Source organism: Nonomuraea helvata (genome assembly GCF_039535785.1).
Taxonomy (GTDB): Bacteria; Actinomycetota; Actinomycetes; order Streptosporangiales; family Streptosporangiaceae; genus Nonomuraea; species Nonomuraea helvata.
This window is the reverse complement of record NZ_BAAAXV010000002.1, coordinates 509,878-565,309: the sequence shown is the minus strand read 5'-3', so window position 1 is coordinate 565,309 and position 55,432 is coordinate 509,878. Positions and strand designations below refer to the sequence as shown.

The window sequence follows — 55,432 nt, the reverse complement described above, 5'->3', positions numbered from 1 at the left end:
ACGCAGACCGAGCACAGGGTGGACTTGGTGAAACTCCTGCGCGCCTCCTGTGCCGGCCGCAGCGCCACGCCGACCAGCTCGCCGCGGCGCTCGGCCACCAGGTACGCCCGTTCCGGCGCCCCCGGATCGCGCCAGCCCAGGAAGTCGAGGTCGGGCCAGGGTGACTCGGCCAGGTCGCGCGGGAGGTTGAGCCTGCGGGCCTCGCCCTTGGAGCAGTTGACGAAGGACGTGCGGATGTCGTGTTCAGTGATCGGATTCATGGTCGTTTCCTGGGGGTCGATCGGTAACCTGCCAATGGCGCAGCGCGCTGTCGAGTGCGTCGAGGATCTTCGTCCAGGACGCCTGGAGACTGCGCGCATGCTGGAACCCGCCGCTCGCCTCCAGCTCGAAGAAGCCCTGGTACGTGCTGCGCAGCAGGCGGATGGCGTCGGTCAGGTCGGGCTCGGGCAGCCCGTACGCGCTCAGGTGCGCGTACGTGAGGGACATGATGCGCTGGTGCCCCTGGGACGCGGCCACGACGTCCGGGCCGACGGGCATCTGGGTGGCCTGGTAGCGGCCGGGACGGGTCAGCGCGAAATCGCGCCAGGCGTTGGCGAACCCGGTCAGCGAGTCCTTGCCCGACCGTCCCGCCGTCGCGTCGGAGAGCCGGTCGGCCAGCTCGCGCGCGGCCAGGACGGCCACGCGGGTGCGCAGGTCCTGAAGGTTCTTGACGTGCGAGTAGAGGCTCGCGTCCGCCACCCCGAACCTGCGTGCCAGCGCGGACACGGTGATGCTGTCGAACCCGACCTCGTCGGCCAGCTCCGCGGCCGCCTCGGTCACCCGGTCCGCCGTCAGCCCGGCACGAGCCATGGGCACCTCTTCCTAACCTAGGGCTTCTAGTTTAAATCCTAGCATCCCTAGGTTTATGGACGACGGCGCCGTCGGCGACCACCGCCGCTGAGTCACAGGGCGGCCGGCAGGACCGGCCGTCCCCGCACGCCGGGGTCGGCGGCGAAGACGGCGCCCGCGTCCGGCTGCTCGGCGCGGTCCACACCGAGGGCCGAGGTGGTGATGAACAGCCGGTCGAGGCTCTCGCCGCCGAACGTCACCGCGGTGACCTTCCGTACGGGCAGGTTGACGACCGCGTCGAGCCGGCCGCTCGCGTCGTAGCGATGCACGGCCCCGCCCTGCCACAGCGCCACCCACACCCCGCCCTCGGCGTCGACCGTCAGCCCGTCGGGCTGCCCCTGTCCGGGATCGACGACGGCGAACGGGCGGCGCCCGCTCAGCCCGCCCTCCGGGTCGTAGTCGAGCACGTCCACCCGGCCCGTCGTGGTGTCGGCGTAGTAGGCCAGGGCGCCGTCCGGGCTGAAGTCGAAGCCGTTCGAGATGGTCACCCCGGACAGCACCACCCGCAGTCCGCCGCCGGGCTCGGCCACGTAGAACGACCCGCGGCCCGGGCTCGCGTCGTAGGCCATGCTCCCGATGTAGAAGCGGCCGTCGGGGTCGCAGCCGCCGTCGTTCATCCGGACGGCAGGGTCGCTCCAGGCCTCGCCCAGCGAGCGCAGCGGGGCGTCCAGGTCGTCGGCGTCGGACAGCAGCAGCTCGCGCTCGGCCGCGACCACATAGCCGCCGGACACGCGCGGCCGCACGACGGCGGCCACCTTGCCCACATGGCGGCGGCGCACCTTGCCCCGGGCGTCGAGCGCGAGCATGTCACCGGCCAGCATGTCCACCCACCGCAGCCCGCCCCAGCGGCTCGACCACACGGGCCCCTCACCGTGCTCGGCGACGGGATCGGTCACGGTGTACGGGGCGAGGCTCATGCCGCTCTCCTGGGGTCGCAGGGTCGTGATCCAGACCCTATCGGTGCCTTCAGCGCTGTGCCGGGGCGACGGCGCGTACGCAGAAGGCGGTCGAGGGCAGCACGACGGTGCCGTCGCCGTCGAGATGGGGCCGGGCGGCGGCGCTGATGAGGTCGGCGACCGCGGCGTCGGAGCCGAGGCGCTGCCGGGCCGCGGCGAGCAGCCTGGGCGCCGTGACGGCCAGGGTGATCTGTACGTAGCGGTCGAGGCCGGCGATTCTGAACGGGACCACCAGTTCCTCACTGCTGACGTCGGCGAACCCCGCCTCTCGCAGCTGCCCGATCAGCGTGTCGAGGTCGGCCATGGAGAAGGGGCCCGGCGCGCCGGGCGGCGGGGTGGCGCCGAGGGCGCGGGCGATGGCCAAGGTGCCGGTGGCGAAGCCGTTGAGCTGGGGAGAGGCCCACACGGTCGCGGCCAGGACACCTCCAGGGGCCAGGACGCGCCGGATCTCCGTGAAGGTGTGGACCGGCTCGGGGGCGAACATCAGGGCGAAGCGGGCCAGGACGGCGTCCGCCGACGCGTCCGGCAGGTCGAGGGTGTCGAAGTCGCCGACACGGAACTCGACGTCCGGTTCGCCGCCGGCGCGACTGCGGGCCAGCTCGATCATCTCGTCGGACAGGTCGATGCCGGTCACGTGGCCGCCGGGCCGCAGCAGCGGGGCCACCGAGAGCGCGGGCTCTCCGTAGCCGGTGCCGAGGTCGAGGACGCGCTGGCCGGGGCGCGGGGAGGCCAGCTCGACGAGCCGGCGGGTGGCCGACGACAGGCCGGACTCCAGGTCGTCCACGAATCCCTCCAGACCCTGCGCGGCCGCGTCCCAGTCCTCGGCCTGCGTGCGCTTGATGGTGCAGATCTCGTCGCCGACGGTCATGTCACTGCTCCGCTCGCTCATGGTTGCTTGATAGGACCACGAATCTACGAGGGTTGGTCCTATCACGCAACCACTAAGATGAGGTCATGCTCGGCCGAACCTACGAGGGGCAGAACTGCTCCGCCGCCCGCACCCTGGAGCTCGTCGGAGAGCGGTGGACCCTGCTGATCCTGCGAGATGTGCTGCTGCGCGATCTCAAGACGTTCGGCGAGTTCCGGGCCAGCCTCGGCCTCGCCAGGAACGTGCTGTCCGCCCGGCTCGATCACCTGGTCGGGGAGGGCTTCCTCCGGCGCCGGCCCTACGGCGGCCACGCCGACCATTACGAGTACCTGCCCACCGACAAGGCCGCCGATCTGCTGCCGGTCATCCTGGCCCTGAACGCCTGGGGCGACCGCTGGGCGGCACCCCAAGGGCCGCCGACCCTGTTCCGGCACTCCGTCTGCGGCGCGGCGGTCGAGCAGAAGCTCGAGTGCGACGAGTGCGGCGAGTTCACCGACCCCCGCCAGGTCGTCGCCGTGCCGGGCCCCGGCCGCCAGGGGATGACGTGAGGCCGGAGCGCGAGGAGGGGTCCGTCGCCCTCGTCGCGAGGCTGCGCGCCGCCGGCTGCGTGTTCGCCGAGGACGAGGCCCAGCTGCTCGTCTCCACCGCCGCCACCCCTGAGGAGCTCGCCGCCATGGTCGAGCGGCGCGTGGACGGAGAGCCCCTCCAGCACGTCCTCGGCTGGGCCGAGTTCTGCGGGCTGCGGGTGGTCGTGGAGCCCGGGGTGTTCGTGCCCAGGCCGCGCACCGAGTTCCTCATCCGGCAGGCCGTCGCGCTGGCCCGCCGGGTCGCCGCGACGCCGGTCGTCCTCGACCTGTGCTGCGGCAGCGGCGCGATGGGGGCGGCGCTCGTCGCCGGGCTGGAGCGGGCCGAGCTGCACGCCGGCGACCTCGACCCCGCCGCCGTGCGCTGCGCCCGGCGCAACCTGCCCGCCGGTCACGTCTACGAGGGCGATCTGTACGAGCCGCTGCCCGCCTCGTTGCGGGGCCGGGTGGACATCCTGATCGCGAGCCCGCCGTACGTACCCTCAGAATCGGTCGCGCTGCTGCCTGCCGAGGCCCGGCTGCACGAGCCGCTCGTCGCGCTCGACGGCGGAGGCGACGGGCTCGACGTCGTACGGCGGGTGATCGCCGGAGCGCCGCGGTGGCTCGCGCCGGGAGGCCACCTGCTGGTCGAGACCGGTGAGCGGCAGGCGGCCGCGACCGCCGAGGCCGTCGAGGGCGCGGGCCTGGCCGCCCGTGTGGCGCGCTCGGAGGAGCTGGACGCCACGACGGTCATCGGGACCCGCTCTTGACGCGCTTCCCGGCGTTCGCCCTGGTCAGGTGAGGGCTGACCGGGGCGTGCGTGGGTAGGCGTCCGAGTATGGGCACCCGTCTCGACGCCTGCGTCCGGACGGGCTCCGGTTGAACGGCACCGCGCGCCGTACGCATACGCGAGGAGGCGCCATCATGGCCGGCCCGGGAGATCTCGGACGCCGCATCATCCACTGCCGCGAGCGCCTCGGCCTGACCCGCGAGCAGGTCGCCGAGCGCGCGGGCATGTCGCCGGGCTACCTCCGGTACCTGGAGGAGAACCCCGACACGGCCGACGCCGGAGCCCTCTACCGCCTGGCCGACGCCCTGCAGACCACGGTGCACGAGCTGCTGGGCGGCGACCGGGACCGGCCGCCCGGGCACGGGCCCGCCATGGCCAACCCGACGATGGAGGAGCTGGGCCGGGAGGAGTGCCTGCGGCTGATCGAGCCGGGCGGGATCGGGCGGGTCGCGTTCCAGGGCCCCCGGGGGACGGCGGTGCTGCCCGTCAACTACACGATGCACCACGGCGCGATCGTCTTCCGCACGGCCTCGGGCGGCCCGATGGACCGCGACCTCCGCACGGGGCTGGAAGGCGTGGACATCAAGATCGCCTTCGAGATCGACCGGATCGACGAGACCAACCGCGAAGGGTGGAGCGTCCTGGTGCAGGGGCCTTGCCATCACGTGGCGCCGGACGAGATGGCCGAGTTGGCCGACGCCGACGTCACGCCGTGGGCGGGCGGCGAGCGCCGCCTCTACATCCGGATCGTCCCGCACCAGATCGCGGGCCGCCGCATCCACGGCGTCTAGCCGCCACCGGAGATCAACCAGTGGCGGAAACGCCAGGTCACGACGGGGCCGGGTGGGGTACCTTCCATACGCGACGAGCATGATCGTCACTGTCAGGAGGAGCCCTATGAAACCCCTTGCCCGGCATGTCCTGCCGGTGCTGGTCGTGCTCGGGCTCGCCGCCGCCGGCTGCGGGAACGCCGGAGCGCAGCGAGCCACGACCGCCACCCGGACGGCCGCCCCCGCGTCGAGCGTGGCCACCCCCACCGCCTCGCCGACCGGTCCGACCGGCGCGTCCCGCCCGGGAGACGGCCTGGTCGCCGGTCGCTACCAGCCGCTCTGGCCGTTCTCCGGCACGGGCGAGGTGGCGGCGTGGCGGCGGGCGTACCGGAAGGACGGCCGCGGGGCGTGGCACCTCGACGCGCGCCGTACCGCGCTCGCCTTCACCCGCGACTACCTCGGCTTCACCGGGATCGACCGGGTCGCCAGGACGGTCGCACAGGGCGCCCACGCGCGGGTGCACGTCGCCTACCGCGGCGAGGACAACTCGCGACCGCTGGTCGCGGCCGTCGTGCACCTGGTCAGGTACGGCTCGGGCGGCGACGCGCCCTGGGAGGTGGTCGGCACCGACGACACCTCGCTCTCGCTCACCAAGCCCGGGTACGGCGCCGTCGTGCGCTCCCCGCTGACCGTGGGAGGGCGGATCTCGGGCGTGGACGAGAGCATCAGGGTCCAGGTGAGGCAGCCGGGCTCGGCCACGCCGGTGGGGCAGAGGTGCTGCGTGAGCGCCGGCGGCAGCGGCTCGCCGTGGTCGGCCCGGGTCTCGTTCACGGCCACGCCGGGACGTACGCTGACCGTCGTGGCCTCCACCGGGGGACACCTGGCGGCCGTCGAACGCTTCGCCGTGACGGGAGTGACCCTCGCGATGCCCTGACCGGCGCGGCCCCCGACCCGATGAACACCGATGAGGTGCGCATGAGCGAACTGGAGAACGCCGCGCCGGAGAGCGGGTCGCTGGCCGAGCTCGCCAGGAGGCACGGGCTGCGCCCCGCCATCGCGCGGCCCAGGCTCCCGGTGTACGTGCGCCGGCTGTGGGAGCGGCGGCACTTCATCCTGACGTACGCGACCTCGCGCAACGTCTCCAAGTACTCGGGCTCGGCCCTGGGCCAGCTGTGGCAGGTCCTCACCCCGCTGCTGAACGCGGCCATCTACTACGTGATGTTCGGGCTCATCCTGGGCGGCAGCAAGAACGTCGACAACTACCCGGCGTTCCTGCTCACCGGGATGTTCGTCTTCACGTACACGCAGCGGACCGCCACCGCGGGCGCCAAGTCGATCTCCGGGAACCTGTCGCTGATCCGCGCCCTGCACTTCCCGCGGGCGTCGCTGCCGCTGGCGTACACGATCCAGGAGCTGCAGCAGCTGGCCATCTCCATGGGCGTGCTGCTGCTGATCGTGCTGCTCACCGGGGAGCCGCTCACGTGGTTCTGGCTGATGGTCCCCGTCGTGCTGGTGCTGCAGACGTCGTTCAACATCGGGGCCGGGCTGGTGCTCGCCAGGCTGGGCGCCTCGATGCGCGACCTGAACCAGTTGCTGCCGTTCATCATGCGTACGTGGCTGTACGCGTCCGGGGTGTTCTTCGCCATCCACGACAAGGTCGTCAACAGCGCGGGCCTGCCGGAGTGGGTGGCCACGGTGATGTACCTGAACCCGGCGGCCTCCTACATCGAATGGATGCGCGACCTCCTCATCGGCAGCCACGACCCGCCGCGGACGGTCTGGGTGTCGTGCGTGTTCTGGGCGGTTTTCGCGCTGATCGCCGGTTTCTGGTACTTCTGGCGGGCCGAAGACCGTTACGGGCGGGGATGAAAGGCGGGTGCGGTCGGGTTGGAGCAGGGGACTGAACGCCCCCGTCCCTTGGAGGAGACCCCATGAGCACGCCCGACGAAGACCGCCCGGTCCGCCAGCTCCGGTTGGTGGTGGAGGCCGAGGACTACGAGGCCGCGGTCGCCTTCTACCGCGACGTGCTGGGCCTGCCCGAGCAGGCCGCGTTCTCCGGCGATGACGGCGCGCGGGTGGCGATCCTGGACGCCGGACGGGCCACGCTGGAGATCGCTAACCCGGCGCAGAAGAAGATGATCGACGATGTCGAGGTGGGGCGTCAGGTGGCGCCGAAGATCCGGGTGGCGTTCGAGGTGGACGACGCGCGCGGCACCACCGAGCGGCTGGTGTCGGCGGGCGCGTCGGAGGTGGCGCCGCCCACGGTGACGCCCTGGGAGTCGCTGAACTCGCGGCTGGACGCGCCCGCGGACCTGCACATCACGGTCTTCCAGGAGCTGCGCACCCTCGAGGAGCGCGAGGCGCTCGACGGCTTCGGCACGGACGCGTAAGCGAGGAGAGACAGCGGGGCGCCGCGGCGGCCATGGGCGGCTCCAGCACAGCCCGGCCGAACCGGGCGCCCCGCGCCCGCACCCCGTCCATGAAGCGGGCGAACACGTGACTCCGTTTCACCATAGACGCTCGCACATGCGGGCGTTCGGCACTGATCTGGCCTGTGAGCTGGGCGAGCCGTTGATCAGGCGCATGGCTGACCATGCGATTTCGGTATGGGAAAACCGCTACGACGGGCGCGGCCGCCGCCACCGCTCGGCGGACAGCGCCCAGGCGGCCTCCCAGGCACGGTAACGGCCCCGGTCGAGCACCCGGCGGAACCCGGCGAACGCCAGGAGCGCGATCGCCGCCGCCACGGTCACGAACAGCAGCGCCGTCACCACGGCGGTGACCCGGAGCTCAGCGGGGCTCGGGGGCGCGGCGACCCGCCGGCCATCGGGACCGACCCAGATCCGCACCTTCGCACCCGCCTTGGCCAGGGACGGGGCCGGCACCTGGCCGGTGCGCTCCAGCCCGGAAGGCGCCGTCCACCGCGCGGAGGTCAGCCCGCCACGGGAGACCTCCCCGAACGACAGGCGCGTGACCGGCGCGTCCGCCAGCAACGTCGCCTCCACAGTCCGGCGTGCGGCGCCCGCATGCCGCGCCTCCTCGTACGCCTCCCGCCCCGCCATGACCGCCGGCCACACGCTGAGCAGGACGAGCAGCGCCGCCATCGCCAGCGCGGCGCTCTCCAGGCGGTCGGAGCGCCGCCGCAGTGGATTGCCGTCCGGCCGGTGCCCGCGCACCCACCGCTTCACGGACTCGATCACGTGCTTCATCATGCACCCGACTGCCACGTGCCCCCGCCATCAAACCCGCCATCAAACCCCGCCGCCGGACCTCGGCGGAACGGGAGCGTGGTCAGCGGGCGGCGGGCCGGGCGCGGACGTGCATGCGCTCACCCTGCGGACCGAACAGCGCCAGGACCTCCGTCGGCTCATCGCCGGGGTTGCTGAACGCATGCGGCGTCCTCGTGTCGAACTCCGCCACCTCGCCCGGCGTGAGGATCACATCGTGCTCCCCGAGGAGCAGCCGTAGTCGCCCGGACAGGACGTACAGCCACTCGTAGCCCTCATGGACCCTCTGCTCGGGCTCGAACCCCGGCCAGCGCGGCGGGTAGATCTGCTTGTACGCCTGCATCCCGCCGGGCCGGCGGCTCAGCTGGACGTACGTCATGTCGTGGCGTTTGAACGGGCGCATGTGCACACGCGGATCGCCGGTCACGGGCGCGTCGATCAGCTCGTCGAGCTGCACCTGATGGGCCTGGGCCAGCAGTAGGAGCAGCTCCAGGGTCGGTTTGCGCTGCCCGGACTCCAGCCGTGACAGCGTGCTGACGGAGATGCCGGTGCTCCCGGACAGCTGCGTCAGCGTCGCCCCGCGCTCCTGGCGCAGCGCCCGGAGCCGCGGGCCGACGGAGTGGAGCACGTCGTCGAGGTCCATGCGCCCTACTTTGCCATTTCGGCAACGATATTTGTCAACTCGTCGGCCGATCACGGACAGTTGGCGCAGCCGGGAACGATCGAGAGGAGACGCGTGATGGACGCGAAGTATGACGTGGTGGTCGTCGGTGGCGGGGCCGCCGGGCTGAGCGGGGCGCTCACGCTGGGCAGGGCGCGGCGCAAGGTGCTGGTCATCGACGCGGGACGGCCGCGCAACGCCCCCGCCGAGGGCGTGCACACGTACCTGGGGCGTGAGGGCGTCGCGCCGCTGGAGCTGCTGGCCGCCGGCCGGGAGGAGGTGACCGGGTACGGCGGGGAGATCGTGACGGGCACCGTCGAGACCGCCGAACGCCTGGACGGAGGGGGCTTCCGTGTCGTGCTCGACGACGGTTCCGCGGTCGAGGCGGACCGGCTGCTGGTCACCACCGGCCTGGTCGACGAGCTGCCGGACGTGCCGGACCTGGCCGAGCGGTGGGGACGGGACGTGCTGCACTGCCCGTACTGCCACGGCTGGGAGGTGCGCGACCAGGCCATCGGGGTCCTGGGGACGGGCCCGCTCGCCGTTCACCAGGCGCTGCTGTGGCGGCAGTGGAGCGAGAACGTGACCCTCTTCCTGCACACCGCGCCCGAGCCCGACGCGCAGCAGCGCGAGCAGCTCGCCGCCAGGGGCGTCACCGTGGTGGAGGGGAAGGTGACGGGCCTGGAGGTGACGGACGACCGGCTCACCGGGGTACGGCTCGCCGACGGGCGGGTGGTCGCGTGCCGGGCTCTCGCCGCCGCCGGCCGCCTCACCGCCCGCGCGGGCCTGCTCGCGGGGCTGGGGCTGGAGACGGAGGAGCAGGAGATGGCCGGGTACGTGATCGGCACCCGCGTGCCCGCCGACCACTCGGGCGCCACCAGCGTGCCGGGGGTCTGGGTGGCGGGGAACGTGACCGGCCTGACCGATCAGGTCATCGCCGCCGCGGCGGCGGGCGTACGGGCGGCGGGGGCGATCAACGCCGACCTGATCGCCGAGGAGACCCGGCGCGCGGTGGCCGCCCGGGCCTGGGCCCACGGCTCCCAGGAGTCGTACGAGTCCGACGAGGCGTACTGGGACGCTCGTTACGGCCAGAGCACGCAGATGTGGAGCGGCAACCCCAACGTCATGCTGGTGCGCGAGGCGACGCACCTCGAGCCCGGCACGGCGCTGGACCTCGGGTGCGGCGAGGGCGCCGACGCGATCTGGCTCGCCGGGCAGGGGTGGCGCGTCACCGCGGCCGACGTCTCCGGCGTGGCGCTCGAACGCGCCGCCGAGCACGCCGGCGGCGCGGGGGTGGCCGACCGCATCGACTGGCAGCAGCACGACCTGTCCGTGTCCTTCCCCGAGGGCACGTACGACCTCGTCTCCGCCTGTTTCCTGCACTCCCCTCGTGACATGCCGCGCGAGACGATCCTGCGCGCCGCCGCGTCGGCCGTCGCTCCCGGCGGGGTGCTGCTGGTGGTCGGGCACGGGGGCTGGGCGTCCTGGGTGGAGAACCCGCCCTTCGAGGCGCACTTCCCCACGCCGCAGGACGTCCTCGACGCTCTCGAACTGCCGGAGGGGGAGTGGGAGGTGCTGGTCAACGAGGAGTACGAGCGCACCCAGCACGGACCCGACGGCCACCCCGGCACCCGTACGGACAATGTGCTCAAGGTGCGGCGGCTGCGCTGAGCGGGCAGGCTGCCCGGACCCTCACCGGGTGCGGGGCGTCTGGCTGCGGTAGGAGTGGCCGAGCTCGGGGCCGAGGCCGAAGTAGTGGCGGAAGTTGTAGATGAGCGGGCTCCACGCGCCCGGGTCCACGTGGTGCGTACCGGGCACGACGAGGCGCGGGTTCGCGTGCACCTTCCCCACGACGGCCTCGGCGATGACGAACGACCCGGAGACGTCGTGCCCCACGCGTTCCGCCCGCGCCTCGAACTGGATCGGGCACTCGGCCACGCGTGGCGGCCGTACCGTCTCGGACGGCGAGGGCCGCAGCCCGGCCGCGCCGAACTTGTCCGGCTCGTAACGGCAGCCCGCGGGCTTGCTCGCCGGCACCGGGTGACGGCCCGTGAGAGAAGCCAGTCGCTCGACCGCCGCCCACTGGTGGGGAGCGGGCAAATTGATCACCACGTCGGGGCGGCTCATCAGGTTGCGCGCGGTCTGCCCCTCGGCGCCCAGCCCGAGCACGATCACGTTGCCCAGCGCCCAGGCGGAGGACATCGGGGCGAGGTTGAAGGTCCCGTCCGGGTTCTCCGTGGAGAGCAGGACGACCGGCGTCCCGAAGTACAGGATGCTCGGCTCGATGGTCACATGAGTGGCGGCAGTCACCGTGTTCATGCCAGGGAGCCTAGGAACGCGACGTTCAAGCCGGCGGCGAAACGTATCCGCGCCTCTGCCTCCGGCCGGCCGCACGGTGTGCTCGATGCCGTTGAGCACGCCGTGCGGTTCGGGAATCACACGGGCGCGGGCGCGTCCTGGCCGAGATGCCGGGTGAAGAAGCGCAGCGAGCTGTCCGTCTCGAACGCGGGGACCTCCCCGTGATCGCCGGGGTTGGCGTGCAGCGTCTTGTCCGGAGAGGCCAGGGCGTCGAACAGCGCCAGGCCCTGGTCCCGCGGCACCAGCCGATCGTCCCACTGGAGGAGGAACTCCACCGGCACGGTGATGCGCGCGGCGGTCCCGGCCAGCCCGGACCACCCGAGCAGGCCCAGCACCGCGGCGCGGACCCGGGGTTCGGCGGCGACGAGCGGGACACCGAGCCCGCAGCCCATCGACAGGCCCCAATAGCCCACCGGTCCGGCGCCGACGTGGTCGAGCTGCTGGACCGCGGTCAGGACCGCCTGCCATTCCGCGACGGCCTGCCCGGCCAGGAGTTCGTGCATGGCGGGGACCAGCGCGGCCGGATTCTCGCCGGCGGCTATGAGGGCCCGGTTCTCGGCCGCGAGCCGGTTGAACGCCTCGCCTTTCGGCCGCTCGCCGTGGTGGGGCGCGTCGATCGCGACGACCGCGAAACCACCCTCGGCGACGAAGCGGCGCGCGCGGGCCTCGACGCCGGGAGCCTTTTTGTGCTGCCCGCCGCCGTGCCCCATGAGGATCACGGGGCGAGTGCCGAGGGCGTCCTGCGGCGTCCACAGCACGCCGGGGGTCTCGCCGAGGATGAAGAGTTGTTCGGTGACGCCGTCCGACGACGTCTGAGAGGTGAAGCGCACAGCGTTTCGAGCCTTTCGGGATGCCTTTTCGGGCGCTCCCTAGACCATGCGAAGGAGGGAGCCCCGACCTGTCACAGCGTTGATCGGTCTCACCTCCTCGGGTCGCAGCGGTGCACGGCGACGCTGAACGTATCACATATAAATCTACATCGTAAAGGCGCCCGGCGAGGCGCAGTACGCCGTCCCCTTGCCGGAGAGCCGCACCGAGGGGACGGCCGCCGGGATGAACGCGGACTCGCCCGGCCGCAGCGTCAGGTCTCCGAGGTGGGCCTCGCCGTCGACGCAGACGACGATCTGGGGAACGCCTCCGGTCAGCGAGTGGGGGGGTCTCCAGGTCGTAGCGGGCAAGGGCGAACTCGGGGGCCGGTGGCCGGTAGTGATGCTCACCCCGCACGTCCTCCTCGGGCCGTACCAGGTGCGGCTCCGAGGGCGTGAAGTCCACGACGCGCATGAGCTCCGGCACGTCGATGTGCTTGGTGGTGAGGCCGCAGCGCAGCACGTTGTCGGAGTTGGCCATGATCTCGACGCCGATGCCGCCGAGGTAGGCGTGGGGGACTCCGGCGCCGAGGTAGAGGGCCTGGCCGGGGAGCAGGTTGACGTGGTGGAGCAGGAGGGCGGCGGTGACGCCGGGATCGCCGGGGCAGGCGCGGGCGATGTCGCCGTACACGGCCAGGTCGGGGTCGCCGTCCAGGTCGAGCAGGGCCTGCTCGACCTGGGCGCGCAGCGGCCGGTTGGCCTCGTCGAGCATCTGGGCGAACACCTCCCGCAGGCCGCCCGATCTGAGCAGGTCGGCCCAGGGGCGAAGGTCCGGCAGGGCCAGACGGTCGAGGAGGTCCGCGGCGGCGGCGGGGTCGCGGAAGCCGCACAGGCCGTGGAACGGGGTGAGCGCGCAGACCATCTCGGGCTTGTGCGAGGCGTCCTTGTACGTGCGCGCCGGGTCGTCGATGGGGACGCCCCGGGCGTTCTCGTCGGCGAACCCGGCCTCGGCCTGCGCGGTGGAGGGGTGGACCTGGAGGGAGAGCGGACGTTCGATGGCCAGGACCTTGAGCAGGTAGGGGAGCGCGGGGCCGAAGCGGGCGGCGGTGGGCTCGCCGAGGGTGGCGGCGGGGTCGTGGGCGATGAGCTCGTTCAGCGGGATGCCGGCGACGGTGGAGGGGTCGCCGGGGTGGGCGCCCATCCAGAGCTCGGCCTGGGGCCTGCCGGTGGGCTCGGTCCCGAACAGGTGGGGGAGCGCCGTGACCGAGCCCCAGTCGTAGGGCCGGATGGCGGTGGTCAGGCGCATGGGCGCGGCGGCCGTCGGGAGGTCGGTCTGTGGCACGGCGGTGGCTCCAATCGTCGTGATGGAGCGTAGAACGGGACGGGCCGATGTGCGTAGTCGAGGCGCGGGCCGCACGTTGCGCCGGGACTATACGTGGGTATAGCCTGCTTTTCGTATGAACAGTTGGCTATACAGAGGAATGGGATGACGACCGTACCGGATCCGGAGGACCTCACCGCGCGTGCGCGGATCAGGGACGCGGCGATGCGGCATATCGGTGAGCACGGCTTCGAGCGGGCGACGATCCGCGGGATCGCCGAGACCGCCGGGGTTTCCCTGGGCCTGGTGCGTCACCACTTCGGCTCGAAGGAGGCGCTGCGCGAGGCGTGCGACCAGCACCTGGTGAAGCTCATCCACAAGCTGCACGAGGACGCCGCGCGCGATCCTCGGGCCGGCCTGAACCCGGTCGCGGTGATGGGGCCCTACCAGCCCTACCTGGCGCGGGCGCTGACGGAGGGCTGGGCGGCGCCGCTGTTCGACGAGATGGTCGACATCGGCGAGCGATGGATCGCGGAGGCCGACAAGAGCCGCCCCGACCGGCCCGACGTCGACGCGCGGTCCCGTTCGGCGCTGATCACCGCGATGGCGCTGTCGGTCACGGTCCTCCGCCGGCACGTCGAACGCGGCCTGGACGCCGACCTGACCAGCCCGGAGGGGCAGGCCAAGCTGATGCGGGTGATGCTCGACATCTACTCCCACCCGCTGCTCAGCCTCGAAGAGGCCGCGGAGGCCAGGAAGGCCCTCGATCGGGGTCATGACACGTGAAGGAGCATCGCCATGGCTGACGCCATCGCTGTGCAGGGACTGGTGAAGACGTTCGGGTCGACCAGGGCGCTGGACGGCCTCGATCTCACCGTGCGCACCGGCGAGGTGCACGGTTTCCTGGGGCCCAACGGAGCGGGGAAGAGCACGACGATCCGGATCCTGCTGGGCATGGTACGGCCCGACGCGGGCACCGTCCGGCTGCTGGGCGGCGATCCGTGGTCGGAGGCGACCGAACTGCACCGGCGGCTGGCGTACGTGCCGGGCGATGTGACCTTGTGGCCCAACCTGTCGGGCGGCGAGGCGATCGACCTGCTCGGACGGTTACGCGGTGGCCTGGACGAGCGGCGCAAGGCGGAGCTGCTGGAGCGGTTCGACCTGGACCCGCGCAAGAAGGCCCGCACGTACTCCAAGGGCAACCGGCAGAAGGTGGCCCTCGTGGCGGCGCTGGCCTCGGACGCGGAGCTGCTGATCCTCGACGAGCCCACCTCCGGGCTCGACCCGTTGATGGAGGAGGTGTTCCGGGAGTGCGTCAAGGAGCCGCGGCGTACGGTGCTGCTGTCGAGCCACATCCTGGCCGAGGTGGAGGCGCTGTGCGACCGGGTGACGATCGTCCGTGACGGACGGACGGTCGAGACGGGCACGCTGGCGGAGCTGCGGCACCTGACACGAACGTCGATCGAGGCGGAGCTGGCGGGGCCGCCGGACGGGCTGGCCGGGCTGCCCGGCGTGCACGACCTCACCGCCGGCGACGGGCGGGTGCGGTTCACGGTGGACAACCCGGCGCTGGACCAGGCGCTGCGGCGGCTCACCGACGCGGGCGTGCGCAGCCTGGTCAGCCGGCCGCCGACGCTGGAGGAGCTGTTCCTGCGCCACTACGAGACCGTGCGCTGACCGGGTGCCCGCCTCCTCACAGTGGGGTGCGGGTGAACTGCTGGTTCTGGCCGCCGTTGCACGCGTACTGCTTGAACTGGACGTCGTCGGCCTGCGACGAGGAGGGCAGGTCGGCGCACTTGCCCGAGTGCCTGGCCACCAGCCGCAGGTAGCCGCCGCCCGCGTCCTGCAGCGTCCACTGCTGGTTGGTGCCGGTGCCGCAGGCGTACTGCTGGACGGCGGCCCCGTCGGCGGTCGAGGCGCCGTCCACGTCCAGGCACTTGCCGGAGTGGCGGGCCACGATCTGCACGTAGCCGCCGCTGATCGACTGGATGCGCCACTGCTGGTTCGTGCCGCCGCCGCAGGAGTACTGGATGACGGCGGCCGCGTTGGCGGTGGAGGCGTTGCGCACGTCGGCGCACTTGCCCGAGTGGCGTACCGCCAGCCGGTCGTAGCCGGTGCCGGTCGTGGTGATCGTGCCGGTGGCGGCGTCGACGGTGAGCTGCCGGGCGTAGGTCAGGCTCATGGACGTGCCGCTCGGGAACTGGACCGGCAGCCACACGTAGCGGGAGTCGTTGACGGGGCCGCCCCACGCGCCGGCCCACCGGTCGCCCAGGTACAGGTACGACGTGCCGGAGGTGCCCTGCACCGGCAGCACGTACGCCGGCTGCGAGCCGAACGTGGTGGAGTCGCCCACGTTCTGCCAGGCGCTCCACGTGCCGGTGATGCTGGTGGCGGTGGCGTACTGGGCCTGGTTGGGCTGCCAGCCGGTGGCGGCGGAGGTCAGCATGAAGTACACGCCGTTGCGCTTGAACATCGCCGGCGCCTCGCGGTGGTCGCCGGCCCACTTCCGCGCCAGGGCGGCCACGTCGGTGTAGTCGGCGGTCAGCCGGTAGACGTGCAGGTCGTAGTTCTCGTTCGCGGCCGAGATCATGTACGCGGTGCCGTCGGTGTCGACGAACGCGGTGATGTCACGCGACATGTGGCCGAGCGGGCGGAAGCTGCGCAGGTAGGTGTAGGCGCCGTCCACCGTGTTCGAGACCGCCACAGCCGCCCGCGCCTCGCCGTAGTCGCGGCCGTTCTCCTTGTGCATCCACATGACGAACTGGCCGGTCGAGGCGTTGTAGACGACCTTCGGGCGCTCGATGTTGGCCACCTGCAGCTCGGCTGCGCTGGACTGGGTGAGCACGTGGTTGCGGAACTCCCACGTGCGCAGGTCGGCCGAGCGGTAGGCGGAGACGTACCGGAAGGTGCCGTCGGCGTTGCGGTTCTCCCCGAACCAGTAGTAGTACGAGCCGACCTTGATCACACCCCCGCCGTGGGCGTGCAGCAGATTTCCCGACGTGTCGGTGAACTGGGCGCCGACCGGCACAGTGACGGGAGCGGCGACAGACCCACTGAGGGGTGTGGCCCGCGCCGCGGCGGTGGCGGGCGGGAGCGCGAGTGCCAGGCACAGCCCGGCCAGGAGGGCGAGGACACGGGACATGGCCGCCTCACCATAGGACCGGCCTGAGCGGGCAGGCCAGCGCCGCGCTCGCTCCGCCGGCATCCGCGCACGTCGGGGCTGAAACTTTCAGCTCCCGCCTGGCCGCCGGCCGGGTCCCGGGCCAGCTCCCGTCCGCCCGCCGGCCGGGTCCCGGGCCAGCTCCCGTCCGCCCGCCGGCCGGGTCCCGGGCCAGCGCCTCGATGCCCGCCGGCCGGCTCAAGGTCAGCGCTTGTGGGAGGCGGTGTCGGCCGGCTCCAGGAAGACCACCGGGACCTGGTTGTCCTCGACCACGCGGCCCAGCAGCCCGGCCAGCGCGGCGCGCTCGTCCGCCGTCAGGCCCGCGGGAAGCTGGTCGATCCGGCGGCACGTCTCGGTGTAGAAGTCCTCGGCCAGCTCGCTGCCCCGGTCGGTGAGCGCCACCCGTACGGCGCGCCCGTCGCGCGGGTCCGGCTCGCGGCGCACCAGGCCCCGCTGCGCGCTGCGGTCGACCAGCTCGGTGAGGCTGGACTTGGCCAGGCCCAGGATCCCGCCCAGCGCGCTCATCCCGTACGGCTGCGCCATCAGCACGCACAGGAGCTGTCCCTGCTGCGAGGTGATCCCGTACTCGCGCGCCGACTCGGCGTACACGGCGCTCACCAGGAAGGAGGCGCGCACCAGCCCGGAGACGACTCCCATGTGCTCACCTGTTGCCTTGACCATGCCGCCGACCCTCTGCTTGATTCGGAAAGCGAACTAACTGTCAGCTTAGCAAGGCTGAAGGGCCGGGAGGCGGCCGGCGAAGAAGGCGCCGGGAGTCACGCCCATCATGGCGCGGAAGTCGGCCGTCATGTGCGACTGGTCGTAGTAGCCGGCCGCCGCCCAGCCGGAGGCACGGCCGTCCGCGAGCACCCTGCGGACGCGCGTGATGCGTTCGAAGCGCTTGGGCGGGAGCCCCACGTCGTCGGCGAACAGGCCGCGCAGATGACGCTCGCTGACGGCCAGCCGCCGCGCGATGGCGGGCACCGGCTCCCGTCCCGGGCCGGCAGGGCGGGTCAGGGCCTTGGCCGCGGCACGTACCAGCTCGCTCCGCGCCAGGTCCGCCGGGGTCCGGGCGGCGATCCGGGCCAGCAGCGCCGACTCCAGCTGTTTCAGTACGAGCCCTGCGTCGGTCCCTGCCTCGGCCAGCCGGAGCACGAGGCCGTCCGAGCCGGGCCACAGCTCGCCGATACCGACCACCCGGTCGACCAGCTCGCCCGTTCGCACGCCGAGCAGCAGCCGGGTGGAGCCGGGCCGAAGCCGGAGCCGGAGGCTGAACGGGATGTCCTTGCCGGCGTTGTACGTAGCACGCGTACGCGGCCCGGCCACCAGCAGGTCGCAGCGCCCGTCCCGCGCCCGGCGCACGACCAGGGCGGTGTCGGCGTCAGGGACGTGAACCAGCCGATCGCCGGGCCCGAAGTCCGTCCACACGGTGATGTCGCCGATCCAGCGTCGCAGCCTGCCGGGCGGGATGCTCATGGCCTCACGTTAACCGCCCTTGCCGGCTGGTTGATATGAGCCGGTTGTGCCGGAACTTCCTATAGGCGCTGGCGGATGCGCTGACAGCATGCGACGCATGATCCTTGCTACCGGTGCTACTGGCACCATCGGTGGTGAAACGCTCCGGTTGCTGTCGGCTCGTGGTGAGCGGGTGCGGGCGATGGCCCGGGAGCCTTCCCGAGTTCCCGCATTGCCCGGCGTCGAGGCCGTGCGAGGCGATTTCGACGACCCCGCGTCCCTGGCGGAGGCGGTGGCGGGAGCCGACACCCTGTTCCTGCTCAGCGCCCCCGGCCCGGCGATCATCCGGCACGACGAGGCGATGCTCGCCGCCGCGCGGGCGGCGGGCGTACGGAAGGCGGTGAAGCTCTCGGCCATCGGCACCGGCGAGCGGCCCGACTCCAAGGTGACGGACTGGCACCTTCCCGGCGAGGAAGCGCTGCGGTCGAGCGGCATGGAATGGACGGTGCTGCGTCCCTCCAGCTTCGCCTCCAACAGCCTGCGCTGGGCCGCTCCGATCCGGTCAGGGCACCCGATTCCCAACATGACCGGCACCGGCACGCAGGGTGTCATCGACCCGCGTGACGTGGCCGAGGTGGCCGTGCGCGCGCTGACGTCCGGTGACCTCGCGGGCAGCGCGCTCACACTGACGGGGCCGGAGCTGCTGAGCGTCCCCGACATGGTGGCGTGTCTGGGCGAGGTCCTCGGTCGCGGCCTGGAGGCGGTCGATGTGCCGCTGGAGCTCTACCGGCAGCGGCTGCTCGCCGCCGGACAGGACGCCGGGTTCGCCGACACCGCCGTCAACGGCGCCGAGCTGGTCGCGCGAGGCGGCAACGCCCGGCTGACCCCGGACGCAGAGAAGGTGCTGGGCCGCCCGCCCCGCACGTATGGCACTTGGGCCCGCGACCACCGCGCCGCCTTCACCGCCTGAGCCGCCTCACGCGCGTTCCGTCGCCGCATCGAGCGGCGTGTTCCGCTGTCACGCCGCTCGGCGCGATCGCCCAAGGGCCGAGGTCAGCTCGCCGACACTGAGAAGCTGTTGGTGCGGAAGTCCATCCCGCCGCTGGACGACGTGATCTCGTAGCCGAACTGGACGTCGCCGAGCGTCACGTCACCGAACCAGTTCCTGGACCGGAGCCAGTTCAGGATCGCCTTGATGTCCACGGTCCCGGCGTTGACGTTGCCCTGCCGCACGAAGGAGAACACCTGGTTGGACCCGTTGGAGCCGCGGTAGACGTCCCAGCTGTGGCCGCCCACCGACGCGCTCGTCTGCCGCGACCCGATCGGGCCCACCGGGCCGTACTTGTTCATCCAGAGCATGATCTCGTAGGTGTGGCCGTCGCACCAGATGTCGTACGCGCTGGTGTAGGCGCCGCCGTTCGGGACGGTCACGTTGAAGCTGCTGGTCGCGCTGCCGAGGGCGCTGAGCCGCCGGTTCACGTTCTTCGTGGCGTTGGGGTAGGACTTGACGCCCCCGGTGTTGGGGTGGTTGGCCCAGACACCCCAGTTGCTGTACGAATTCGCCCAGATCGTCTGTGGGCCGGCACCGCTGCCCCAGATGTTGTTGTAAAGGGTGTAGCCGCCGTTGGTCCACGTGCCCCACTGGTCCGTCGAGGACCAGACGGCGGCCTGGGCGGGCTGAGCGAGCGCCCCGATGAGCGCGACGAGCATGGATGCCGAGACGAAGAGGCGGAGCGTCCTGAGCATGATCTCCCTTTCCGCTGTTGTCAGCCTGTCGAATCTGGGTCGTCGAAGCGCTTCGACGAGATGTCGACGCGGCCGGGACCGGTTCCGACGGGAAGTGTGGTCACCGTAAGCCGGCATCCGGCGAGGGGAAACATCGGCGAGCAAGAAATCCTCACCATCGCACGTCAAGCGGTGAAGGACGGCGGGGTCGACGTGAAAGTTTCACCCCGGCCGCCGACCTGTTGAGCCGTGGGCCCGGACTTCTGATCCGTCGGTCGCAGGGTCGAATCCTGCAGGGCGCGCTTTGATCATGTTCTGACCTGCGGTTACGCGGGATCGGATGCGTTCTAGAATTTTCGTCTAGCGCTTGCGTGCTCTGTGCGTGCTCACCTGCGCAAAGTCCTCGCCGAGTACGAGACCTACTTACAGGCAACGTCCGCACCGAGCCCTGAACCAGGCCAGCCCGCTACGGGCGCTACCCGATCCAGTCGACGCCGACATCGAGGTCTCCCGACGAGACCGGCTCGGCGGCCTCCTACATGAGTACGCCCAGGTCGCATGAGGCGACACGATATTCGGCACCCACAGGCTCGGCTGGGACGCGTGATCGTCCGCCCCGAACCGGGATCAGTCGAACACTATCGTCACGTCCAAGCCGCCCTTGGCGCGTGGAAGGGCCGTCAGCCGGGCGCCGTGCGCCTCGGCGACGGCCCGGACGATCGCCAGGCCCAGTCCGTGGCCGTCGGCCGTGTGGGTGCGTGGGGCGCCGAGCCGCTGGAACGGCTGGAAGAGCCGCCGCAGGTCCTGCGGCCGGATGGGCGGGCCGGTGTTGCCGATCGTCAGGCGGGCGCGGTCGCCGGTGAGGCCGGTGGCGATGATAACGTGTCCGTCGGGAACGTTGTGGTGGAGCGCGTTGTCGACCAGGTTGCCGATCATGCTGGCGATCAGGTCGGGGTCACCGCTGACCGGCGCGGGGTCCAGCGACGTACGAACCGTGACCGTTCGCCCAGCGGCCTCCGAGCGGCGCGACGACACCACCTGCTCGGTGACCTCGGCCAGGTCGACCAGCTCCCGGTGCTCGATGCCCTTCTCTCCTTCGGCCAGCGTGAGGAGGGCGCCGATCAGGCGTTCCTGCCGCGCTCCGAGAGCGAGTGCCTCCTCACAAGCGGCCCGCAGGCTCGCCTCACCCGCCTCGGAGTCGGCGAGCGCGACCTGGAGCACGGCGCGCTGACCGGCCAGCGGGGTGCGCAGCTCGTGGGAGGCGTTGGCCACGAAGTGGCGCTGCGCCGCGAACGAGGAGTCCAGCCGTTCGAACAGGTCGTCGAGCGTACGCCCCAGCCTGGTCAGCTCGTCGTCCGGGCCGCGCAGGCCGAGCCGACGGTTGAGGTTGGTGGCCGAGATCTCCCGGGCGGTCACGGTCATGGCGCGCAGCGGGCGGAGGAAGCGCCCGGCCAGCCACCACGCAGCCAGCACGGTCAGGACCACGACGATGATCCCGGTGACCGTGAGCACGGCGTCGACCTGCTGGGCGGAGGTGTCGGGCGGTGGAGCGGCGTCCCCGGCCCGGAGGCGGACCTGGTCCCTGCCGAACAGGAAACCGGCGACCAGCATCATCGGGACGACGACGGCCAGAACCAGTCCGGCGTACAGCGTAGTGAGCTGCGCGCGCAGGGACGGCCGTCGCAGGTGGCGCCGGGCGCGGCCGGTCACCGTCAGGTTCATCGCGGGACCCCGATGCGGTAGCCGCCCTCACGGACGGTGCCGATCACCGGTGGTTCGCCGAGTTTGGCCCGTAACCGGCGCACGGTCGTCTTGACGGCCGTGGTGAACGGGTCAGCGGCCTCGTCCCAGACCCGTTCCAGCAGCTCCTCCGTGGACACGACCCGGTCACCGGCGGCGAGCAGGCACTCCAGCAGCGCGAACTCCTTCGGGGTAAGCTCCAGGCGCCGCCCGCCGCGAAAGGCCACCCGCCTGCTCGGGTCCAGGATCAGGTCCTCCGCCCGGAGGATCGGCGGTACGGCGGGTGCCGAGCGGCGCCCCAGCGCGCGCACGCGGGCCACGAGTTCGGCGAAGTCGAACGGCTTGGGCAGGTAGTCGTCCGCGCCCAGCCCCAGACCCTCGACCCTGTCCCGTACGGTGCCCGCGGCGGTGAGCATCAGCACCCGCGACCCCGCGTCACCGGCGGCGATGTCGCGGCACACGTCGTCGCCGGGCGTGCCCGGCAGATCGCGGTCCAGCACCACCACGTCGTACCTGGTGGCGGCCAGGCGGGCCAGAGCGTCGTCGCCATCGAGGACGACATCCACCGCCATGCCCTCGCGCCGCAACCCGGTCCCGATCGCCCGCGCCAGAACCTCGAAGTCCTCGACGACCAGAACTCGCACGACCGTCCTCCTTCTCACCCCGGTGGTGGCGCCGTTCCGTCCACCGCGTCCGGTCACCGGACACGATGCCAGGGATCGGGTGTCGGGCGGGTGTCAGCGGCTGACACCCGCCCGACACCGGCCGTGCCGTACAACCGTCCGTGATTCCCCTTCGGAAAGGACGAGACGTGACAGATCCGCAGTTGACCCGGCGCAGGTTCCTCGCCGTCACCGGGGCCGGTACGGCAGCCGGCGGACTGCTGACGACCAGCTCGACGGTCAGCTCGAAGGGCACGGGCGAGGTGTCCGCACGGGGCCTCAGCCAGGCCGTCCTGTCGGCCTTCGAACACCACCGGCTCGTCGCCGTCGGCGAGTCGCACGGCCAGCAGGAACACGGTGACGCGCAGCAGATGCTGCTCACGGACCCGCGGCTGCCGGACGTGGTCGACGACATCGTCGTCGAGTTCGGCAACGCGCTCTACCAGCCGGTCATCGACCGGTTCGTCGCCGGTGCGGCCGTCGAGGACCACGTGTTGCGGCAGGTCTGGCGGAACACCACGCAGTCGCCCGGGGGCACCGGCGACCAGCCGATCCGTGAGCAGTTCTTCCGTACGGTCCGCGCCGTCAACTGGACGCTGCCCGCCGCGCGGAGGATCCGGGTGCTCCTCGGGGACCCGCCCATCGACTGGTCACGCATCACCACCCAGGACCAGGTGGACGGCTTCCTCGCCCAGCGTGACACCCACATGGCGTCCCTGGTGCGGCGGGAGGTGCTCGCCAGGAACCGCCGGGCGCTGATCTGCTACGGCAGCGGGCACGTGACGCACTCGCCGGAGCGGGGCCATAACGCCGACCACGCGGTCCCGCTGATCGAGGAGCAGACCGGCCGGCGCGTGTACGTGATCGTGGCCGGCAGCCATCCCCGCCTGGCGGCCTGTCCACGGCGTACCGTGATCGCGTGCTCCGGCAACTGGCTGGAGTCGGCCGACGCGGGACAGTTCATGGACGCGCCCCGGCTGTGTGGCTTCCCGCTGGGGAAGCTGGCCGACGCCGTCCTGTACCTGGGGCAGCTGAAGGACCTGACGCAGCCGCTGTGGAACCCCGCGATCTTCCTCGATCCGGCGTACTGGGCGGAGCTCCAGAGACGCAACGCGATCAACGGGAACCTCGTCGACCTGGAAGCGTACCGGCGGCAGCAGCCGATCTCCCTGCCCTCGTCACCTCCCGTGAGCTGCGCCTGACAGCGCCGGGAAGAGCGCGCCTAACTCCTCGCGTGTGACGGCGAGGACGTGAGGATGTCCCATCCGGCCCGCTCCTCGGCGTGAATCTCCCCCGGACATCGGCGCCGAGTTGCCGTTCAAGCACGGTGATCTGATGGCGCAGGACGAGTATCTCGACGTCCTTGTCCCAATCGCTCGTTGACAGCAATCGCAGTGCGGCGAAGGCATTCGTAACGGCGAGATAGGCCAGGCGGAGTAGCACGATCGATCATCACGCCATGCGTCTCCCTCTACTGAGGGACAGAACTCGCGCACGCCATGCACGGCCCACATGCCCGTGAGCTGGGTGGGCGCAATTTTCGGCAGGCGCAATCCGGCCACGGATGGGCACATGCTTTCCGCTCGCCCAGGCCGCCGAAGCACATCGGGCACCCGAACGACGGGACGTCCCACGGAAAGATCGTCCTCACCACGTTCTGACCCCGGTTGCCACGGCCCTGAACACATGTTTACTATAGTAAACGTGTGTTCAGCACCTTTGGCGGATCTGACCGCCCAGGCCAAGATCCGTAACGCCGCCATCGCGCACTTCGCCCGCGACGGCTTCCAGAAGACGAACCTGCGCGCCATCGCGGCCACCGCGGGGGTGAGCGCCGCCCTGGTCATCCGGCACTTCGGCAGCAAGGACAACCTGCGGAGCGTCTGCGACGAGCACGTCCTGCAGATCCTGGTGCGGAGGGCCCGGACCGTGGCCGACCTGGTCAGCGTGCGGGATCTGTCCCAGGAGTATCTGTCGGACTCGGAGGAGTACCGCCTCCATGTGCAGTACATGGTGCGCGCGATCGAGGAGGCCTCCTCCGCGGCCACCACGTTCGTCAACACGCTGGTGGAGGAGACCGAGCAGCTCTTCCGGGACGGGATCGCCGGCGGCTCGATGCGCCAGTCCTCCGACGTGCGGGCGCTGGCCGTGCTCACCGTGCTGGTGAGCCTGGCCACGCTGACCATGGCGCCGCCCCTGACCCGCGCGCTCGGCTTCGAGCGGATGGGCCCCGACGTGCTGCAGCGCATCGGGCTGCCCATGCTCGAGATCTACACCCACGGCTTGTACGCCGACGACACCATGCTCAAAGCCGCCCAGACCGCCTGGGAGGCCCAGCGGGGAGACGATCTCTAGCCCTCTCCCCATCACCACCACGCAAGGACACCCATGATGACTAAGACCGATGCCATTTCCATGGCCGGATTGGTCAAGTCGTTCGGCCCGGCACGGGCACTGAACGGCCTCGACCTCGTCGTACGGACTGGCGAGGTGCACGGCTTCCTCGGGCCCAACGGCGCGGGCAAGAGCACCACGATCCGGATCCTGCTGGGCCTGATGCGCCCCGACGCGGGCACCGCCAGGCTGCTCGGCGGCGACCCCTGGACACAGACCGCTGAGCTGCACCGCCGCCTGGCCTACGTGCCCGGCGACGTCACCCTGTGGCCCGGCCTGTCGGGCGGTGAGGCCATCGACCTGCTCGGCCGGCTGCGCGGCGGGCTCGACCGGCGGCGCCGGGACGAGCTGATCGAGCGCTTCGACCTCGACCCGCGTAAGAAGGGCCGCACCTACTCCAAGGGCAACCGCCAGAAGGTGGCACTGGTCGCGGCGCTGGCCTCCGACGCCGAGCTGCTCATCCTCGACGAGCCCACCTCCGGCCTGGACCCGCTGATGGAGGAGATCTTCCGGCAGACGGTCCAGGAGGTGCGGCGCGCGGGTGACCGTACGGTGCTGCTGTCCAGCCACATCCTCTCCGAGGTCGAGGCGCTGTGCGACCGGATCACGATCATCCGCGACGGCCGCACCGTTGAGACCGGCACCATGGCCGAGCTGCGGCACCTCACCCGCACCTTCATCGACGCCGAGCTGGCCGCCCCACCGGACGGGCTGGCCGGGCTGCCGGGCGTGCACGGCCTGCGCGCCGACGGCGGCCGGGTTCGCTTCAGCGTCGACGCCGCCGCGCTGGACCTCGCACTTCGCCACCTCACCCAGGCCGGCGTGCGCAGCCTGGTCAGCCGGCCTCCGACGCTGGAGGAGCTGTTCCTGCGGCACTACGACCGCGCGACCGCGAATGTCAAGGGCCGGCGCGCGGAGGCAGGGCGATGAACGCGTTCGCCGGCACGGGAAAGCTCATCCGCCTGGTGCTGCGGCGTGATCGTGTGCTGCTGCCGCTGTGGGTGGCCTTCATCTGCATGATCCCGGTGGTGTTCGTCGGCGCGTTCACCGGCGCGTACCCCACGGCGGAGGCCCGCCAGCACTACTACGAGACCAGCCTCCACACCAGGGCCTTCACCGTCGCCTACGGCGTGTTGAACGGCTCCAGCCTCGGCGAGCTCGTCGCCTGGCGGTCGGGGTTCGTGACGTTCATGGTCGCGCTGTTCGCGCTGCTCACGGTCATCCGGCACACGCGTACGGAAGAGGAGGCCGGACGGCGCGAACTGGTCGGGGCCACCGCGGTGTCCCGGCACGCCGACCTAGCCGCCACCCTGATCGTCACCTGCGGGGCCGCTCTCGTTCTGGGCGTGGCCTCGGCGCTGGCGCTGATCGGCCAGGGACTGCCCGCCGCCGGCTCCCTGGCGCTCGGATTCGGGTTCACGGTGGCCGGCTGCGCGTTCGCCTCGATCGGCGCGGTGACAGGGCAGCTCACGACCGGCGCGGGCGGCGCGCGCGCTATCGGGATCAGCACGCTCGGCACCGCGATCCTGCTGCGCGGTGTCGGCGACGTCGCCGCGCAGTCCGGTGACGGGCCCGCCTGGGTGTCCTGGCTGACGCCGCTCGGCTGGGCGGAGGAGCTGCGGCCCTACAGCGGCGAACGCTGGTGGGTGCTCGCGCTCGCGGCCGGCGCAGTGCTGGCGCTGATCGTGCTGGCTGTGGCGCTGTCGGCGCGGCGCGACCTCGGCGCCGGCATGTTCCAGGCCCGCCTGGGCCCGGCCGCCGCCGGACCTCGCCTGAGCAGCCCGCTGGCGCTCGCCTGGCGGCTGCACCGCGGCCCCCTGATCAGCAGGATCGCCGGACTTGCCGTGGTCGGGCTCGTGGGCGGCGCGATGTCGGCGAGCCTTGGGACGCTGATGGACAACAGCGGCGTCGCGGCCCGAGAGGCGCTGGCCCGGCTCGGCGGTCCCGGCACGCTCGTAGACCAGTTCCTCGCCCCCATGATGACCATGCTCGGCCTGGTCAGCGCCGGCTTCGCCATCCAGGCCGCGCTGCTGCTCAGGAACGAGGAGCGCGACGGGCGGGCCGAGCCCCTGCTGGCCACCCCGGTGCGCCGGCTGCGCTGGGCGGGCAGCCACTTCGCGTTCATACTGCTCGGCCCGGCGCTCGGGTTGATCGCCTTCGGGACGGCCGCCGGTCTGGCGCACGGCCTCACCACCGGTGACGTCGCCCGTGAGCTGTCCCGCCTTCTGGCCGCCGCTCTCGTGCAGCTCCCTGCGGTGTGGGTGTTCACCGGGCTCGCGTTCGCCCTGTTCGGGCTGCTGCCCCGGCTGGTCGCCGGCACGTTCGCCGTGGCCATGGTGAGCATGCTGTTCGGGTGGGTCGGCCTGGAGTTGCAGCTCGACCAGTGGGTCATCAACCTGTCGGTCTTCGAGCACGTACCGAAACTTCCCGGCGGGGTCATGACGGCCACGCCACTGATCGTCATGACCGTCGTCGCGGCGGCCCTCGTCGCGGCCGGCCTGGCCGGATTCACCCGACGCGACATGCCCACCACCTGAGCCTGGAGGACATCATGGGAGTGACCCTTCCTACCCTGACCCCGTTGCAGGAAACCCTGTGGGTGACGCTGTGCGGCCGGGCGCTCGACAGCCGCCTGCCACGCCCCATACTCGGCGACCGGAGGGCCTACGAGATCGTTCGCAAGACCGGATACGACCACCGGAAAACCCGCTGGAGCGCGGCCTCGGCCATCGACGTCGCCCAGCGCGCCAAGAAGCTGGACGAGGTGGCCCAGCAGTTCATGGCCCGCCACCCCGACGCGATCGGCATCGACCTGGGGGCCGGCCTCGACAGCCGGGCCCTCCGCATCGACCCGCCGCCCACAGCGGACTGGTACGACGTCGACTTCCCCGAAGTCGTGGACGCCCGGCACCGGGTCATCCCCGATCGGCCGCACACGCACACGATCGGCGCGGACCTGACCGAGCCCGGCTGGCTGGAGGCGCTCCCCGCCGACCGCCCCGCCGTGATCGTCGCCGACGGCGTGCTGCCCTTCCTCTCCCAGGAAGAGATGATCATCCTGCTGGACCGTCTCACCAGCCACTTTCCCAGCGGGGAGATCGCATTCAACGTCTACACCCGATTCACCGTCTGGGCCGCGAAACACTACTCCGGCAGCCGGTTCCTGGTCCCGCTCTTCAAGTCCTGCGGCTTCGACCGCCTCGACCCCGTACGGTGGAACCCGCAACTGACCCTGATCCGGCACATCCTGCTCACCCGGGAGCCCGAGGTCGACCAGTTCCCGACGGCCCTGCGCCTGTGGACCCGCCTGTCGGCGCTCAGCGCGGCCTTCTCCAGGCTGGGCACCACGGTCGCGCACTATCGTTTCTGATGATTCCGGCCGTCGACTCACGCCGGGTCGGGCAGGTCCATCGCCGCCAGCCGGGCCGGGTCGACCAGAGCCGCGATGTCCGTGATCCGCCCGGCGGCGACGGTGAACATGAGGACCGATAGTGGAGTGCCGTCCTCGCGCCAGGAGAGCATCCCGGGCAGGCCGTTGACCAGCACCGCCCGCCCCCCGCGCGGCCGAGCCGGAGAACAGCTGCGCGCGGCCTGCGATCTCGGTGGCGCCAAGGGCGACGACCACGCCGCCGGGGGTGTCGACGGTCAGCTTCACCTCGGGGTCGAGCACGCGCGACCGCGCGGTGGCTCGACCGAGCACAACGGCACAGCGAACGCGCCGAGGTACGGACACTGGCCGCCACCTGCCCGGTGCCGGTTCGCCTCGTCACCGGCGAATTCGATCCGCTGATCGACGCCACCCTCGACGCCCGGGTGACCGTCATCCCGGAACCGGCCACCATCCACAGCTCACCCATCCGGCCCACGTGGCCGCCGTCGCAAAAGCAAACGTCCCGATCTGCTGATCCCAAAAACTGGGGAGAACCTTGCGATCGAGATTGTGGATGCTGTGCTGAGATCTAGTACTACTCCGCTAGATCGCGGTCCGGCCTCGTCGGTTCGGCTGCGTAAGCCCACGACAGGGTGCAACGGTATGTGAATGCCTGAACGCGTTGAGTATGCCGAGGCCGTGACACGCGAGGATCTGGACCGGTGGCATAAGGAATTCGAGGAGGTGTGCAGAGGATGTCCCGACGTTCGTGGAACTTGATTGGCGGTCCCGCTGTTAGGCGACGTTCTCGTTGTAGCAGTTCGAGGTCGGTTTCTGGGCTGCGACGTGCCGGTCAAGCGCGGTGCGGAGTTTGGGCAGGTGCAGGAAGCCGTTGACGCGGCGGAACTGCTTGGTGGCCTCGGCCATGCCGGCCGCGCACCAGCGCAGCGCCATCATGCCGTCCTTCCAGTTCTTGACGTTGGCGGCGTGGTCGCGGCAGATCGAGATCATCGACTCGATGGGATTGGTCGAGCGCAGCGAGCGGGCCAGGGTCGGCGGCACGTCCAGTCGCAGGACGGTCAGCGTCTCGTCCATCCCCTCCCGCAATGAGGCGGTCGCACCGGGGTACTTCTTGTCCAGTTCGGCGGCCAGGGCGGCGAGCTTGGCCTCGGCGACGAGCGGAGTGTCGGCGTGGTAGGCCTCGCGCATCCGCTTCTCAGCCACCGGGCGCAGTTTCTCGGGAAGCTTGTCCCGGACATTTCTGATCTTGTGGAGTTGGCAGCGCTGAATCACCGGGTGGTCGAACACATCCAGCACCGCCCGGCGCAGCGCCTTGGAGCCGTCCAGCACGACCAGGATGGGGCGCGTGACGTCCAGGCCGCGCTCACGCAGGCCGACGATCAGCTCACGGGCCAGCGTGGCGTTCTCGGTCGAGCCCTCGACCAGTGCGAGGGGGTGTTTGGTGCCGTCGATGCCGATCCCGAGCGCCACGATGCAGGTGTGCTCGCCGAAATGCACCCCGTCCAGCATCAGCGCGGCCAACTCCAGATGTGACAGGTCAGCCGACATCATCTCGGCCAGGGCGCGCTCGGTGGCGGCGACGAACCGTCGGGAGATCGCTGACTTGGAGGTGCCGGTGGAGGCATGCTCGACGGTGGCGCCGACTGGTTCCAGGCCCAGCTGGTAGCGGCGGGTGGACAGCTTGCCGAGCATCTTGCCCAGCGCCATCTCGTCGAGGATCTCGGTGGAGGAGAACAGCTCATAGGCCGAGATGGCGACCTCGCCGGTGCCGTCGGCGGTGCGGACCCGTGGGCGGCGGATCGGCAGCCTTGCGGCCGCCCAGCACCACCGATCCGGCCTCGCTGCCGTGGCGGACCGCGGTTCGGTCGGGGTCGTGCTTGCCTCGTGGGCCGCACAGGGAGGTGACGTCTTCTTCGAGTATCGCGAACATCACCGCCAGGCCGGACTGAACAGCCAGCGCGAGCAGGCCGTCCTTCATCGAGGCAGCGATCTGCAGCCCCAACGGGCGCCGTTGGAGTCGACCACGGTCCAGTTCTGCAGGTATGTGGTGGCATATTCGACCCGGACGGCGCGGCCGTCACGGCTTAGGTCGCAGACTGTGATGTGCTTGCGGTCGGCCGAGAGCGTGACCGAACCCCAGCCGGCGTCATCCTGCCAGCCGTCAGAGGAATTCGCGGCAGCTGGCGAAGCTGCCAGGAGGGCGGTGAGGGCGGTGAGGGCGGTGGCCGCCAATGCGATACGAGGGAACAAGTGTGATCCGTTCCGGTGAGGAGATCAGAACGGAGCCACTGTGGAGGCAAGGAGCCCTTAGATCCCGCAGGACAGTGCCCTTCATGACGTGCCTTGATCAACGTTTGCCCTGCAGCTCACCACGGCGCCCAGCGTCCCTCTTGCCGCGCTGCAGCTTGACGAGAATCCGTTAGCCAGAGGGACGCCCTGCCCTTGGTCGGCGCTTTACGCGGCGTGCCAAAAGGCGGACGCTTCGGCCGGATGGGGCCTTCCGCTTTGGTCTTCTCTTGACCTTCTGAGAGGTCTGCTCAGACGCTGGACGCCCGAACGATCTACCGGCCCTGGTCGCATGTGCCCAATCCGTGCCCGCGAGCAGCCGGCGAGCAACCATCCCCGCATCTCGGCCTCGCGCAATGCCCGCCAGAATCGAGAAATTGCAGGTCAGATGGGCTGTGGAGTGGTAGGGCGCCCGGGGCTCGAACCCGGAACCTACGGATTAAAAGTTATGCCGAGCCGTGCCGCGCTACGCATAGCTCAAAGTGCCACTCTGTCCGCGAATGCCGCCTTCAAATTGCCCAAGAATGCCGCCCGGTGCCATGCCATATCCGGTGCCGATGAGCATCCAACGAGCAACCACGGGTCGGATGGCATACCTTGACCATTCTAACTTTACATTCAATTAGCCATCTGTGACGGCTTGATCCGTACCCGCCGGATCCGGTGTGCTATCAACGGCCGGCCTGAGTGTCGCCGTTTACCGGTACCCGATCCGATTGCTGATCCGGAGTGATTCGTCGACGCGCCGACAAGACAGGCTCAGCGAAGTGCTCGACGGGTAACGTGCCGCTTGACCTGACTGGAGAGAGTTTTCGGCAGGCGCAGTGGTCGCCGCGCTAGCGGGGCGCTAGGGCATCGCTAGTCGGCGGCTAGATTTTCGACGAACCGGCGGCTGGAGATCAACGTTTGCGCGACCAGTCGGCGAACTGTGCTCAGGACACCTTTCGTCGGACTCGGCCTTGACGCAGGCTCCGTTTCGGGCGGTATCAGGATCCGTCCGGACGGAAGGAAAACATGATGAAGAATCTGCTCAAGACCGCTGTGGTCGGCGCTGCCTTGGTCGCATCAAGTGTTGCGATGGCGCAGCCGGCAATGGCGAGTGACCTCTCGTGGACCTTCAGCGACGGCGTCATCTCCTACAGCGACAGCACGAACAAGTTCTGCGTGCGGGCGTACGACTCCGAGGGCGCCCGCCAGGTTACAGCGACGATTACTCCCACCGGCGGCGGTAGGTCGGTCACTGTCACGGACAAGAACGACTACTACGGCCACCCGGGCGGCACGTGCATATACCTGAACAGCAGCTACGTCTCGGAGAACACCAGCCTCACTGTGACCGCCAAGTCGTACTGGGGCGAGCGCGGCACTTGGGTGGGTCGCGGCAGCAGGACAATCACCACCTGACCAACTTCCCGACTCCCTCGCACGCCGTGCAGGCGCGCGGGGGGGTCGGCCCGCGTCTCATCCACCCAAGACATAAATGGATGTCCAATCCTTCGTGGGCGCAGGAGAAAGTCCCTTCATCAATTTTTGTCGGGAAACGTCCTGTATCGCTCGAATATTGAGTTACGTGCCCTGAGCTCCGGTTAAGCGACGTGGTGGTATTCGCTGTTCATGCCGGCAACTACCGGTTTCGGCTGATGGATCGCAGGTCGTTGAGGTCGGTCACGTTGCGGGAGGACTGTGTTGCGATGTCCGGGGGACGCTGGTACCGGGACTGGTGCGGCCGGTGCCGCGAGCGGCTGCGGCGTGGCGGCTTCGCGACTGCTGAGCAGGCCTGCCAGGCGGGCCGCGCGATCATCGCGGCCGACCAGAACGATCCTGTGTCCATGGGGTACACGCTGGCGCGGTGGCTACGTCACTGGCTGGGGACGCAGCACCAGCTACGGTCCAGCACTCGCGAGACCTATGCCGATCACGTGCGGCTGTATCTGATCCCGTATCTGGGTCGGATTGAGCTGGCTGAGCTGGCCGTCCGCGACATCGCGCGGATGTTCGCCGTCTTGGCCAAACGGCGCAACCGGTATGGGGAGCCGATCGCGTCCTCCACCCTGCACCGGATCCGGGCGACGCTGCCCTGCACCGGATCCGGGCGACGCTGCGCGCGGCGTTGAACGCCGCGGTTCGTGAGGGCCTGATCGCATCCAACCCGGCGCGGATGATCCGGCTGCCCGCACCGCGCCAGCCGTATCCACAGGTGTGGACCGAGCGCCGGGTCGCCGCATGGCGGCGGAGTGGCGAGCGGCCCGCGGTGGCGGTGTGGACCGCCGAGCAGTTGGCCGAGTTCCTTGCCTTCGCCTGCGGCGATCCGCTGGATCCGCTGTGGCAGCTGATCGCGTTGCGTGGCCTGCGCCGCGGCGAGGCAGCCGGTCTGTGCTGGGTGGACCTGGACCTCGACCGGCGGGAGCTCACCGTGAGCCGGCAGCTGGTGCCACACCGACGACGGGCTGATCGCCTGCCCACCGAAAACCGCTGCCAGCCGACGGATCGTCGGGCTGGACCCAGAGACGGTTCGGCTACTGCGCCGCTACGAGCGGGCCCAACGACAGTTGCTGGGCGACGCCTGGAACGAATCCGGGCCGGTCTTTGCCCGTGTCGACGGGTCCCCGATGCGCCCGTACTACCTCACCGTCCGGTTCCACCAGCTGGTACGAGCCAGCGACTTGCCACCGATTCGGCTGCATGACCTGCGGCACGGTACGGCAACTCTCACCCTGGCCTCGGGCTCGGATCTGCGGGTGGTGCAGGGCACTCTGGGGCACGGCAGCATCGTGGTGACCTCAGACATCTACACATCGGTGCTGCCGGACGTGTATCACCAGTCCGCCCAGGCCATCGCGCGGCTAGTCCTGTCCAGCATCCGCAAGACCGCTCGGAAGACCCGCAAGCTGGCGGCCTGACACCTGTGACCCAGGTATGACCCATATGTGTCTCACGATCAGCAAGAAACCTTCCCGCACAGGAAGAAGCCGCAGGCCAGAGTGGTAGGGCGCCCGGGGCTCGAGCCCGGAACCTACGGAATAAAAGTCCCGCTACGCCGAGAAGGCGATCCAGATCATGGACGCGTGGTCAGCCGTGATCACCAAACACACCGGGACAACGCGCCGCTGCAGACCGGCTGGGCGAGTGCCAACTTCTCCCGCGCCGCCGAGCTGATCAAGCACACCTACACCGGGTGGACGCAGGCCGGCCGGTTCGCCGGCAAGCTGCGCACCGTGTACCTGCCGACCATGATCGCCGGAAGGCCCAACAACAACGGCAACTGGGAACTGATCACGACGGACGCCGCCATCGGCATCGCCGTGCACCTGGACGACCGTGCCTCCTTCGATCGGGCGATCACGACCTGGCGCGGCAGGCTGCCCGCCTACATCTACCTCAAGACGGACGGCTCGAACCCCAAGGCGCCGCCGAGCAGCAAGTACGACACCAAAGCCGAGATCATCGACTATTGGAAGGGGCAGACCACGTTCGTGGACGGGCTGGCCCAGGAGACCTGCCGTGACTTCTGGCACACCGGATGGGGTCTCGCGGCCATCCCCCACGTCGCGGAGACGGCCCGCAACCAGGGTGTGGACCTGTACGCCACGGCCAAGCACCGGCTGCGGTTCGCGATGGACTTCCACGCGCGCCTGGAGCTGGGCGGGACGGTGCCGTCGTGGCTGTGCGGCGGAAAGGTCACCAAGGGCCTTGGGGACCACTTCGAGATCGGCTACAACGCGCTGCACCATCGTCTCGGATACGACATTCCCGACGCCGAGCGATGGGTCGAGCAGAACCGCCCCGCCGGGGTGTCACACTTCCTGGGCTGGGAGACCCTCACCCACGCGCAGAACCCGCACGGCGCCGGGATGAGTGCATCGGCCACCCCGGACTTCAACGCCGATGGCGTGGGCGACCTCTTCTCGGCCGCCACCGGAACGCTGACCGTCTGGAACGGTAAGGGCGGCAACAAGTTCAGCCCGGCCACCGCCATCAGCGCCGGCTGGACACCGTACTTCTGAGGGCCTTCCCGCGAACCCACCGTAGGTGGCGGGCGGCCTGCTCGCGGGAGCGGAGGCGGATCAGGTCGTGCATCCGATAGCGATCGGGGCCCGGCGGACTCGAGGAGACCGGCATCCAGGAGGTCGTTGAGCGCGGCTTCCGCCCTGCGTTCCGGCCAGCCGGTGAGGGCGGACGTCCCGGCCGCCGCGTGGATGCGGGTTTCCAGCACCCCGAGTATGAGGAACACGTGGGAGGCGTCATGACTAGCGGGTTCGCTCAGGAGGTGCTGGAGGCTGATCGCGATGCCGTCGCGGATGGCCAGATCGGCATGTTCGAGGGCGTCGAGGCGGCGGTCGGGGTCTGTGAGCTGATCGGCCAGACAGGACAGTCTCCGATCGGGCCAGGCGCCCAGGCGTGCCGCCGAGATGCGGAGCGCGAGGGGGAGGCCGCCGCACTGCTGGACGATCTGCTGCGCCGCTTCCGGCTCGCCACGGATCCGGCCGGGATCTGCGATGCGCAGGAACAGCGCGGTGGCGTCGGCGTGGTCAAGCCGGTCAGTCGCAGATGGCTCGTGCTGTCGAGCGAGGCCATGATCTGGCGGCTGGTGATGATGACCGTGCACGCGGGCCCGGCGGGAATGAGAGGCCTGACCTGGCCGACGTCGAGCGCGTCATCGAGGACGACCACCAGATTGCGCGTCGAGGTCAGCGAGCGATAGCGAGCAGCGGCCTCGTCCAAGGTGGGCAGTATGGCGGCGCCGTCAAGCCCGAGCGAGCGCAGCAGCCAGCCGAGGGCCTCGAACGGCGACAGTGGCTGGAGTCCGGCGGCGGCGGCGCGCAGGTCGACGTAGAGGACGTCGTCGGCGAAGCGATCGGCGACGGCGTGCCCGACATGGACAGCCAGCGCGGATTTGCCCACCCGCCGGGACCGTGCACCGCGGCGACGGCGGGCGGCCCGGGCTGGGTATCGGTGAGCGTTCTGTGCAGCCAGGCGATCTCCGTGGCGCGGGCGGTGAGCTCCCGGATGCCGGCGGGGGTGAGCGTGGCGCGCTGTGCCGGAGGGGCGAGGTCGAGTGCGGGATCTCGCCGGAGCACCGCCTGCTGCAGCCGGCGCAGTGCCGCTCCTGGTTCGATACCCAGCTCATCGGCCATGATGCGGCGCGTCTTCCGGTACACGTCGAGCGCTTCCGAGGGGCGCGAGGCTCGGTACAGCGCCAGCATCAGCTGGGCGCGCGGACGTTCCCGCAGCGGATTGGCCTCGACGTGGGCGATGAGCACCGGGACGACCCTGTGATGGTCACCGGCTGCCAGGCGCAGGTCGACATGGTCCTCCAGTGTGGTCAGGCGCTCCTCTTCCAGGCGATCGGACTCGACCTGGGCCCACGAGGCGGTGATGCCGGCCAGCGCGTCGCCCCGCCACAGGTCCAGAGCCCGGTGGAACAGCTCGTCCGCCGTCGCGATCTCGCCCTGTGCCCTCGCGGCACGTGCCCGTCGGGCCAGAATCGAGAACTGGTGGGCGTCGATGCGCTCGCGGGGGAGATTCAACTGGTACCCGCCGGAGACGGTCGCGATGACTGCGTCGTCCTGGTGCGGTGAGAGCAAGCCGCGAAGTTTCGACACCACGATGTGCAGCTGCTTACGCGCCGTCGTCGCAGTGCTCTCGCCCCATACCTGGGCAAGCAGTTGTTCCGCGGGAACCGGCTTCCCGGTGCTCAGCGCCAACCTGGTCAGGACCCCCACTCGTCGCTGACCGGCCAGCACGGCCGGCTCGCCGTTCGCCGTGATCTCCCACGGCCCCAGGATTTTGATCTCCAGTCCCATCAGAACTCCCCCTGTCATTTCGGATGGCCGACGCGAATCTCTGTGCCGGGAGCGGGAAAGGAGACGTCCGCTCGTGGGAGCAGGCCAGCCCGGATGTCCGCTTCGACGGTGAGCCGGCGCAGGCGGCCAGCTGCGGCTGATCACCACTCTAGGGAGGCATCGGGCATACCGATGTCCGGCGAATGCCCTACAACGAGGTCTCCGTCTGGTTGAGCTCGGCGAGCGTGATGAGTCCGTCGTCGAGGGCGCGGCCGACGAGTTCGCTCTTGGTACGGGCAGCCCGTCCCACATTGGCGTACTTGACCCGTACACGTGCGATGTAGGTGTCGACGGTCTTGACGGCGATGTTGAGCTTGGCCGCGACAAGCTCCTTCGAGGAGGAGACGAACCACGCCCGCAGTACCTCGACCTCGCGCTGGGACAGCCGCGGCCGGTCGGCGGCGGTGTCCGCGATGAACGCCCCGGACAGTGACGGCGGGGTGTACGGCTCGCCCTGCGCGGCCGCCTGGATGGCGGGAACCAAGTGCTCCGGCCCCTCCCGCTTGGTCAGGTAGGCGAGTGCGCCGATATCGACGCACTTGATGGCGATGGCGTCTTCTGTGTGCTGGGAATACACGATCACGCGCCTGCCGCTGTCGACCAGTCTGCGAAGCTCCCCGAAGTTCGGCAGGCCGGGCACCAGCTCCAGATCGAAGATCACAACATCGGCGGCGGCGCCCGGCCCGGTCCAGACGTTGGCGAGCCGGTCTCCGGCGTCGATGAGGTCGATGGGCGGTACGGCGCGGGCACACCAGCTTCCGACTCCGGCGGCGATGGCCGCGTGATCGTCGACGATCACGGCAGTGATCAGTTCGTCGGCTGCCATCGGGCCTCCATCCAGACCATGTCGTCGTGGTGCAACGCCTCAACCCGGACACCGGTTGAGACCGGGTTCGGCGCTGTCACCTCGTCGCAGTCTGCGACGACGCTCACCGACACCAGGTCCACGTCGCCCACGACGGTGACCCGTGCCCGTGAGGCGGCTGTGGCGAGCACAGTCAGGACCGCCTCGGTCAGATCGCGCCGTACGGACACGGGCGGCACCGGCCACTGGCCTCGGGCGTCCAGTTCCACCGCGACACCCTTGCGGTCGGCCACGTCGGCGCAGTGGCGCAGCTCGTGCAGCAGGGGGTCGGCGACGGAGTCGGCCTCGGCGAACAGCCGCCGCATCCGGGACGCCTCAATCGCGCAGCGTCGCTGAACCTGCGGATCCTCGGGGTCGAGCGAGCCGTCGGCGAGCCCTTCCAACAGCGGAATCGTGGCCACCGACAGCTCCCCGTACCGCTGCAGCCTGCGCCGGTGCGCCTCTGCCGTACCGGCTTCGGAGGCCCGTAGCCGCTCGATCTCCAGGTGCGCGGCCGCCGCCATCGCCCCGAGACGGTGCAGGATCGCCGCCATCACCGCCACGCACAACGGGAAGCCCACCACGCTCACCGAACCGGTGGCGAACCGGGCCAGCGCCCGCTGCGTGGCCTGATCGAACACGAGCAGATGCAGCAGGGCAGTGAGCTCGTGGGCCAGCAGGAACGCCACGCAGGCGCGCAGCGGCCGATCGAGCAGGACGACGACGCCCACCCAGTTGGCGGCGCCGAACACCCAGTCGATCTCGGTTGAGGTGCGTCTATCCGGCAGGGCCGCGTATGACAGGGCCGACGCGCCGAGCACGACGGTGATGGCGGGCTGGCGGAGCCGGTGCCACGATCTTCCCCGGACGAGCAGGGCCACCTCACCCGCGAGTACGGCCCCGAGGGCGGCCATGGCGCCGAACTGTGCGAGCGCGGGCTCGTAGCGGTCCAGGTGGCGCAGCAGGTTCGCCATCCCGAGCCCGAACACGATCACCGAGGCGGCGAGCAGTGTCGCGATCCGCAGGCCGTGCCGTAACGCGGCCTCGAATATGTCAGCCATCACCAGCGCGCCATTCCAGCAGTACCAGGGTGCCCTCGCCGGGAGCAGACGTGATCGTGGCCGTGCCACCGATGCGGGTCATCCTGCCATGTACGGACTCTCGCAAGCCGTACCTGGTGGCCGGCACTTCCGCGGGGGAGAATCCCCTTCCCTGGTCGGCGATGTCGAGTCGAAGCGCTCGCGAGTCGCCACACAGTCGTATGGTCGCCCGAGTCGTATCCGCGTGCCGGCGCACGTTGGTGAGCGCCTCTCCAACCGCATCGGCGATCGCGCGCGCGACGTCGTACGGCAGGCGCAACTCCTTTGGGGCGTCGAACTCCACAGTCAGCGGCACCGCGTCGAGGTCGGCGCGCAGCAGGCCCACGACATCGGCGTGCGGGAGGGCCGGGCTGTAACCCGAGCCGAGTCTGTCGAGATCCCGGCGGGCCTGAGCGGCCAGCCAGCCGGCGTTGGAGCGCACCTGTCCGATACCGACCATCAGCAGGGTCGTCGCCGCCGTGTCGTGCAGGGCGTTGGCGAACTCGCGTTCCTCGGCGCGGGCGGCAGCCGCCAGGAGCGATTGGCCGCGCGCCCGCGCGGCCTCGGCGGCCGTCAGGTCGGCCTCGTGGGCAGCCCGCCGCAGGAGTGTCCAGACCATCCGGGAAAGCGCAGCCGCCACCGGCGCCCACAGCAGCCCTCGGATCACGCTGGCGTCCGCGCCTGCCGCGGCGACGGCGACCACCGTCCCGCCCCCAGCTGCCAGCGCCGCGGCGGCACCCACCAGCACCGGCGTATGCCACTGGCAGGTGACGCACATGAAGAGGACCAGCAGGCGCAGCCAGCCTGTGTTGGTGTCCTCAACCGCGCTTGTCCATCCGACGCACGCGGACAGCCCCAGCAGGGCGAGGACGTCGAGGAGGACCGGGACGTTCCCCCTGCCCTTGTCGAGCCACCACGCATAGCCGCAGGTCCAGACCGCCGCGACGGCGACGACGACGACAGTGGGCGCCAGATTCTCGGGAGCGGAGCGGAACAGCGCGATCACGCAGATCGGAACCAGCGTCACCAGGCGCACGACGGCCGCGTACCGGCGGCCGAAGCGGACCAGCAGCCGCGCTGCCTCCTGAGCCACCTTGCAACCTCGCTCCCGCCGATTTCGTTCGGACGAAAGCCTAGCGATTGACCGAACCGTAATCACGGTGAAGGGCGTTCACCTGACACACCTGCGTTCCCGCCATCCGTAGGCTCGCATCCAGGGTGCGCAAGGGGCGAAGGCTTCTCACCGTATGCCTGCCATGTCAGGGGTGGCAGGCTCGCCCGCTCTGGAGGTTCGCCGATGCCCACCCCTTACCCGCCATCCCACGGATCCGGCGCGCCCGGATATCCGGCCGGCCGGAACCGCGGGCAGGCGTGGCCTTCCGGCAGCTTTCCGCCCCCCGCGCAGGGCGGACCGGCACCAGGCGGGACAGGACCGGACGTAGGGTGGCCTCCCGGTCCCGGTGGGCAGCCGCGCCACCCGCAAGGCGGACCCGGAGGGCAGTGGACTCCTCCCCAGCGAAACGGCAATGGCAGCGGGGGCAAAGAGCCGCTGATCGCCGTCGTCGTCGTGCTCGGCGTCGTCCTGATCGGCGGACTGGCAGGGGGCTGGCTGCTCCTGGGCCGTGACAAAGCCGGCCCGCCCGCGACCCCGACCTCCGGCCGGGGCAATCCGGCCCGGTCGCCCACGGCCAAGGAGGCGAAGACCACCGAGGCGGTGAAACTCCGGGCGATCACCGGTGACCAGCTCTGCGCGGCCGTACCGGACGATCTTCGTAAAAGCCTGGTGGCCGATGCGAAATATGGCGGGAAGGACGCATCCACTGGGGCCGCCACCGACACCGAGAAGCGGGCGGCCTGCAGCTGGACAAACAACAAGATGGACGTCGGCGACGGCGTCCTCGGCTATCGCGCGCTGAGCATCTCCGTGGAAGCCAAGAGCGCAGAGACACGCAGCGCCGTCGGTTACGCCACGGACCGCTTCGACCAGGACAAGAAAATGCACGTGCGGCGAGTCAACGTCCGGAACGGCAAGCGGATCGACGGCAGGACCTCAGGCTCGGCGTTCGGCGAGCTCAAGGCGCTGGAGTATGGCGACGCCTCCTACAGCCAGACCTCGATCGGGAGGAGCGGCCTCAAAACGGAGGTGTTCGTCCGGCAGGGGCCCTGGCTGATCAAGGTCACCTACGGCGGTGACAACAGGACCGGCCCCAAGTACCCCTCCGGCGACGAGACGCGGGCCTCGGCCGGGAAGGTTGCCGAGCTCATCACCGTGGAAATGGTCAAGAGTGCCGACAAGGTCAAACTCGCCGGGCCCTGCGGCATCGTCACCGCCGAACAGATCGAGTCGGCGTTCTTCCCCGCTGCCGGCGGACCGTCCGTCAGCACCCATGACGGCAGCGTCAAGCAGACCACCTGCACCTGGTCGGTCAAGGAGGTCGTCAAGCATCGACCTGGGCAGGAGTTCACCGCCCGCGGCGGTGAGCTGGCCATTCACGTGGCCGACTGGGGTGGCGGCGACACCGGATCGACGTTCCAGTTCGATCGCGATGCCAAGAAGTACGACCGCTACCACGACAGGGGCGGCCTCGCCGGCGATCGCTTCCACACTGACTACGAACCCCGCCAGGAGCTCTCCGGACTCGGTGAGAAGGCATTCGTCGTGGTCTCCAGCACCACCAAGCTTTACGACAAGAGCGCGCCTCCCACGAAGGAGATCCTCATCAAGGTTCTGGTCGGCGCCCGGACGGTCGAGGTCACGTTCCGGGGGACCACGACCGGAGGCGGCCTCCTCGACGCCGCCGGCTACCGGGCACCGTTCTTCGAGTCGGCAGTCGCGCAACCGGCGCTGACGAAGGTGGCCAAGACCTTCCTTGACGGCCTGAAATGACGTGAGGGTCGCAAGGGCACGCCGATGACGTGCAGAGCGGCGGAAGGACGACCACGCTCTGAATGGACAACATGTAGTGCGGCAGCGGTAGTTCCGCTCGCAAGGGCGGATCCCGTCACCTGACTACGGACGGGCCTCGGCCGGATGGATCGACACCTGCGCTCAAATTCGGTCCCCTTGGCCGGAGGGGACGTGGGCGCGGGCTTCGGCGAGGAGGTTTCGAGGCGTTCTGCCGCGCCGAGTTCCCCGGACTAGAAACGGTCACGAAGGCCTCCGCCGAGGCCTGCCTTGCAGGGCGGTTAGGCTCTGCGATACTCGCTGATCAGTCCAGTGCGCAGGTGGCGGCGCTGCTTGCGGGTGTTGTCCTGGCGTTGGTGGCGCTGGGCGAGCGGACGCCTGCGCCTGGCGCGTGTTCGCCCAAAGGTCCACCGGCAGGCGCCGGAGCAGTATTCGCGGGGCCGTCCGCCGCGGCCGATAGGCGGGGGCAGCGGTGCGTCGCAGTTCAGGCAGTGCTCGGTTCGAGATCCCATGCGAGGCGCTCACCAAGGGGGTTTCGTGGCCGTATGGCTGCGGATCGGCCTGTCTCGTCTGGTGGGTTGCGAGACACGCTAGCCCGCAAATGCGCGGTCACGAAACCTTGCGCCGGGACGTGGCGGCGTGGGCGCTGCGGGGGAGGCGGCGCGTCATCTGGGTGATCGCCGACCAGGTGATCACGGCTTCGCTGTTCTGGGGCAGTCGTTCATGGTCGCGGATGTTGCGGCGGGCGCGCAGCACCCATGACAGGCTGCGTTCCACCACCCTGCGCTTGGTTCTGTGGAATCTGTTTTGTCAAGCCGCGCTGATCGGTCGCGGTCAGTTGGGTGCCGGATCCCCGAGCAGGATGACCTTGCTGACAACGGGATCGAAGCCGAGGACCGGGTGTTCTTGGCTTCCGCCTTCCGGGGTCATCAGCACCGGCTTGCCGAGTTCGCTCCCGATCGCCCGAAGGAAGTCGCAGAGTGTGTCGACCCCCTTTTGACCTTGTAGTTCACGAAGGTTGACGTCGAAGTCGATCTCGGTCTCCGATATGAGCCGGAAGATCGCGAGCACGCCTGGAGCAGGCCAGACTCGCAGCGACACCGTTTCGGCCTCGGGTGGACGCGCGAGCACTTCGGCGGCGGTAGGCAGCGGCAGCACTGTGTCGCCTTGCGAGTACTGCCACTGCCATCCACGCGTTCTGACCAAGTCCAGGACGGTCTGCCAGTCCTCGACGGTGGCGTCCGGGACGAAGAGGTTCGGCAATGCGCCCATCAAGTCGGGATCGAAGAATTCCCTGACCTCGTCCCATCGGAGATCCGTCATGCCGTCATGTTGCCTGGTCGCGGGGCCTGCCGCAGCTCGATTAGGTCGGCTTCTGGTTGACAGCGATGACCGGGAGCAGCGTCGCCTGGGCTGGAATGCCGATCTGCCGCGGCGTCGCACCGGACGGTGTGGGGATGTCGGCGAGACGTTCCAGAAGCTTGTCAAGGGCGGCCTGGCCGTCGTCGACGGCCGCTCGTTCGTCGTCGGTGAGCGGAACGTTGGCCCGCATGCGCTGGAGGTTGTCCTTGGCCTCCAGGAGTTGGCCCTTGCTGGACGTCTTCGGGGTGTAGAAGTCGCAGCGGGCGCAGGCCATTCGATGTGGGCACTGCTCGAAGAAGGTGTAGGTGCAGTAGCCGTGTCCGAGGTCGTAGTACTGCCAGGGCTCGCCATTCGCGGCGGCGCCGGAGGTGACGGCGTCCCGGTCGACGAGGACCTCGATGGTGCGCACGTTGCGTTCGAAGTAGCCGGCGTCGTTGTAGGCTCTGGCCAGCGTGTTCGGCGTGATCTTGGCGTAGTGCTGGGTCGATTCCGGGCTTCGGTGCCCGAGCCATGCTTGCAGCTCGAACAGGGTCATCGGCTCTTTGGCGTTGTAGAGCTGGCTGGCGATTGTGGACCGTGCCCGGTGGCTGGTGATGGCGCCACGCGCGTCCGCGGCGGGAACTCCGGCCTTGCGGCATAGGGCGGGGATGATCGTCCTGTTGATGTAGGTCTTGTCCATCGCGTGGGCCCGCAGCGCGAACAGCAGGTGCACTTGGTCTCCGGTCTTGCGATCCGTCAGGATCGGCTGGCTCGGCCGAGCGGCCTCCCATGCCTCGATCGCCTTGCCCAGCAACGGATCGACCGGTTTGGTGAACGCGGTGCCGGTCTTGTGGGTGGGCACGTCCAGGAGGCAGACCGCGTCCCGGGCCAGGACCTCGCGGGAGTCGCCGGGGATGGAGAATCCGTCGTGCTGCCAGCGGACGCAGCCGACTCGCAGTCGGGCGATCTCCGCGCTGCGCTGGCCGCTGAAGAGCCAGGCCAGGGATACAGCCCGGAGGAACTCAAGGGGGTAGCGAAGGCTGTTGTAGCTGGTCGGCAAGTCCTCGGGCTGGATGTTCAGCCCGGCCCAGAGCAGCTTGGCCCAGATGTCGTCGGCGATCACGCGGGGGTCCGGTCCGAGCATCGCCAGGACGGTTCTGGGCGTGGCGAGGGCTCGAGTGGGGTCGAAGCGTCGGGGGATCCACTCCCACTCCTGGCAGTCGCGGAAGAACGCCCTGGTCGCGGTCAGGTAGCCGGCCTTGGTTTCTGCGGAGATCGGCTGTCCTTGCCTGTCGCCCAGGCCGCCGCGTCGCTGGACGTAGTCACCGATACTCATCCGATCCAGCGCGGCGATCCAGGACGCGCAGGTCCGCCGGGTCCACTGGCCGGGTTCGGTGATCTCCGGGTGTTCCTCAGCGAGCCAGCGGCCGATCTTGGATAAGACGCTGCGAGCGGTCGCGCGGGTCTTGGGTGCGAGCGTGGAGGTGGCGTGCCACCGCTCGACCCAATCCGCCCACGGCCGCGCGGTGCCCTCGATTTCAGGCATCCGCCCCCGAAAAGGGGAGGGTGGGGGTTCGCAGAAGCCGATGGAGGCGACGGCGCGTTGGATGGCATGCAGGGCCCCGATGTGTGGGCGTCGCATAGCGGGGTGTTGGCGCAGCCGGGCGAACGCCTCGGTGGTCAGGTCTTGCAGCAGTGGGCTGCGGTTGAGCAGAAGGGCCTGGCAGAGGACCGGAGAGATTCGAGAGTCCACGTCGGACTCGATCCGGTAGCCCCATCCGTAGAGGACCCGCTTGACCTGCTGGTGGGCCTGTTCGACGAGTTCTTCACCGAACACGCGTCGGCTCAGCGGGAGGCGCTGGAACCCACCGAGGCGGTCGAAGTCGGTGAAGCCGCTAAGCAGGTAGGCGTATGCGGCTAGGGTCGACCGCGCGGTCCCATCGACCCACCCTGGGCTGGACTTGCGGAACTCCGCGGTGCCGACGCCGATCAGCTGAAGCCAGTCCTCTGCGGTCCAGCACCAGAACGTCCTGCCCTGCCCGATGCAGCGCAGCAGGATCAGGGCGATGGCGTCGTTCATGCCCTGGCGTTGGTATGTGCTGTCCGGGCACCACAATGACGCCCGGACGTCGTCGAGCGGGTGGAGCAGCCATTCGATGGCTGTCCACCCCGGAGCGTCGGGGTTGTGGCGGCCTGGCCGGCGACGCAGGTCGGTGCCCAGCTGCTGAAGCGCTGACACCTCCTGGGCAGTAAGACCATCGCGCTGCTGGTAGCGAGACGGGTCGAACGGCCATGTCCACGTGACGTCCGCGGCCGCCGTGTCGACGGCCACTGATGGCGAAAGGGTCACCGGCGCACGGCTCCGAGCCCCTGCTCGCCGAGGCGGGCGAGCATCTCCACGCGCCAGGCATGGATCTGATTCATGCCCTTGGTGAGCTTGTCCGCCAGGTCGCGGCCGGACAAGTGAATGTAGGTGAGCGTCGAGTCGGTCGAGCGGTGGCCGGCGAAGGTGGCGATGGCGTGCAGTTCCCACCCCATCCGGGCCAGGTCGGTCAGGCACAGGTGCCGGGTGGTGTGGGTGGAGAAACGCGGGAGGCCGGCGGCCAGGGCGATCCGGCGGACGACCTTGGACCAGGTCCACAGGCTCAGCGGTTGAGCGTGGTTGCGGCGCGACTCCGACAGGAACAGCGGCCCGCGTGCCCGGCTGATCGTGGCGCGGTGAGTAAGGTAGCCGGACAGCAGCACGCCGGTAGGCGCGGAGTACGGCACCACACGCTCCCGTCGGTTCTTCGTCGTCTCTGCCCGCACCCGCAGCGTCCGGTGGGCCGGGTCCAGGTCATCGGTGCGCAGCGAGCACAACTCCTCCCGGCGCAACGCCGCGTCGTATGCCAACGCGAGCATCACCCGGTTGCGGACCGGCTCATCAGCGGCGACAGCCAGGATGTCCGTCCACTGCTGCTCAGTGGGGATCCACGGCAGCTTGGTCAGCCTCGGCACCAGGCCCCGCCGATGCCCGCCGTGACGACGACCGGGCGTGTAACGGCCCCGGCCGACCGGGTTGAACTCCCGCAGCCCTTCCTCCATCAGGTAGTCGTAGAACAGCCGGACGGGAACCAACCGCTGCTGGATGGTGGCGTTGGCTAGGCCCGACCCGGAGTCGATCGACATCACGTTCGCGCCCTTGTGGCTGGGACGCTCAGTCAGCTCACGCACGTAGGCGGCGACGTGCGCCCGGTTCGCGGCCAGCGGGTCGACGCCCTCCCGGTCGCACATAGCCAGGTACTCGGCCAGCCCTCGCGCGTACGCGTCGATCGTCCGAGGTGCCCGCCCGAGATCGGTCCACACCCGCAGCCATTCGGCCGCCCGCTCGTGCCTGACCAGGACCGGCCATTTCTCCTCCAGCACCACCGTGCCGCCCAACCCATCTCCTCAGTTCGTGGTGGCTCCGCAGAGAGATGATGTTCCCTGCGGCCAGATTCCACGTAACTAGTACCAGCACGACGAAGCCCTGGGCGCCGCGCGGCCGGGAGACCACCTTGACGGTGAGGTCCAAGAAGGTGCGCGCCCACTCGATCAACGATCCCGCGTAGGCGGAGTCGGCCCAGACCAGGGTGATCTCGGGGTGGGTCAGCCGCAGCCGGAACAGCAGGTCGCGGGCGCAGTCCCGGTCGGCGGTGTCGGCCGGGGTGACCATGACCACCACCTGAACAAAAGCAACATCGTCGTCGATACCCTCGGCCTCCTGCTCGCGGTGCTGGTCACCGCCGCCGGCATCTCCGACAGCGCCGCCGGCCTGCTGCTGCTCACCCAGATCGCTGCGGCCCAGCCCACCACACCAAAGCCTGGGCCGACGGCGCCTACCGCACCACCGTCATCGACGGCGCCGCCACCCTCGGCATCGACGTCGAAGTCGTCCGCCGCGACCCTGCCACCAAGGGTTTCGCCATCCTGACGCGCCGCTGGGTGGCCGAGCGCACCCCCAGATGGTTGATGCTGCACCGCCGCCCGGTCCGCGTCTACGAGGCCCTGCCCACGAGCTCCGAAGTTGTGATCCACATCACCATGATCCACGTCATGACGTCTCATCGGCGAATCCACCCCGTCCTGGCCCGGCACCTGAGACTCGGGATCAGACAGGAGTAAACGCCCACTTATACTTATCCATCGGGCAGGCGGTCCAGGATCTGGCGGACGACCGCGGTGGCGTCGTTGCTTCGGACCTCCAGCACGAGGTTGCTCACCCGGACCCACAGCGTGCCCTTCAGCCGAAAGGCCTCGTCCCCCAGACCCTTCACGGTCTTGGCCGGACGCTTCCTGTAGTAGGCGAACATCTCCTTGGCCACCTCGAGCCCGCTCTTGCCGTTCCACGGCGGCGCGTGACGTACCGTCAGGGACGCACCTTCGCGACGGCAGGCGGTCGCCGGGCCGGGATAGCCGTCCGCCAGCAGTGAGCACGCGTACGGAGCCGCGGCGAAGCGCCCGTCCGCCGCGTTCGCGTTGGCGGCGGGCGCGGGCCTGTCCATGACCTCCGCCACCCACAGGGCGGCCTTCCGCAGGTTGTCGCGCTGCCGCGGGTCGGCCTCCTCGGCCCTGGTGTACCGGAGAGCGATCACCGCGTTGCTGAGCCGGTAGATCATGTACGTGGTCGCGGTCACCTGATAGACGGCCGCCTCGTCACCCACCCCCGGAGCCGGGCTGGAGGGACGTTCGGCCATTACCCGGAGCTGCTCCCACGGAGCCCTGGCCGGGGACGTGACCGGCTGCTTGAAATACGTGCGTGCCGCCGTGACGTCCGCGGCCACGTAAACGTCGACCAGGAGCGTGTAGACCGAGGACGCCGGCAGGTGAGTAAGGATCGGGAGCGACCACAAGCACCCCGTTGCGGAGTAGTTCGACCGGCCGAGCGGGACCAGGTGCTGCGCCTGCTCGATGGTGAGCAGGGAGCACGGATCAGGGAGACGGGTATACCGGCTGGGTCCCGCCTGCGGCGTACTGGCCGTCGGGGAGGGTCTTGCCGGCGCGAGATCCGCCGAGCACGCCGTGGCCAGCAGCACCAGAAGCACCGCGAGGATCCTGGTCACGACAGAGCCTCCACGAGCCACCGGGCGGCCTGCTGCGCTTGGGCCGGGGTACGCGCCATAAGGCTGCCGATCAGGTTGGATTTCCTGAAGACCACCTCGGAGCCGATGACGAGCGCCTCGTCCCCGATGTCCACAGGAGTCGACTCCGGGGACTTCCATCCGGCGAACATCTCCTTCGCCTGGGCGATGGCGTCGCCCGCCGGCCCCCGCTGAGGCGCGTGGAAATCCAGGAACAAGCGTTCCTGGAAAGTCCGCCAGACCCACGTGCAGCTCTCGGCACGGAGCCCCACCCTGCCGCCGGCCTCCACGCCCAACTCCTTGAGCTGCGCCGAGGTGAACATGGCGCACGCGATCGGCGTCTCCGCGTAGATGCCGGGCGCCGCCGTGGGCCCGGGCTCCGGCGGGCTCATCCCGTCGAGCGTGGCGGCCATCCTGCTGCTCACCGACAGCGCGCCTTCGCGCAGGCGCTTGGCGCTCACCCGACCGTCGATCGCGGTGTAGGCGACCTCGAACAGGAGGTTGCCGGTGCGAAAGGTGACGAAGACGCGCTCCAGCTCTTTCGTGCGCAGCCTGCGGTGCTCGACGGTGTGGGCCTCGTCGCCCATGCCTTCCACCGTCCGCGCCACTGTCGTGGTGACACTGCGCCGCTTCTCGGTGGGTACGCCGATGGCGGGCCACTGCCAGATGGTCAGCCAGGAGGGACGGAGGTCGTTGGCCAGGCGCTTCCGGTAGAGCTCGTGGACCTGCGCGTTGGTCGAGCCCCACGGCTCCTGCTCGAGGTCTTCCGTGATCGGCTCGGCCGTAAGGCCCACGCCCTGGCCCGTCCAGGAGCACTCGTCTCTGTCGTGGTTCGCCTTGGCGCCTGGCACGAGCTGCTTGACCAGACTTGCGTCCACCAGCGCGCACAGGTCGATCGGTACGGGGAACCTCGGTTGCGCCGCCGGTGCGGGCAGCGGGTTGAGCCACAGGAGCATGGCGATCATCGCGCGCATGATGCGACACGGTAACCACCGCCGGTATGTCGCGGGTATATCAGGTGGCGGATACGGGCGCAGAGGAAGGCGGCCAGTCGGGTCGCCCCGGGCGTCTCAGTAAGAAATATCCCTTGGGTTCCTCAGAGCCTCCTGGATCTGTCTAGCGGCAGGACCTGGGCTTATCTGCTGACGCTCCGGCTTCTTCGGTGTTGATGAGATTTCAGAGATTCTGAAGGTCTATCGTCTGGGTCGTTCGTCTTGCTGTGATGGTGAAGGCGAGGTGGCCGGAGTTGGCGCTGGCGGTGGTAAAAGATCTTCGGGTAGCGCCTGCCCCGGCCACTGCTGAGGATGTGGAGGCGCTGGAGACGGACGTGTCCGGCCGGCGAGGCCGTCGGACGCCTGGCTGGAGTGCGCGGTGCCTCCTTCGAGGCCTGTGCGGGGCCAAAGGGGCAGAGACCGTGGTTGAGCTGGGCGTTCGCAGGTGATTAGGAAGTTCTGCGGTACTCGCTGATCAACCCGGTGACGGTCCTTCGATGGCGGATCCGGGCGGTCATGTCGATCACCTTGCCTGGGTCGTGCACCGGCGGATGAAGAGAGCGGTCCTGATGCGGGCGATGATCGTGGTAGTGGCCCGGTTCACCGTTTCACTCCTACCGGCATGCCTACTTCTTGACGGTCCTCCAGTCGTGCCCGGTCTCCCGAGCTATCGCGGCGATAATCACGCCCGCTTCATGGAGGGCACGGAAGAGACGGATATTCATGCCGACCCTCTGGACGTGAGATCGTGCCCCGTTCGGGAGATGAGGTCGTACGCGGACAGCGGGCTCAGCCGGGCCGACATGCCGGCGATATACCGCCCTCTTCTAGCGTGACCTCCCGACATAGCAGTCAGCCTCAAGGAGGATTCCATGGCCAGAACTCGACGATGGGCCACCGCGCTAGCCGTTCTCCCCATGGCGCTCATCCCGCTCACAGCGCAGAGCGCCGCCGCCGAGCCGATCGGCGGAATACCCCATAACAGGTACTCGATCAAGGTGACGAGCGTCCACAACGGCGACGTGAACTACAACAAGATGCTGGCGAGCTGTGCCGTCGCCGTCGGCGGCACCTGCTCGATCTCCCGGTCGTTCTCCGTCCAGCGCACCATCCAGGTCAACCTCGGTGTGTCGCGCGACTTCGTCGCCGGCCAGATCGGTTTCAGCAAGTCCACCACGGCAACGGTGACGTCCCAGTGCAACTCCCGGCCGTTCACCAATTCCCGGCAGGTGTTTCGGGCTTACCCGATCGGTGTTAAGAAGCGCTACAACATCATCAGGAAGACCTACCTGGACGGCAAGCTCATCAAGACGGCGACCTCCAGCGGTGAGGCCTTCAACCCCACGGGCGTCTCCTGCACTCTGAGCTGACCCAGGATCCCAGGGCGGGGGCGTTCCCGGCTGAGGGCGTGTCCAGGTGGGTAACGGCTCTGGCCCGTAATCGGTAGTGGCGTTAAGTGATCTTCACTGCAGCAGGATGCGGCGGCGCAGAAGGTCGAAGCTGGCACGGCCTAAGACCGTGGCGTACGAGTTCTACGCTGCGGCCAAGTTGTTCGGTTAGTCACAGCTGGTTCCTGATCGATTCCGGCGTGTCCGGGACCGGCTGCGCGAGGTAGTCCGTCCCCTCGATGGGGGCGAGGAGGCTGGCTTCGCGCAGGAGGTCCAGCGACTCCCGCCAGGACTCCCTGGCCTCCTCGTGCCGCCCCAGGTCGTGCAGGGTGTGGCCGAGCCACCAGTGGGAACACGGCGGGTGCCCATGGTGAATCCGGCCTCGCGCTGGAGTTGGATCGCTTGCCGGTACTCCTCGACCGCCTGGCGCAGCAGGCCGCCTGCGGTAGGAGTCGGCGAGGGTGTCGTGGGCGATGCCGAGGCCACCGGTATCGCCTGGGTCCTCCGTCATCGCCAGGGCGTGCCCGCGCCTCGTCCACGGCCTCCTCGTGTCTCCCCTGGCGGTAGTAGACGTGCACCCGCTTGTTACGAACGTAGCCCCCCATGGTCCCTGCGCCCCCGTCCGTTCGGTGATGACGAGGGCGCTCCCCAGCGCGGCGATCGCGTCGTCGTAGCGGCCCATCATGGTGTAGGTGATGCCGCGGTCGTTGAGAATCCCCAGTCCGGCAACCCGGCCCGGTCCCAGCAGGCCAGGCCGTCCTCCAGGCGGGACACGCACTCCTGAAAGCGCCCGAGCTGTGGTGGACGGAGCCAAGCCCTTGCAGCAGGTACGCCTGGGCCGGCCAGTCCTCCGCCTCCCCATGCAGCGCGATCACCGATCTGATCAACGCGCTCCCGCGCTAGAAGTGCTTGACGGGCTCGGGAGGCTGAGGGAGGTCCTGGGCGAGCAGGACCCCCAGCTCCTCCTCGGTGATGAGGTGGACGTCACACAGAATCCGAGCTGACTGGTGCCAGCACTTCTGCGCCTCGTCATGTCGTCCAAGATCGTGCAGGGTGTCGCCGAGCCCCCACAGAGAAACGGCCTCCACCGCGCGGTGACCGGCCTTGTGGTGGAGGTAGACCGCCCGCCGGTATCCGGCCTCGGCCTCAACGAGCCTGCCGGCGCGTCGGCAGGCATCGGCCAGCGTGTCGGTCGCCGCTCCCTCGTTGCAGGGATCGTCGAACTCCACCCAGATGTCCAGGCTGCTTCGGCCCGCGTCGATTGCGTCGTCCAGCCGGCCCATTCTGATCAGCACCCCGGCCCGGCCGTTGAGTATGGACGCCTGGTAGTCGCGCTGACCGCTCGCTCGAGCTGTCGCTATCGCCTCGTCCATGGTGGCAAGCGCGTCATCGAAGCGCCCCAGCTTGCCGTAGGTCGTGCCGAGATTGTGGAGGGTGCCCGCCTTGCGCAGGGGCAGACCTGCTCGATCCCAGCACACGAGGGCACGCTTGAACTGCTCGACCGCAGGCTCGAAGCGACCTTGATTCTTGTGGATGCAGCCCAACTGGTTGTGCCCGCGGGCTTGGCCCGCCCAGTCACCAGTGCGGACGGTCACCTGCAGGGCCTGGTCATGGATCTCGGCCAGATCAGCGAGCCAGCCTCTGTGGTTGAAGGGTCCGTTGAGACTGGCCGCGAGGCCTTCAACCGTGCCGGGATCGTCGGTGCGGGTGGTGGCCTGCCGGGCGACGGCGATGAGGTTGTCGCGCTCCAAGTCGATCCAGTCGATCGCCTTCCGCGGTGTGTCCAGGCGAAGGCCCGGCTGGTCGGCGTGAAGGTTTCTGACGATGACGGAGGTGGGGTTGAGCAGAAGGCTGGCCGTTCTGGCTGTGGCGAGGTAGTGGTGCAACGCTCGGCGGGTGGCGGCCACCCGGTCGTTCTCCTGGACGATGTCGTCGGCTTGTTCGTGGGCGTAGAGGCGGACGAGGTCGTGCATCCGGTAGCGGCCCGGCCCGGCCGATTCGAGCAGCCGGGCATCCAGGAGGCGGTCCAGCGCGGCCTCCACCGTGCGCTCGGGCCGGTCAGCGAGGGCTGCGGTGGCTGCTGGGGTGTGGGTGGGCGTGTCGAGGAGGCCGAGCAGGGCGAACAGGTGGACGGCGTCCTGGCCGGCGGGCTCCTCCTTGAGGTGGTGGAGGCTGACGGCGATGCCGGCGCGGACGGCCAGGTCGGCGTATTCCAGCGTGTCCAGGCGGCGGGTGGCGTCGGCGAGCCGGTCGGCGAGGTAGGACAGCGTCCAGTCGGGGCGGGCGGCCAGACGTGCCGCCGCGATGCGAAGGGCGAGGGGCAGGCCCCCGCAGAGCCGGATGATCTGCCCGGCGGCCTCCGGCTCGGCGTGGACCCGGCCGGGGCCGGCGATCCGGGCCAGCAGCGTGGTGGAGTCGGACGGATTGAGCCCGGGCAGGTTCAGGTGGCTCGCCCCGTCGAGCGAGGTGAGGACCTGCCGGCTGGTGATGACGACTGCGCACCCCGGCCCGGCGGGAATGAGTGGGCGGACCTGGCGGGTGTCGAGGGCGTTGTCGAGGATGATCAGCACGTTGCGCGCCGAGGTGAGGGATCGGTAGCGGGCCGCGGCCTCGTCGGCCGCGGCCGGCACGGCGGAGCCGTCCAGGCCGAGCGAGCGTAAAAGCCGGCCGAGCGCCTCGAGCGGCGACAGAGGCCGCAGGCCGTCGGTGGTGCCGTGCAGGTCGATGTGGAGAACGCCGTCGGTGTAGCGGTCGGCGACGGCGTGCGCCAGGTGTACGGCCAGCGCGGATTTGCCGATCCCGCCGGGACCGCCGATGGCGACGATCGCCGGCTTGCCGGCCCCCGGGCCGGTGAGCGCCTTGTCGAGCCAGGCGAGCTCGACATCGCGGGCGGTGAAGGCGGGGGTGTCGGCGGGCAGTTCGGCCGGGGCGACGGCGTCGGCGAGCGTGGCATCCTGTGCCGGAGCGGTCAGATCGAGGACGGGATCGCGAGCGAGGATCGCCTGATGGAGCCGGCGCAGCTCGGCACCCGGCTCGATGCCGAGCTCCTGGATCATGACGCGGCGAGTGTCCTGGTAGACCGCGAGCGCTTCCGATGACCGTCCAGCGCGATACAGCGCCAGCATCAGCTGCGCATGCGGCCTTTCCCGCAGCGGGTGCGCCTCGATGTGGACGGTCAGATCCGGTATCACCGCGTGGTGATCGCCCGCCGCCATCCGCAGATCCACGTGATCTTCCAGAGCGGTGAGACGTTCCTCCGCCAGGCGGGTGGCCTCGATCCGGGCCCACTCCGCCGACATGCCCGCCAGGGCCTCTCCCCGCCACAGGGCCAGAGCCTGCCGGAACGACCTGTCCGCGGTAACGATCTCTCCCATGGCCCGGCCGGCACGCGCTTCGCGCACCAGCCGCATGAACAGGTGAGCATCGACGTGGTCAGGTGGCACGTCCAGGCAGTATCCACCTGGCGCGGTCACGATGACCTGGTCGAGCGCCCGGGGCGCAAGGAACTCGCGAAGCTTCGACACCACGATGTGGAGCTGCTTCGGCGCCGTCGCCGCCCGGCTCTCTCCCCACACATCGGTGAGGAGCTGGTCAGTGGTGACCACCCGGCCGGCGCTCAATGCCAGCCGGGTCAGCAGGCCGATCCGCCGGCTGCCGGTCAGCGGTAGCACGTCGCCGCCCGCCGTCAGCTCCCACGGACCCAAGAGCTTGATCCGCAGTCCCATCGCACCACCCTCCGTAGGCAGGACCAGCGTTTCATCGGTCATGACCGTTGCCCGTTGGAGGGCCTCCTCCGCGATCTGCTGAGTGGCAAGTGATGAACATACCGGAACATACCGCGTGTTGACACGCTGTCGCCGTATCGGGACTCTTCGCTGCGCCGTACTCATCCTGGTCGCTTCCCTCCGGGTGCCAGGTGCGCGGGCCGCTTCGGCGGCCACGTGGGACGCGGCTTTCTCCGGTGTGTGGAGTGATGAGAAGTGGACGGTCCAGCCGCGGCTGGCTACTGCCGTACCGTGGGGCTTGCGTCGGTGCAGGCGGCCGTCCAGAGCGGTGACTACACCCTGGCCAAGGGAACGGCTGCTCGGCTACTTCCGCTCCCGCTCGTCGGTGACGGCGAGAGTGCCCTTGGGCCCCGGCTGGGCGGGTCCTGGAGCTGACCGCCGACCACATCTACCCTGGGCGATGGCGAGCTCTACGTCACCACGCTGCGCGTCGGGACCGCGGAGTCGACCGTGACAGCCGCCGTCACCGGCGCCGTCACCGCCGGCTTCTTCCTGATGAGCAGGATCAAGGAGCCTGCCACGGCGTACTTCAACAGCAGGAGCAAGGGATCGGGCCAGCCGACGCTGGCGGACGGTTCGGTGAAGTCGTTCACGGCCACGCACGACACCTACATCCAGGCGGGCAGCGTGGCCGGCACGGTATTCGGCGACGAGTACCTGATGCAGGTCAGGGACGAGGGGGCCGGCCCGGTCGCCGCCGGGACGAGCGAGAACGTCGAGGATGTCGGCAAGGCTGTTGCTTGGTTGGGTGATGATGATGTGGCTGTTCACGACGATTGCTTCACTCCGGCCAAGCGCACTTTCCGGGTGCCGTGCTCGATGAAGACCAGCACATACAGCCGTTTGAGAAGCACCGTCTCGACCACCAGGAAGGTTCGCCGCCTCCGTGGTCGCGCTTCTGTGCGCCGCCACGGTCTGCGAGCTCACCCGCATCCAGACGGCCCTGGCCCGCCGCACCATGGCTCACCTCTGAGTCCCGGTATGGCACGCCGGCCTGTCATACCGGGGACATACCCGTCATGAGCACAATGCCGATCGGAGGTGCACGATGTTCCAACTGTTGGGACGCTTGGCGGTGGTCGACGGCGGGGGCCGCGCGATCAACGTCCGGGCCGCGAAGCAGCAGGCGATTCTTGCCGTTCTCATGCTGCGTTCAGGCGGAGTGGTCAGCGTGGATCGGCTGATGACGGAGCTCTGGCCGGACGAGCCGCCGGCGACGGCCAGAGCGAGTCTGCAAACGTATGTTTACCGCCTGCGACGCACTCTGGCACCGCTGGCCGCCCACGGTGTCGGCCTGACCACCCTCGGGAACGGCTACACCTTGGTCGTCCCGGATCGAGCGGTGGACATCAGGGCGTTCGAGCAGCGCTTCACCCGGGGATCGGAGGCTCTGACTGCGGACCGTCCGGAGGTGGCAGCCGGGCTGCTGCGGGAGGCGCTGGACATGTGGCACGGTCCGCTGGCGCCGGAGATCGACGTCGAAACCGTCCGCTGCGAGCGCCGCCGCCTGGACGCGATGCACCTGACCGCATCCGAGCTCTGTGTGGAGGCCGAGCTGCGGCTCGGCCTCCACGCCGGGGTCATCCCGGAATTGGAGCGCCTCGTGGAGGCCCACCCTTTCCGTGAATCCCTGTGGGAGATGCTGCTGCGGGCTCTGGCCGGGCGCGGCCGCCGCGCCGAAGCGCTCGCCGCCTACCGGCGCATGCGAGACATCCTCAGTGCGGAGCTCGGCATCGAACCGGCCGACCACTTACGCCGGCAGCACCAGGAGATACTCCGAGGCGCGCCGCTCTAGCAACAGGTGTTGCAGACGATCACGTATTTTCCACAGCTTCCGTCACAGCAGTGCGCCCGAAGTTTCGTTCCGGCGATGCATTTGTAGATGTAGTAGCAGTCGACGGCGGCAGCGCTGTGCTGCGGGACGACCATCGCCAGAATCCGGTCGCTGAGCTTTTCTATCGCGTTTCTCATGGTCCTCGATCTCGCGTTCTACGGGGTGCTCCCTGGCCGGCGCCTGCCAGGGAGCACCCTTCACTTACCTAGGCGCACTGCTTTCTCCAGTAGACCGTGCAGTCGCTTTTCCAGCACTTGTAGTAAGCGCAACAGATGCTGCCGGTGCAGGTCGTGTGGTCGAG

At 69.8% G+C, this 55,432-nt stretch carries 55 protein-coding genes and 4 pseudogenes (2 of these 59 running past the window's edge); 25 read left to right on the top strand and 34 right to left on the bottom strand.

Translation table 11 applies throughout. The annotated features are described in order from the left end of the window. The 4 genes from ABD830_RS18505 to ABD830_RS18490 all read right to left on the bottom strand — a co-directional run. On the bottom strand, positions 1 to 260 hold the 5' portion of the coding sequence (locus tag ABD830_RS18505) for an FBP domain-containing protein (protein WP_344988636.1). It extends 247 nt beyond the left edge of the window; only the first 260 of its 507 coding nucleotides appear in the window; it begins with the start codon at positions 258 to 260; the stop codon falls past the left edge of the window. Next, a complete protein-coding gene (locus tag ABD830_RS18500) occupies positions 244 to 849 on the bottom strand; it encodes a TetR/AcrR family transcriptional regulator (RefSeq protein ID WP_344988635.1) in 606 nt (201 codons plus the stop codon). Before ABD830_RS18500 ends, ABD830_RS18505 begins: the two co-directional genes overlap by 17 nt. A gap of 92 nt (positions 850 to 941) precedes the next feature. Next, positions 942 to 1,805, bottom strand: coding sequence for an SMP-30/gluconolactonase/LRE family protein (locus ABD830_RS18495; protein ID WP_344988633.1), 864 nt, complete (start codon positions 1,803 to 1,805; stop codon positions 942 to 944). Positions 1,806 to 1,854: 49 nt separating this feature from the next. Then, entirely contained in the window at positions 1,855 to 2,733 is an 879-nt protein-coding gene (locus tag ABD830_RS18490) for a class I SAM-dependent methyltransferase (protein ID WP_344988632.1), read from the bottom strand. Positions 2,734 to 2,798: 65 nt separating this feature from the next. Between ABD830_RS18490 and ABD830_RS18485 the strand changes: the two genes are divergently transcribed. The 6 genes from ABD830_RS18485 (at position 2,799) to ABD830_RS18460 (ending at position 7,225) form a co-directional block, all read left to right on the top strand. Next, positions 2,799 to 3,260, top strand: a complete 462-nt coding sequence (locus ABD830_RS18485; protein WP_344988630.1) for a winged helix-turn-helix transcriptional regulator — start codon at positions 2,799 to 2,801, stop codon at positions 3,258 to 3,260. Further along, on the top strand, positions 3,257 to 4,045 hold the full coding sequence (locus ABD830_RS18480; RefSeq protein WP_344988628.1) for a putative protein N(5)-glutamine methyltransferase: 789 nt from the start codon (positions 3,257 to 3,259) through the stop codon (positions 4,043 to 4,045). Before ABD830_RS18485 ends, ABD830_RS18480 begins: the two co-directional genes overlap by 4 nt. 154 nt (positions 4,046 to 4,199) lie before the next feature. Beyond that, a complete protein-coding gene (locus tag ABD830_RS18475) occupies positions 4,200 to 4,856 on the top strand; it encodes a helix-turn-helix domain-containing protein (protein ID WP_344988627.1) in 657 nt (218 codons plus the stop codon). 106 nt (positions 4,857 to 4,962) lie between these two features. Continuing rightward, positions 4,963 to 5,769: a hypothetical protein gene (locus ABD830_RS18470; RefSeq protein ID WP_344988625.1), complete on the top strand. Its 807-nt coding sequence runs from the start codon at positions 4,963 to 4,965 to the stop codon at positions 5,767 to 5,769. A gap of 41 nt (positions 5,770 to 5,810) precedes the next feature. Beyond that, positions 5,811 to 6,704 (top strand): ABC transporter permease, encoded by an 894-nt coding sequence (locus tag ABD830_RS18465; protein WP_344988623.1) that lies wholly within the window; start codon positions 5,811 to 5,813, stop codon positions 6,702 to 6,704. A gap of 62 nt (positions 6,705 to 6,766) precedes the next feature. Then, complete coding sequence (locus ABD830_RS18460) at positions 6,767 to 7,225, top strand: VOC family protein (RefSeq protein WP_344988621.1); 459 nt, start codon at positions 6,767 to 6,769, stop codon at positions 7,223 to 7,225. A 228-nt stretch (positions 7,226 to 7,453) separates the two neighbouring features. Here the strand turns inward: ABD830_RS18460 and ABD830_RS18455 are convergent, their stop codons facing one another. After that, positions 7,454 to 8,035, bottom strand: a complete 582-nt coding sequence (locus ABD830_RS18455) for an Rv1733c family protein (protein WP_344988619.1) — start codon at positions 8,033 to 8,035, stop codon at positions 7,454 to 7,456. Between the two features lie 91 nt (positions 8,036 to 8,126). Continuing rightward, positions 8,127 to 8,705 (bottom strand): helix-turn-helix domain-containing protein, encoded by a 579-nt coding sequence (locus tag ABD830_RS18450; RefSeq protein ID WP_344988618.1) that lies wholly within the window; start codon positions 8,703 to 8,705, stop codon positions 8,127 to 8,129. Between the two features lie 96 nt (positions 8,706 to 8,801). Between ABD830_RS18450 and ABD830_RS18445 the strand changes: the two genes are divergently transcribed. Further along, entirely contained in the window at positions 8,802 to 10,394 is a 1,593-nt protein-coding gene (locus ABD830_RS18445) for an FAD-dependent oxidoreductase (protein WP_344988617.1), read from the top strand. A 21-nt stretch (positions 10,395 to 10,415) separates the two neighbouring features. Here ABD830_RS18445 and ABD830_RS18440 read toward each other — a convergent pair whose 3' ends face one another. From ABD830_RS18440 to manA, 4 genes and pseudogenes are all read right to left on the bottom strand, one after another. Further along, on the bottom strand, positions 10,416 to 11,042 hold the full coding sequence (locus ABD830_RS18440; RefSeq protein ID WP_344988726.1) for a flavin reductase family protein: 627 nt from the start codon (positions 11,040 to 11,042) through the stop codon (positions 10,416 to 10,418). A gap of 116 nt (positions 11,043 to 11,158) precedes the next feature. After that, complete coding sequence (locus ABD830_RS18435) at positions 11,159 to 11,911, bottom strand: dienelactone hydrolase family protein (RefSeq protein WP_344988615.1); 753 nt, start codon at positions 11,909 to 11,911, stop codon at positions 11,159 to 11,161. A gap of 144 nt (positions 11,912 to 12,055) precedes the next feature. Continuing rightward, the gene (locus tag ABD830_RS18430; RefSeq protein ID WP_344988613.1) at positions 12,056 to 12,298 is read right to left on the bottom strand and encodes a hypothetical protein; all 243 of its coding nucleotides are present in this window, start codon (positions 12,296 to 12,298) and stop codon (positions 12,056 to 12,058) included. A 1-nt stretch (position 12,299) separates the two neighbouring features. After that, positions 12,300 to 13,193, bottom strand: a pseudogene (gene manA, locus ABD830_RS18425) (mannose-6-phosphate isomerase, class I); the annotation flags it as partial. A 180-nt stretch (positions 13,194 to 13,373) separates the two neighbouring features. Here manA and ABD830_RS18420 point away from each other — a divergent pair. Continuing rightward, entirely contained in the window at positions 13,374 to 13,994 is a 621-nt protein-coding gene (locus ABD830_RS18420; RefSeq protein ID WP_344988611.1) for a TetR/AcrR family transcriptional regulator, read from the top strand. 12 nt (positions 13,995 to 14,006) lie between these two features. Continuing rightward, complete coding sequence (locus ABD830_RS18415; protein WP_344988609.1) at positions 14,007 to 14,885, top strand: ABC transporter ATP-binding protein; 879 nt, start codon at positions 14,007 to 14,009, stop codon at positions 14,883 to 14,885. Positions 14,886 to 14,901: 16 nt separating this feature from the next. Here the strand turns inward: ABD830_RS18415 and ABD830_RS18410 are convergent, their stop codons facing one another. The 3 genes from ABD830_RS18410 to ABD830_RS18400 all read right to left on the bottom strand — a co-directional run bounded on the left by ABD830_RS18410 (position 14,902) and on the right by ABD830_RS18400 (position 17,844). Continuing rightward, positions 14,902 to 16,350, bottom strand: a complete 1,449-nt coding sequence (locus tag ABD830_RS18410) for an RICIN domain-containing protein (RefSeq protein WP_344988607.1) — start codon at positions 16,348 to 16,350, stop codon at positions 14,902 to 14,904. Positions 16,351 to 16,572: 222 nt separating this feature from the next. Further along, a complete protein-coding gene (locus ABD830_RS18405) occupies positions 16,573 to 17,049 on the bottom strand; it encodes a MarR family winged helix-turn-helix transcriptional regulator (RefSeq protein WP_344988605.1) in 477 nt (158 codons plus the stop codon). A gap of 45 nt (positions 17,050 to 17,094) precedes the next feature. Then, positions 17,095 to 17,844 carry a helix-turn-helix transcriptional regulator gene (locus ABD830_RS18400; RefSeq protein ID WP_344988604.1) on the bottom strand — a complete coding sequence of 250 codons (750 nt, stop codon included), beginning with the start codon at positions 17,842 to 17,844 and terminating at the stop codon, positions 17,095 to 17,097. A gap of 97 nt (positions 17,845 to 17,941) precedes the next feature. On the opposite strand from ABD830_RS18400, the gene ABD830_RS18395 reads away from it, so the two are divergent. After that, positions 17,942 to 18,793 carry an NAD(P)H-binding protein gene (locus ABD830_RS18395; RefSeq protein ID WP_344988602.1) on the top strand — a complete coding sequence of 284 codons (852 nt, stop codon included), beginning with the start codon at positions 17,942 to 17,944 and terminating at the stop codon, positions 18,791 to 18,793. Between the two features lie 83 nt (positions 18,794 to 18,876). Here the strand turns inward: ABD830_RS18395 and ABD830_RS18390 are convergent, their stop codons facing one another. The 3 genes from ABD830_RS18390 to ABD830_RS18380 form a co-directional block, all read right to left on the bottom strand. Then, the gene (locus tag ABD830_RS18390) at positions 18,877 to 19,686 is read right to left on the bottom strand and encodes a glycoside hydrolase family 12 protein (protein WP_344988600.1); all 810 of its coding nucleotides are present in this window, start codon (positions 19,684 to 19,686) and stop codon (positions 18,877 to 18,879) included. A gap of 489 nt (positions 19,687 to 20,175) precedes the next feature. Then, positions 20,176 to 21,270, bottom strand: a complete 1,095-nt coding sequence (locus ABD830_RS18385) for a sensor histidine kinase (protein ID WP_344988598.1) — start codon at positions 21,268 to 21,270, stop codon at positions 20,176 to 20,178. Continuing rightward, positions 21,267 to 21,932, bottom strand: coding sequence for a response regulator transcription factor (locus tag ABD830_RS18380; protein ID WP_344988596.1), 666 nt, complete (start codon positions 21,930 to 21,932; stop codon positions 21,267 to 21,269). The genes ABD830_RS18385 and ABD830_RS18380 overlap by 4 nt, the downstream gene beginning before the upstream one ends. Before the next feature lie 167 nt (positions 21,933 to 22,099). Here ABD830_RS18380 and ABD830_RS18375 point away from each other — a divergent pair, with 167 nt between their 5' ends. From ABD830_RS18375 to ABD830_RS18355, 5 genes are all read left to right on the top strand, one after another. Next, on the top strand, positions 22,100 to 23,152 hold the full coding sequence (locus tag ABD830_RS18375) for a twin-arginine translocation signal domain-containing protein (RefSeq protein ID WP_344988594.1): 1,053 nt from the start codon (positions 22,100 to 22,102) through the stop codon (positions 23,150 to 23,152). A gap of 502 nt (positions 23,153 to 23,654) precedes the next feature. Continuing rightward, a complete protein-coding gene (locus ABD830_RS18370) occupies positions 23,655 to 24,305 on the top strand; it encodes a TetR/AcrR family transcriptional regulator (protein ID WP_344988592.1) in 651 nt (216 codons plus the stop codon). 36 nt (positions 24,306 to 24,341) lie between these two features. After that, a complete protein-coding gene (locus ABD830_RS18365; protein ID WP_344988591.1) occupies positions 24,342 to 25,274 on the top strand; it encodes an ABC transporter ATP-binding protein in 933 nt (310 codons plus the stop codon). Then, positions 25,271 to 26,881, top strand: a complete 1,611-nt coding sequence (locus ABD830_RS18360) for an ABC transporter permease (RefSeq protein WP_344988590.1) — start codon at positions 25,271 to 25,273, stop codon at positions 26,879 to 26,881. Before ABD830_RS18365 ends, ABD830_RS18360 begins: the two co-directional genes overlap by 4 nt. A gap of 44 nt (positions 26,882 to 26,925) precedes the next feature. After that, on the top strand, positions 26,926 to 27,714 hold the full coding sequence (locus ABD830_RS18355) for a class I SAM-dependent methyltransferase (RefSeq protein WP_344988588.1): 789 nt from the start codon (positions 26,926 to 26,928) through the stop codon (positions 27,712 to 27,714). Positions 27,715 to 27,731: 17 nt separating this feature from the next. Here the strand turns inward: ABD830_RS18355 and ABD830_RS18350 are convergent, their stop codons facing one another. The 3 genes and pseudogenes from ABD830_RS18350 to ABD830_RS18340 form a co-directional block, all read right to left on the bottom strand. After that, entirely contained in the window at positions 27,732 to 27,890 is a 159-nt protein-coding gene (locus ABD830_RS18350; RefSeq protein WP_344988586.1) for a hypothetical protein, read from the bottom strand. 619 nt (positions 27,891 to 28,509) lie between these two features. Further along, positions 28,510 to 29,728, bottom strand: a pseudogene (locus ABD830_RS18345) (IS256 family transposase); the annotation flags it as partial. Continuing rightward, positions 29,710 to 29,985, bottom strand: coding sequence for a hypothetical protein (locus tag ABD830_RS18340; protein WP_344988584.1), 276 nt, complete (start codon positions 29,983 to 29,985; stop codon positions 29,710 to 29,712). The gene ABD830_RS18340 and the pseudogene ABD830_RS18345, both read right to left, overlap by 19 nt. A gap of 1,050 nt (positions 29,986 to 31,035) precedes the next feature. Between ABD830_RS18340 and ABD830_RS18335 the strand changes: the two genes are divergently transcribed. The 5 genes from ABD830_RS18335 (at position 31,036) to ABD830_RS18315 (ending at position 34,723) form a co-directional block, all read left to right on the top strand. Next, the gene (locus ABD830_RS18335; protein ID WP_344988582.1) at positions 31,036 to 31,425 is read left to right on the top strand and encodes a hypothetical protein; all 390 of its coding nucleotides are present in this window, start codon (positions 31,036 to 31,038) and stop codon (positions 31,423 to 31,425) included. 191 nt (positions 31,426 to 31,616) lie between these two features. Beyond that, positions 31,617 to 32,135 carry a tyrosine-type recombinase/integrase gene (locus ABD830_RS18330; RefSeq protein ID WP_344988580.1) on the top strand — a complete coding sequence of 173 codons (519 nt, stop codon included), beginning with the start codon at positions 31,617 to 31,619 and terminating at the stop codon, positions 32,133 to 32,135. Positions 32,136 to 32,468: 333 nt separating this feature from the next. Then, entirely contained in the window at positions 32,469 to 32,921 is a 453-nt protein-coding gene (locus ABD830_RS18325) for a tyrosine-type recombinase/integrase (protein ID WP_344988724.1), read from the top strand. Between the two features lie 165 nt (positions 32,922 to 33,086). Then, a complete protein-coding gene (locus ABD830_RS18320) occupies positions 33,087 to 34,025 on the top strand; it encodes an FG-GAP repeat domain-containing protein (RefSeq protein ID WP_344988578.1) in 939 nt (312 codons plus the stop codon). A 239-nt stretch (positions 34,026 to 34,264) separates the two neighbouring features. After that, on the top strand, positions 34,265 to 34,723 hold the full coding sequence (locus tag ABD830_RS18315; protein WP_344988576.1) for a hypothetical protein: 459 nt from the start codon (positions 34,265 to 34,267) through the stop codon (positions 34,721 to 34,723). Here the strand turns inward: ABD830_RS18315 and ABD830_RS18310 are convergent. From ABD830_RS18310 to ABD830_RS18295, 4 genes are all read right to left on the bottom strand, one after another. Further along, on the bottom strand, positions 34,710 to 35,825 hold the full coding sequence (locus ABD830_RS18310) for an AfsR/SARP family transcriptional regulator (RefSeq protein WP_344988574.1): 1,116 nt from the start codon (positions 35,823 to 35,825) through the stop codon (positions 34,710 to 34,712). The two genes, ABD830_RS18315 and ABD830_RS18310, sit on opposite strands and share 14 nt — an antisense overlap. Positions 35,826 to 36,012: 187 nt before the next feature. Next, positions 36,013 to 36,690 (bottom strand): response regulator, encoded by a 678-nt coding sequence (locus tag ABD830_RS18305; RefSeq protein WP_344988572.1) that lies wholly within the window; start codon positions 36,688 to 36,690, stop codon positions 36,013 to 36,015. Next, the gene (locus tag ABD830_RS18300; RefSeq protein ID WP_344988570.1) at positions 36,672 to 37,769 is read right to left on the bottom strand and encodes a hypothetical protein; all 1,098 of its coding nucleotides are present in this window, start codon (positions 37,767 to 37,769) and stop codon (positions 36,672 to 36,674) included. Before ABD830_RS18300 ends, ABD830_RS18305 begins: the two co-directional genes overlap by 19 nt. Next, positions 37,762 to 38,880 (bottom strand): sensor histidine kinase, encoded by a 1,119-nt coding sequence (locus tag ABD830_RS18295; RefSeq protein ID WP_344988568.1) that lies wholly within the window; start codon positions 38,878 to 38,880, stop codon positions 37,762 to 37,764. The genes ABD830_RS18300 and ABD830_RS18295 overlap by 8 nt, the downstream gene beginning before the upstream one ends. Positions 38,881 to 39,354: 474 nt before the next feature. On the opposite strand from ABD830_RS18295, the gene ABD830_RS18290 reads away from it, so the two are divergent. Further along, positions 39,355 to 40,674 carry a hypothetical protein gene (locus ABD830_RS18290; protein ID WP_344988566.1) on the top strand — a complete coding sequence of 440 codons (1,320 nt, stop codon included), beginning with the start codon at positions 39,355 to 39,357 and terminating at the stop codon, positions 40,672 to 40,674. 627 nt (positions 40,675 to 41,301) lie between these two features. On the opposite strand, the gene ABD830_RS18285 is transcribed toward ABD830_RS18290, so the two are convergent. From ABD830_RS18285 to ABD830_RS18265, 5 genes and pseudogenes are all read right to left on the bottom strand, one after another. Continuing rightward, positions 41,302 to 41,472 carry a hypothetical protein gene (locus ABD830_RS18285; protein ID WP_425567102.1) on the bottom strand — a complete coding sequence of 57 codons (171 nt, stop codon included), beginning with the start codon at positions 41,470 to 41,472 and terminating at the stop codon, positions 41,302 to 41,304. A 54-nt stretch (positions 41,473 to 41,526) separates the two neighbouring features. Next, positions 41,527 to 42,015, bottom strand: a complete 489-nt coding sequence (locus tag ABD830_RS18280) for a hypothetical protein (RefSeq protein ID WP_344988564.1) — start codon at positions 42,013 to 42,015, stop codon at positions 41,527 to 41,529. Between the two features lie 40 nt (positions 42,016 to 42,055). Continuing rightward, positions 42,056 to 44,365, bottom strand: coding sequence for a tyrosine-type recombinase/integrase (locus ABD830_RS18275; protein WP_344988562.1), 2,310 nt, complete (start codon positions 44,363 to 44,365; stop codon positions 42,056 to 42,058). Between the two features lie 14 nt (positions 44,366 to 44,379). After that, a complete protein-coding gene (locus tag ABD830_RS18270) occupies positions 44,380 to 45,453 on the bottom strand; it encodes a tyrosine-type recombinase/integrase (RefSeq protein ID WP_344988560.1) in 1,074 nt (357 codons plus the stop codon). 91 nt (positions 45,454 to 45,544) lie between these two features. Continuing rightward, a pseudogene (locus tag ABD830_RS18265) lies at positions 45,545 to 45,727 on the bottom strand (transposase); the annotation flags it as partial. Here ABD830_RS18265 and ABD830_RS18260 point away from each other — a divergent pair. Beyond that, positions 45,656 to 45,985, top strand: a complete 330-nt coding sequence (locus ABD830_RS18260) for a hypothetical protein (protein WP_344988731.1) — start codon at positions 45,656 to 45,658, stop codon at positions 45,983 to 45,985. The pseudogene ABD830_RS18265 and the gene ABD830_RS18260 sit on opposite strands and share 72 nt — an antisense overlap. A gap of 205 nt (positions 45,986 to 46,190) precedes the next feature. On the opposite strand, the gene ABD830_RS18255 is transcribed toward ABD830_RS18260, so the two are convergent. Further along, a complete protein-coding gene (locus ABD830_RS18255; RefSeq protein WP_344988558.1) occupies positions 46,191 to 47,114 on the bottom strand; it encodes a hypothetical protein in 924 nt (307 codons plus the stop codon). Further along, the gene (locus tag ABD830_RS18250; protein ID WP_344988556.1) at positions 47,111 to 48,106 is read right to left on the bottom strand and encodes a hypothetical protein; all 996 of its coding nucleotides are present in this window, start codon (positions 48,104 to 48,106) and stop codon (positions 47,111 to 47,113) included. Before ABD830_RS18250 ends, ABD830_RS18255 begins: the two co-directional genes overlap by 4 nt. Before the next feature lie 890 nt (positions 48,107 to 48,996). Between ABD830_RS18250 and ABD830_RS18245 the strand changes: the two genes are divergently transcribed. Beyond that, positions 48,997 to 49,494 (top strand): hypothetical protein, encoded by a 498-nt coding sequence (locus ABD830_RS18245; protein WP_344988555.1) that lies wholly within the window; start codon positions 48,997 to 48,999, stop codon positions 49,492 to 49,494. A gap of 190 nt (positions 49,495 to 49,684) precedes the next feature. On the opposite strand, the gene ABD830_RS18240 is transcribed toward ABD830_RS18245, so the two are convergent. The 3 genes and pseudogenes from ABD830_RS18240 to ABD830_RS18235 form a co-directional block, all read right to left on the bottom strand. After that, complete coding sequence (locus tag ABD830_RS18240; RefSeq protein ID WP_344988554.1) at positions 49,685 to 50,023, bottom strand: tetratricopeptide repeat protein; 339 nt, start codon at positions 50,021 to 50,023, stop codon at positions 49,685 to 49,687. Between the two features lie 120 nt (positions 50,024 to 50,143). Further along, positions 50,144 to 50,374: pseudogene (locus ABD830_RS54275) on the bottom strand (tetratricopeptide repeat protein); the annotation flags it as partial. A gap of 37 nt (positions 50,375 to 50,411) precedes the next feature. After that, entirely contained in the window at positions 50,412 to 53,237 is a 2,826-nt protein-coding gene (locus ABD830_RS18235) for an AfsR/SARP family transcriptional regulator (protein WP_344988552.1), read from the bottom strand. A gap of 510 nt (positions 53,238 to 53,747) precedes the next feature. Between ABD830_RS18235 and ABD830_RS18230 the strand changes: the two genes are divergently transcribed. After that, positions 53,748 to 54,320: a hypothetical protein gene (locus tag ABD830_RS18230; RefSeq protein ID WP_344988550.1), complete on the top strand. Its 573-nt coding sequence runs from the start codon at positions 53,748 to 53,750 to the stop codon at positions 54,318 to 54,320. A 25-nt stretch (positions 54,321 to 54,345) separates the two neighbouring features. After that, positions 54,346 to 55,092 carry an AfsR/SARP family transcriptional regulator gene (locus ABD830_RS18225; protein ID WP_344988548.1) on the top strand — a complete coding sequence of 249 codons (747 nt, stop codon included), beginning with the start codon at positions 54,346 to 54,348 and terminating at the stop codon, positions 55,090 to 55,092. Positions 55,093 to 55,336: 244 nt separating this feature from the next. Here the strand turns inward: ABD830_RS18225 and ABD830_RS18220 are convergent, their stop codons facing one another. Further along, positions 55,337 to 55,432: the 3' portion of a hypothetical protein gene (locus tag ABD830_RS18220; protein ID WP_344988546.1), read on the bottom strand. It continues 90 nt past the right edge of the window; the window shows 96 of its 186 coding nt (coding positions 91-186); the start codon falls outside the window, past its right edge; the stop codon is at positions 55,337 to 55,339.

Coding starts and splice junctions, on each gene's coding strand:
- ABD830_RS18385 (WP_344988598.1), bottom strand. CDS start 21,270: ATGAACCTGACGGTGACCGGCCGCGCCCGGCGCCACCTGCGACGGCCG.
- ABD830_RS18250 (WP_344988556.1), bottom strand. CDS start 48,106: ATGCGCGCGATGATCGCCATGCTCCTGTGGCTCAACCCGCTGCCCGCA.
- ABD830_RS18305 (WP_344988572.1), bottom strand. CDS start 36,690: ATGGCAGCCGACGAACTGATCACTGCCGTGATCGTCGACGATCACGCG.
- ABD830_RS18445 (WP_344988617.1), top strand. CDS start 8,802: ATGGACGCGAAGTATGACGTGGTGGTCGTCGGTGGCGGGGCCGCCGGG.
- ABD830_RS18415 (WP_344988609.1), top strand. CDS start 14,007: ATGGCTGACGCCATCGCTGTGCAGGGACTGGTGAAGACGTTCGGGTCG.
- ABD830_RS18395 (WP_344988602.1), top strand. CDS start 17,942: ATGATCCTTGCTACCGGTGCTACTGGCACCATCGGTGGTGAAACGCTC.
- ABD830_RS18465 (WP_344988623.1), top strand. CDS start 5,811: ATGAGCGAACTGGAGAACGCCGCGCCGGAGAGCGGGTCGCTGGCCGAG.
- ABD830_RS18280 (WP_344988564.1), bottom strand. CDS start 42,015: ATGACGGATCTCCGATGGGACGAGGTCAGGGAATTCTTCGATCCCGAC.
- ABD830_RS18240 (WP_344988554.1), bottom strand. CDS start 50,023: ATGACGGAGGACCCAGGCGATACCGGTGGCCTCGGCATCGCCCACGAC.
- ABD830_RS18490 (WP_344988632.1), bottom strand. CDS start 2,733: ATGAGCGAGCGGAGCAGTGACATGACCGTCGGCGACGAGATCTGCACC.
- ABD830_RS18485 (WP_344988630.1), top strand. CDS start 2,799: ATGCTCGGCCGAACCTACGAGGGGCAGAACTGCTCCGCCGCCCGCACC.
- ABD830_RS18390 (WP_344988600.1), bottom strand. CDS start 19,686: ATGCCGGCTTACGGTGACCACACTTCCCGTCGGAACCGGTCCCGGCCG.
- ABD830_RS18310 (WP_344988574.1), bottom strand. CDS start 35,825: ATGGGACTGGAGATCAAAATCCTGGGGCCGTGGGAGATCACGGCGAAC.
- ABD830_RS18225 (WP_344988548.1), top strand. CDS start 54,346: ATGTTCCAACTGTTGGGACGCTTGGCGGTGGTCGACGGCGGGGGCCGC.
- ABD830_RS18245 (WP_344988555.1), top strand. CDS start 48,997: ATGGCCAGAACTCGACGATGGGCCACCGCGCTAGCCGTTCTCCCCATG.
- ABD830_RS18470 (WP_344988625.1), top strand. CDS start 4,963: ATGAAACCCCTTGCCCGGCATGTCCTGCCGGTGCTGGTCGTGCTCGGG.
- ABD830_RS18400 (WP_344988604.1), bottom strand. CDS start 17,844: ATGAGCATCCCGCCCGGCAGGCTGCGACGCTGGATCGGCGACATCACC.
- ABD830_RS18500 (WP_344988635.1), bottom strand. CDS start 849: ATGGCTCGTGCCGGGCTGACGGCGGACCGGGTGACCGAGGCGGCCGCG.
- ABD830_RS18360 (WP_344988590.1), top strand. CDS start 25,271: ATGAACGCGTTCGCCGGCACGGGAAAGCTCATCCGCCTGGTGCTGCGG.
- ABD830_RS18410 (WP_344988607.1), bottom strand. CDS start 16,350: ATGTCCCGTGTCCTCGCCCTCCTGGCCGGGCTGTGCCTGGCACTCGCG.
- ABD830_RS18300 (WP_344988570.1), bottom strand. CDS start 37,769: ATGGCTGACATATTCGAGGCCGCGTTACGGCACGGCCTGCGGATCGCG.
- ABD830_RS18450 (WP_344988618.1), bottom strand. CDS start 8,705: ATGGACCTCGACGACGTGCTCCACTCCGTCGGCCCGCGGCTCCGGGCG.
- ABD830_RS18460 (WP_344988621.1), top strand. CDS start 6,767: ATGAGCACGCCCGACGAAGACCGCCCGGTCCGCCAGCTCCGGTTGGTG.
- ABD830_RS18440 (WP_344988726.1), bottom strand. CDS start 11,042: ATGAACACGGTGACTGCCGCCACTCATGTGACCATCGAGCCGAGCATC.
- ABD830_RS18365 (WP_344988591.1), top strand. CDS start 24,342: ATGACTAAGACCGATGCCATTTCCATGGCCGGATTGGTCAAGTCGTTC.
- ABD830_RS18475 (WP_344988627.1), top strand. CDS start 4,200: ATGGCCGGCCCGGGAGATCTCGGACGCCGCATCATCCACTGCCGCGAG.
- ABD830_RS18335 (WP_344988582.1), top strand. CDS start 31,036: ATGATGAAGAATCTGCTCAAGACCGCTGTGGTCGGCGCTGCCTTGGTC.
- ABD830_RS18315 (WP_344988576.1), top strand. CDS start 34,265: ATGACTAGCGGGTTCGCTCAGGAGGTGCTGGAGGCTGATCGCGATGCC.
- ABD830_RS18405 (WP_344988605.1), bottom strand. CDS start 17,049: ATGGTCAAGGCAACAGGTGAGCACATGGGAGTCGTCTCCGGGCTGGTG.
- ABD830_RS18235 (WP_344988552.1), bottom strand. CDS start 53,237: ATGGGACTGCGGATCAAGCTCTTGGGTCCGTGGGAGCTGACGGCGGGC.
- ABD830_RS18495 (WP_344988633.1), bottom strand. CDS start 1,805: ATGAGCCTCGCCCCGTACACCGTGACCGATCCCGTCGCCGAGCACGGT.
- ABD830_RS18420 (WP_344988611.1), top strand. CDS start 13,374: ATGACGACCGTACCGGATCCGGAGGACCTCACCGCGCGTGCGCGGATC.